At 42.1% G+C, this 57,671-nt stretch carries 56 protein-coding genes, 1 other RNA gene and 4 pseudogenes (1 of these 61 only partly in view); 17 read left to right on the top strand and 44 right to left on the bottom strand.

All coding sequences use genetic code 11. The features are described from left to right. On the top strand, positions 1–2,045 hold the 3' portion of the coding sequence (locus ELQ35_RS10465; RefSeq protein ID WP_126864785.1) for a cupredoxin domain-containing protein. Its footprint begins 1,603 nt before the window's first position; only the last 2,045 of its 3,648 coding nucleotides appear in the window; its start codon lies off the left edge, out of view; it ends in the stop codon at positions 2,043–2,045. A 124-nt stretch (positions 2,046–2,169) separates the two neighbouring features. On the opposite strand, the gene ELQ35_RS10460 is transcribed toward ELQ35_RS10465, so the two are convergent. Next, on the bottom strand, positions 2,170–2,931 hold the full coding sequence (locus ELQ35_RS10460) for a hypothetical protein (RefSeq protein WP_126864784.1): 762 nt from the start codon (positions 2,929–2,931) through the stop codon (positions 2,170–2,172). 361 nt (positions 2,932–3,292) lie between these two features. Beyond that, positions 3,293–3,632 (bottom strand): annotated as a pseudogene (locus ELQ35_RS10455) (electron transport protein); the annotation flags it as partial. Positions 3,633–3,636: 4 nt separating this feature from the next. Here ELQ35_RS10455 and ELQ35_RS23735 point away from each other — a divergent pair. After that, positions 3,637–3,987, top strand: a pseudogene (locus tag ELQ35_RS23735) (MGDG synthase family glycosyltransferase); the annotation flags it as partial. A gap of 130 nt (positions 3,988–4,117) precedes the next feature. On the opposite strand, the gene ELQ35_RS10445 reads toward ELQ35_RS23735, so the two are convergent. Continuing rightward, positions 4,118–5,689: an alkaline phosphatase family protein gene (locus ELQ35_RS10445; protein ID WP_307364989.1), complete on the bottom strand. Its 1,572-nt coding sequence runs from the start codon at positions 5,687–5,689 to the stop codon at positions 4,118–4,120. Between the two features lie 182 nt (positions 5,690–5,871). Between ELQ35_RS10445 and ELQ35_RS10440 the strand changes: the two genes are divergently transcribed. Next, on the top strand, positions 5,872–6,075 hold the full coding sequence (locus tag ELQ35_RS10440; RefSeq protein WP_126864782.1) for a hypothetical protein: 204 nt from the start codon (positions 5,872–5,874) through the stop codon (positions 6,073–6,075). A 281-nt stretch (positions 6,076–6,356) separates the two neighbouring features. After that, positions 6,357–6,704, top strand: a complete 348-nt coding sequence (locus ELQ35_RS10435) for a hypothetical protein (RefSeq protein ID WP_246026033.1) — start codon at positions 6,357–6,359, stop codon at positions 6,702–6,704. Between the two features lie 95 nt (positions 6,705–6,799). Here the strand turns inward: ELQ35_RS10435 and ELQ35_RS22820 are convergent. Beyond that, positions 6,800–7,896 (bottom strand): annotated as a pseudogene (locus ELQ35_RS22820) (DUF6044 family protein); the annotation flags it as partial. Here ELQ35_RS22820 and ELQ35_RS10425 point away from each other — a divergent pair. Beyond that, positions 7,856–8,326, top strand: coding sequence for a hypothetical protein (locus ELQ35_RS10425; protein ID WP_126864781.1), 471 nt, complete (start codon positions 7,856–7,858; stop codon positions 8,324–8,326). The pseudogene ELQ35_RS22820 and the gene ELQ35_RS10425 overlap by 41 nt on opposite strands. Before the next feature lie 706 nt (positions 8,327–9,032). Here the strand turns inward: ELQ35_RS10425 and ELQ35_RS10420 are convergent. Then, the gene (locus ELQ35_RS10420) at positions 9,033–9,338 is read right to left on the bottom strand and encodes a hypothetical protein (RefSeq protein WP_126864780.1); all 306 of its coding nucleotides are present in this window, start codon (positions 9,336–9,338) and stop codon (positions 9,033–9,035) included. A gap of 201 nt (positions 9,339–9,539) precedes the next feature. After that, positions 9,540–10,067, bottom strand: coding sequence for a hypothetical protein (locus ELQ35_RS10415; RefSeq protein ID WP_126864779.1), 528 nt, complete (start codon positions 10,065–10,067; stop codon positions 9,540–9,542). 217 nt (positions 10,068–10,284) lie between these two features. Between ELQ35_RS10415 and ELQ35_RS10410 the strand changes: the two genes are divergently transcribed. Continuing rightward, positions 10,285–10,842, top strand: coding sequence for a YkoP family protein (locus tag ELQ35_RS10410; protein WP_126864778.1), 558 nt, complete (start codon positions 10,285–10,287; stop codon positions 10,840–10,842). Positions 10,843–10,890: 48 nt separating this feature from the next. Here ELQ35_RS10410 and ELQ35_RS10405 read toward each other — a convergent pair. Together ELQ35_RS10405 and ELQ35_RS10400 are read right to left on the bottom strand one after the other, a co-directional pair. After that, a pseudogene (locus ELQ35_RS10405) lies at positions 10,891–11,058 on the bottom strand (metallophosphoesterase); the annotation flags it as partial. 19 nt (positions 11,059–11,077) lie between these two features. Further along, positions 11,078–11,839 carry a sulfite exporter TauE/SafE family protein gene (locus tag ELQ35_RS10400; protein ID WP_126864777.1) on the bottom strand — a complete coding sequence of 254 codons (762 nt, stop codon included), beginning with the start codon at positions 11,837–11,839 and terminating at the stop codon, positions 11,078–11,080. A gap of 511 nt (positions 11,840–12,350) precedes the next feature. Between ELQ35_RS10400 and ELQ35_RS10395 the strand changes: the two genes are divergently transcribed. The 4 genes from ELQ35_RS10395 (at position 12,351) to sat (ending at position 15,726) form a co-directional block, all read left to right on the top strand. After that, positions 12,351–12,716: a hypothetical protein gene (locus tag ELQ35_RS10395; protein WP_126864776.1), complete on the top strand. Its 366-nt coding sequence runs from the start codon at positions 12,351–12,353 to the stop codon at positions 12,714–12,716. 63 nt (positions 12,717–12,779) lie between these two features. Further along, on the top strand, positions 12,780–13,748 hold the full coding sequence (locus ELQ35_RS10390) for a CgeB family protein (protein WP_126864775.1): 969 nt from the start codon (positions 12,780–12,782) through the stop codon (positions 13,746–13,748). A 173-nt stretch (positions 13,749–13,921) separates the two neighbouring features. Next, complete coding sequence (gene cysC / locus ELQ35_RS10385) at positions 13,922–14,524, top strand: adenylyl-sulfate kinase (RefSeq protein WP_126864774.1); 603 nt, start codon at positions 13,922–13,924, stop codon at positions 14,522–14,524. Between the two features lie 68 nt (positions 14,525–14,592). Beyond that, positions 14,593–15,726 carry a sulfate adenylyltransferase gene (gene sat, locus ELQ35_RS10380; protein ID WP_126864773.1) on the top strand — a complete coding sequence of 378 codons (1,134 nt, stop codon included), beginning with the start codon at positions 14,593–14,595 and terminating at the stop codon, positions 15,724–15,726. 303 nt (positions 15,727–16,029) lie between these two features. Here the strand turns inward: sat and ELQ35_RS22580 are convergent, their stop codons facing one another. Both ELQ35_RS22580 and ELQ35_RS10365 read right to left on the bottom strand, forming a co-directional pair. Further along, on the bottom strand, positions 16,030–16,563 hold the full coding sequence (locus ELQ35_RS22580; protein ID WP_185861721.1) for a hypothetical protein: 534 nt from the start codon (positions 16,561–16,563) through the stop codon (positions 16,030–16,032). Positions 16,564–16,671: 108 nt separating this feature from the next. After that, the gene (locus ELQ35_RS10365; protein WP_126864771.1) at positions 16,672–17,472 is read right to left on the bottom strand and encodes a PHP domain-containing protein; all 801 of its coding nucleotides are present in this window, start codon (positions 17,470–17,472) and stop codon (positions 16,672–16,674) included. Between the two features lie 230 nt (positions 17,473–17,702). Between ELQ35_RS10365 and ELQ35_RS10360 the strand changes: the two genes are divergently transcribed. Together ELQ35_RS10360 and ELQ35_RS10355 are read left to right on the top strand one after the other, a co-directional pair. Beyond that, positions 17,703–18,119, top strand: coding sequence for a hypothetical protein (locus ELQ35_RS10360; RefSeq protein WP_126864770.1), 417 nt, complete (start codon positions 17,703–17,705; stop codon positions 18,117–18,119). A gap of 15 nt (positions 18,120–18,134) precedes the next feature. Further along, positions 18,135–18,599, top strand: a complete 465-nt coding sequence (locus ELQ35_RS10355) for a hypothetical protein (RefSeq protein WP_126864769.1) — start codon at positions 18,135–18,137, stop codon at positions 18,597–18,599. 55 nt (positions 18,600–18,654) lie between these two features. On the opposite strand, the gene ELQ35_RS23440 is transcribed toward ELQ35_RS10355, so the two are convergent. Together ELQ35_RS23440 and ELQ35_RS10350 are read right to left on the bottom strand one after the other, a co-directional pair. Then, positions 18,655–18,786 (bottom strand): hypothetical protein, encoded by a 132-nt coding sequence (locus tag ELQ35_RS23440; RefSeq protein WP_281278120.1) that lies wholly within the window; start codon positions 18,784–18,786, stop codon positions 18,655–18,657. Between the two features lie 102 nt (positions 18,787–18,888). Next, entirely contained in the window at positions 18,889–20,409 is a 1,521-nt protein-coding gene (locus ELQ35_RS10350; RefSeq protein ID WP_126864768.1) for a carboxypeptidase M32, read from the bottom strand. Positions 20,410–20,715: 306 nt separating this feature from the next. Between ELQ35_RS10350 and ELQ35_RS10345 the strand changes: the two genes are divergently transcribed. Further along, entirely contained in the window at positions 20,716–21,885 is a 1,170-nt protein-coding gene (locus ELQ35_RS10345; RefSeq protein WP_126864767.1) for a GNAT family N-acetyltransferase, read from the top strand. A 160-nt stretch (positions 21,886–22,045) separates the two neighbouring features. Here the strand turns inward: ELQ35_RS10345 and ELQ35_RS10340 are convergent, their stop codons facing one another. From ELQ35_RS10340 to ELQ35_RS10300, 10 genes are all read right to left on the bottom strand, one after another. Then, positions 22,046–23,965: an ATP-dependent DNA helicase gene (locus ELQ35_RS10340; RefSeq protein WP_126864766.1), complete on the bottom strand. Its 1,920-nt coding sequence runs from the start codon at positions 23,963–23,965 to the stop codon at positions 22,046–22,048. Between the two features lie 200 nt (positions 23,966–24,165). Beyond that, positions 24,166–24,342: a hypothetical protein gene (locus tag ELQ35_RS22575; protein ID WP_185861720.1), complete on the bottom strand. Its 177-nt coding sequence runs from the start codon at positions 24,340–24,342 to the stop codon at positions 24,166–24,168. A 265-nt stretch (positions 24,343–24,607) separates the two neighbouring features. Further along, on the bottom strand, positions 24,608–24,847 hold the full coding sequence (locus ELQ35_RS10335; RefSeq protein WP_126864765.1) for a hypothetical protein: 240 nt from the start codon (positions 24,845–24,847) through the stop codon (positions 24,608–24,610). Between the two features lie 206 nt (positions 24,848–25,053). Then, positions 25,054–26,220 carry a THUMP domain-containing class I SAM-dependent RNA methyltransferase gene (locus ELQ35_RS10330; RefSeq protein ID WP_126864764.1) on the bottom strand — a complete coding sequence of 389 codons (1,167 nt, stop codon included), beginning with the start codon at positions 26,218–26,220 and terminating at the stop codon, positions 25,054–25,056. Between the two features lie 289 nt (positions 26,221–26,509). After that, positions 26,510–26,898: RNase P RNA component class B (gene rnpB, locus ELQ35_RS10325), an RNA gene on the bottom strand. A gap of 69 nt (positions 26,899–26,967) precedes the next feature. After that, the gene (gene gpsB, locus ELQ35_RS10320; RefSeq protein WP_126864763.1) at positions 26,968–27,279 is read right to left on the bottom strand and encodes a cell division regulator GpsB; all 312 of its coding nucleotides are present in this window, start codon (positions 27,277–27,279) and stop codon (positions 26,968–26,970) included. 109 nt (positions 27,280–27,388) lie between these two features. Beyond that, entirely contained in the window at positions 27,389–27,937 is a 549-nt protein-coding gene (locus ELQ35_RS10315; protein WP_126864762.1) for an SLOG family protein, read from the bottom strand. 72 nt (positions 27,938–28,009) lie between these two features. Next, positions 28,010–28,510, bottom strand: coding sequence for a CotD family spore coat protein (locus ELQ35_RS23435; protein WP_281278119.1), 501 nt, complete (start codon positions 28,508–28,510; stop codon positions 28,010–28,012). Positions 28,511–28,820: 310 nt separating this feature from the next. After that, entirely contained in the window at positions 28,821–30,071 is a 1,251-nt protein-coding gene (locus ELQ35_RS10305; protein WP_126864761.1) for a ribonuclease H-like domain-containing protein, read from the bottom strand. A 54-nt stretch (positions 30,072–30,125) separates the two neighbouring features. Continuing rightward, the gene (locus tag ELQ35_RS10300) at positions 30,126–32,462 is read right to left on the bottom strand and encodes a DEAD/DEAH box helicase (protein WP_126864760.1); all 2,337 of its coding nucleotides are present in this window, start codon (positions 32,460–32,462) and stop codon (positions 30,126–30,128) included. 153 nt (positions 32,463–32,615) lie between these two features. On the opposite strand from ELQ35_RS10300, the gene ELQ35_RS10295 reads away from it, so the two are divergent. Beyond that, a complete protein-coding gene (locus ELQ35_RS10295; protein ID WP_126864759.1) occupies positions 32,616–33,086 on the top strand; it encodes an Hsp20/alpha crystallin family protein in 471 nt (156 codons plus the stop codon). 86 nt (positions 33,087–33,172) lie between these two features. On the opposite strand, the gene ELQ35_RS10290 is transcribed toward ELQ35_RS10295, so the two are convergent. The 4 genes from ELQ35_RS10290 to ELQ35_RS10275 form a co-directional block, all read right to left on the bottom strand. Continuing rightward, complete coding sequence (locus ELQ35_RS10290) at positions 33,173–33,880, bottom strand: YppG family protein (protein WP_246026032.1); 708 nt, start codon at positions 33,878–33,880, stop codon at positions 33,173–33,175. Between the two features lie 86 nt (positions 33,881–33,966). After that, entirely contained in the window at positions 33,967–34,344 is a 378-nt protein-coding gene (locus tag ELQ35_RS10285) for a YppE family protein (RefSeq protein ID WP_126864758.1), read from the bottom strand. Between the two features lie 109 nt (positions 34,345–34,453). After that, positions 34,454–34,732: a hypothetical protein gene (locus ELQ35_RS10280; RefSeq protein ID WP_126864757.1), complete on the bottom strand. Its 279-nt coding sequence runs from the start codon at positions 34,730–34,732 to the stop codon at positions 34,454–34,456. A 348-nt stretch (positions 34,733–35,080) separates the two neighbouring features. Next, positions 35,081–36,073: a DUF2515 family protein gene (locus ELQ35_RS10275; RefSeq protein ID WP_126864756.1), complete on the bottom strand. Its 993-nt coding sequence runs from the start codon at positions 36,071–36,073 to the stop codon at positions 35,081–35,083. 140 nt (positions 36,074–36,213) lie between these two features. Between ELQ35_RS10275 and recU the strand changes: the two genes are divergently transcribed. Together recU and ELQ35_RS10265 are read left to right on the top strand one after the other, a co-directional pair. Next, on the top strand, positions 36,214–36,813 hold the full coding sequence (gene recU / locus ELQ35_RS10270) for a Holliday junction resolvase RecU (RefSeq protein ID WP_126864755.1): 600 nt from the start codon (positions 36,214–36,216) through the stop codon (positions 36,811–36,813). A 146-nt stretch (positions 36,814–36,959) separates the two neighbouring features. Further along, positions 36,960–39,680 (top strand): penicillin-binding protein 1A, encoded by a 2,721-nt coding sequence (locus tag ELQ35_RS10265; protein WP_126864754.1) that lies wholly within the window; start codon positions 36,960–36,962, stop codon positions 39,678–39,680. Positions 39,681–39,732: 52 nt separating this feature from the next. On the opposite strand, the gene ELQ35_RS10260 is transcribed toward ELQ35_RS10265, so the two are convergent. The 18 genes from ELQ35_RS10260 to ELQ35_RS10175 all read right to left on the bottom strand — a co-directional run bounded on the left by ELQ35_RS10260 (position 39,733) and on the right by ELQ35_RS10175 (position 56,519). Further along, positions 39,733–40,266 (bottom strand): YpoC family protein, encoded by a 534-nt coding sequence (locus ELQ35_RS10260; RefSeq protein ID WP_126864753.1) that lies wholly within the window; start codon positions 40,264–40,266, stop codon positions 39,733–39,735. Further along, the gene (gene nth / locus ELQ35_RS10255; protein ID WP_126864752.1) at positions 40,263–40,919 is read right to left on the bottom strand and encodes an endonuclease III; all 657 of its coding nucleotides are present in this window, start codon (positions 40,917–40,919) and stop codon (positions 40,263–40,265) included. The genes ELQ35_RS10260 and nth overlap by 4 nt, the downstream gene beginning before the upstream one ends. Positions 40,920–40,942: 23 nt before the next feature. Then, a complete protein-coding gene (locus ELQ35_RS10250; protein WP_126864751.1) occupies positions 40,943–41,638 on the bottom strand; it encodes a DnaD domain-containing protein in 696 nt (231 codons plus the stop codon). A gap of 195 nt (positions 41,639–41,833) precedes the next feature. Continuing rightward, entirely contained in the window at positions 41,834–43,126 is a 1,293-nt protein-coding gene (asnS, locus tag ELQ35_RS10245) for an asparagine--tRNA ligase (RefSeq protein WP_126864750.1), read from the bottom strand. Positions 43,127–43,173: 47 nt separating this feature from the next. Continuing rightward, entirely contained in the window at positions 43,174–44,358 is a 1,185-nt protein-coding gene (locus ELQ35_RS10240) for a pyridoxal phosphate-dependent aminotransferase (protein WP_126864749.1), read from the bottom strand. Between the two features lie 16 nt (positions 44,359–44,374). Beyond that, the gene (locus tag ELQ35_RS10235) at positions 44,375–44,851 is read right to left on the bottom strand and encodes a cell wall elongation regulator TseB-like domain-containing protein (protein WP_126864748.1); all 477 of its coding nucleotides are present in this window, start codon (positions 44,849–44,851) and stop codon (positions 44,375–44,377) included. Between the two features lie 15 nt (positions 44,852–44,866). Beyond that, a complete protein-coding gene (locus ELQ35_RS10230; RefSeq protein WP_126864747.1) occupies positions 44,867–45,037 on the bottom strand; it encodes a YpmA family protein in 171 nt (56 codons plus the stop codon). A gap of 182 nt (positions 45,038–45,219) precedes the next feature. Continuing rightward, a complete protein-coding gene (locus tag ELQ35_RS10225) occupies positions 45,220–46,062 on the bottom strand; it encodes a ComEC/Rec2 family competence protein (RefSeq protein WP_126864746.1) in 843 nt (280 codons plus the stop codon). Positions 46,063–46,208: 146 nt separating this feature from the next. After that, positions 46,209–48,989 carry an ATP-dependent DNA helicase DinG gene (dinG, locus tag ELQ35_RS10220; protein ID WP_126864745.1) on the bottom strand — a complete coding sequence of 927 codons (2,781 nt, stop codon included), beginning with the start codon at positions 48,987–48,989 and terminating at the stop codon, positions 46,209–46,211. 357 nt (positions 48,990–49,346) lie between these two features. Further along, a complete protein-coding gene (gene panD, locus ELQ35_RS10215) occupies positions 49,347–49,730 on the bottom strand; it encodes an aspartate 1-decarboxylase (protein ID WP_126864744.1) in 384 nt (127 codons plus the stop codon). Positions 49,731–49,759: 29 nt separating this feature from the next. Continuing rightward, positions 49,760–50,608, bottom strand: coding sequence for a pantoate--beta-alanine ligase (panC, locus tag ELQ35_RS10210; RefSeq protein ID WP_126864743.1), 849 nt, complete (start codon positions 50,606–50,608; stop codon positions 49,760–49,762). After that, entirely contained in the window at positions 50,605–51,441 is an 837-nt protein-coding gene (gene panB / locus ELQ35_RS10205; protein WP_126864742.1) for a 3-methyl-2-oxobutanoate hydroxymethyltransferase, read from the bottom strand. Before panB ends, panC begins: the two co-directional genes overlap by 4 nt. A 145-nt stretch (positions 51,442–51,586) precedes the next feature. After that, on the bottom strand, positions 51,587–52,567 hold the full coding sequence (locus ELQ35_RS10200) for a biotin--[acetyl-CoA-carboxylase] ligase (RefSeq protein ID WP_126864741.1): 981 nt from the start codon (positions 52,565–52,567) through the stop codon (positions 51,587–51,589). Further along, the gene (locus ELQ35_RS10195) at positions 52,552–53,748 is read right to left on the bottom strand and encodes a CCA tRNA nucleotidyltransferase (RefSeq protein ID WP_126864740.1); all 1,197 of its coding nucleotides are present in this window, start codon (positions 53,746–53,748) and stop codon (positions 52,552–52,554) included. Before ELQ35_RS10195 ends, ELQ35_RS10200 begins: the two co-directional genes overlap by 16 nt. Before the next feature lie 15 nt (positions 53,749–53,763). Beyond that, positions 53,764–54,906 (bottom strand): N-acetyl-alpha-D-glucosaminyl L-malate synthase BshA, encoded by a 1,143-nt coding sequence (gene bshA / locus ELQ35_RS10190; protein WP_126864739.1) that lies wholly within the window; start codon positions 54,904–54,906, stop codon positions 53,764–53,766. A gap of 28 nt (positions 54,907–54,934) precedes the next feature. Next, positions 54,935–55,354 carry a methylglyoxal synthase gene (locus ELQ35_RS10185; RefSeq protein WP_126864738.1) on the bottom strand — a complete coding sequence of 140 codons (420 nt, stop codon included), beginning with the start codon at positions 55,352–55,354 and terminating at the stop codon, positions 54,935–54,937. Positions 55,355–55,366: 12 nt separating this feature from the next. Then, positions 55,367–56,167, bottom strand: coding sequence for a 4-hydroxy-tetrahydrodipicolinate reductase (gene dapB / locus ELQ35_RS10180; RefSeq protein WP_126864737.1), 801 nt, complete (start codon positions 56,165–56,167; stop codon positions 55,367–55,369). Beyond that, positions 56,154–56,519, bottom strand: a complete 366-nt coding sequence (locus ELQ35_RS10175) for a nucleotide pyrophosphohydrolase (protein ID WP_126864736.1) — start codon at positions 56,517–56,519, stop codon at positions 56,154–56,156. Before ELQ35_RS10175 ends, dapB begins: the two co-directional genes overlap by 14 nt. A 214-nt stretch (positions 56,520–56,733) precedes the next feature. Here ELQ35_RS10175 and ELQ35_RS10170 point away from each other — a divergent pair, with 214 nt between their 5' ends. Next, complete coding sequence (locus tag ELQ35_RS10170; protein ID WP_126864735.1) at positions 56,734–57,606, top strand: YitT family protein; 873 nt, start codon at positions 56,734–56,736, stop codon at positions 57,604–57,606. Positions 57,607–57,671: the final 65 nt, after the last annotated feature.

The raw sequence follows: 57,671 nt of genomic DNA, 5'->3' as shown, positions 1-57,671 counted from the left end.
ATGTTCTCGTAACGGACGGGGCAAATGTTGGCTGGAACTACGACAGTTCGGTTCTGCCGGGTGAGACGATTCGCTATGAATGGTTTGCCGATACGGAATTAAAAGCCTTTTTCTTTCATGACCATTTATTTCCGATTTCTCATCAGCAGCATGGCGTTTTTGGCGCCGGTGTCATTCAGCCGCGCTTTTCTCAATTCTTTGACTCTACAACTGGTGAGGAAACGGAACGTGGGACACAAGTAACTGTCACACATCCAATTATCCCTGACTATCGCGACTTCGCTTTATTTGTCCAGGATTTCGCCCTTTTATTCGATAAAAATGGCTGTCCGCTTGCGCCCCCTGAATTTCCCGGTTCGCAGGATGACCCAGGCGTCTTTGGGGTGAACTACAAAAACGAACCATTGCAATTCCGGCTCGGTAAGGATTGTGATCCTGCCTATTCCTTTAGCTCGTTTGTCAACGGAGATCCCGTCACCCCGATATTAATGGCCTATGAAGGTGATCCGATCCGCATCCGTTTATTGCAGGGAGCACATGAAGAATCCCACAGTTTTAATGTGCATGGTTTAAGGTGGAAATCAGAACGCCCCGACAACGATTCCATCCTTTTATCCCAACAGCATATCGGCATTTCCGAATCGTTTACAATGGAAATGGATATTCCAAGGGCAGGGGATTATTTATGGGCTTTTGAGGATGAGGAGGATGTCTGGAACGGTACCTGGGGGCTGATTCGCGCATTTGATCAGGAAGTAGAAGATTTGATTCCGCTTCCGGACCGGCCGCTGCCTCCGCCAAGGACAAAACCGCTTCCCGAGGTCACCGGCAAACCGCCTGCTCTTGCCAACCCGCAGAGCACATTGCCGCCAGAAGCATCGCCGAACGCACCAATTCGAAGATATGATGTCGTCGCGTTCCAAACGCCGATTGTTTATAATTCCTATGGCGATCATGACCCGTTTGGGATTATTTTTGCCCTCGAAGAAGATGTGGATGATATCCTTTGCGGCAAGAAAAATCCGGAACCTCTTGTACTGAGGGGAAATACCGGTGACATTGTCGAAGTAACATTGACGAGCAGGCTTAAATTCGAATTATTTCCATTCCAGGACGGAATTCACCCTTATCCGCCGGTGAAAGAACAGGCGTTTTATCCTCCGTCACTGAGAATCTCACTTCACGTAAGCCTGCTTGATTATGATGTGACAACTTCAAGCGGTGATACAGTGGGATTTAATCCTGATCAAACGGTCGGACCCGGTGAAAAAATTACCTACCGCTGGCATGTCCATGATGCGGTCGGGACGTGTGCGATGTGGGATGTGGCGGATTTGCGGAATCATCGCTCATTCGGCGCTTTTGGAGCTTTTATCGCGGAGCCGCGATTTACGACCTATCTCGATCCATTAACCCTTGAACCGGTCAAAACCGGTACTAATATCGTCCTAAATAACCCGCTCCTAGGAGGCAATTCAAGAGAATTTGTCATAATCATGCATGACGGGGTACGGCTTGTTGATAAGCAAGGCCAACTAATTGTAGATCCAATCGATGGTATTTTAGGAGTACAAGATGACTTAGAAGATCTTGTAGATACCTATGACAATGGTTCACGCGGTTTCAATTATCGGACGGAAAGACTGATTAACCGCTTCAGGGAACATCCTGTATTAAGTGACCTATTTAGTTCAAAAGTATTTGGCGACCCAGCCACCCCTGTCTTTGAAGCTTATGCGGGTGAAGCTGTCACGATCCGTTTGACCATGCCTTCTGAACGAAGAAGAGCCCACACCTTCCACCTCCATGGCCATGTCTGGAAGTTTGACCCGAGGGATATTGATTCGCGTATGGACTCGTATGTCGGCCACATGGTTCCAGGAGCAGCAGAAGATTTGCTGCTGATTGGCGGAGCAGGCGGTATCTTCAACTTCCCCGGAGACTATATGTACCGCTCAGGCAACATTCGCTGGGATATTGAACAGGGAATGTGGGGAATTATGCGTGTTCATGATAAAGATCAGCCACACTTGCCCAGGTTGTGAAATGGACAGTAAAACTATCCTGAATTATTTCTGACAAAAATATTGCTTAACTCTTTTGTTTTTAAACAAGTAAAAAACAGCGCCCTATGTAGGGCGCTGTTTTTATTATTATTAATTAAAGCAGTCAATTTCTACGTTTCCAAATACTCGTCATGAAGTAGAACCAGCGAAGATTGCTTACATACGTAATGTCTTTTATTGGAACTACATGTTTTTTGCCGAAGAATGAAAGGTTTACGATCCCTTCCTCAGAGCTGTCAATCTTCCCTGCGACTTTCTGGTCCCCAAACTGAATTTCTATCCACGTTTCTTTCCATGAATGTAAGTTCGTTTCAATAGATTCTTCGAAAAATTGCTGGACCAGAATATCCCTTTTTGAAACGGTTTCCCCAAAATTGGTTAGCAATTTGGTTCTCAAGTTGTTATCATAAATAAAGTGCTGATGAGTATTGGAATAATTCGGGATGCCAAATGGAATATTCGCCGATTCAATCGCTGTGTAAGGAAGCCACTTTCGATCCTTCAAGTTTGTGATCATGACAAAGTCACGACCAACTGCACTTACCTTTCCAAGCGTATAAATCGAGCCCTCACCACTTTTCGAGTAAACTTCCACCTGCTGATTCCGTTTGGACTTAAAAAACTTTTTAAGCATTAATGGCTTCTTAAGTTCCGGTTTCGCTTTTGCCAGGCTTCGCAAATTTGCCTGATCCATATATTCCATGAACAATCTGAGTTCTTCTGTTGACATAGCACTATGTGGTGAAGTCAGTCCGCTTCCTGTTTTTAGATTGTGATCATTAATGATATCCTCTTTTCTTTCTTCTTGATCTCGTCTTTCCAATAATAGCTTTGTATATTCATCAAGCCTTATCTGTTTATTCATGTATCCCACCCCTTTGCCCTCTAAAAACATACTTTCAAATTACTACCTTTGATAATTTATGTGATTTTTCTTTTATTGTCTTATTCATAGGCTTATTTATTAGAAAATAGGCCTATACCCAGCTGAAACTTTTTCCGAAATAATGGAACACTTCACCCAGGCAGCTTTCACAATTCCTTATTATATGATATGAAAAAAGAATCCCCATAGTCCAGAGATTCCTTGAGGGATGCGCCCAAAACAGGGTGCCCCTCTTCTATAGAGGTATAAGGAACATTGTCTTTTCTCTGCAAACCTGCTAAAATATCAGAAAAATAGCCCTATCTCACTAAAAAGGGAAATAGGGAGCAGCATCTTTTTCTTTAGAATCTGGTATAATCCCTTTCACTAACGTACCCGGCATTCCCAGTTGTTCCATACGCGGACCAACAGCTACTCCCCCATCGTGCAGATAAGGAGCACTCCAAAACAGACCGATTAAACTGGGAGTCTTATAACCTCCAGAAGATATTCTTTTAGCAAACGCAAGTTCAATCTGCTTTTCATCCAAATGATTGGTAGGAATCCTGTTAACTGTTGCACCTATGAGGAAATGATGGCGGCTTAATAATCTCATTTATTCCCGGTGCTCCCGGGGTAGGGTCGACTCTAGTAAAAAATTCAGTCGGCTTTTCATTCTTTTTGGGATGGTATCTAAACCTTCATACCTTTCCGGATTTATACAGTATGATTTACCGAAGTACCGTTTATAAAAATGTTGAAAATAACAAACGCTACAGAGTTTTTGAATTGCTTTTCTTAACATTCATAAAAAATTATTGAAGGAGAAGAAGCCTGATTTTATTGTTTGCAGCCCTTCCGTCCTATTTACTCAATTATTTAAAGGAAATAGAAGAGTTAACAATACCGGTTATCAACCTATATACCGATTATTTTATTCATCAACTTTGGGGAATTCAGCATATTGACTATCATTTTGTTACTTCTCGTGAAATGAAAGAATTTCTAAAGCAGAAAGGAATAAAAGATGAACAGATTTTTGTTAATGGGTGCCCAAAAGGGCACCCATTTACTTGATAGCATTTTTTATCTTATGAGAAAGAAGAGGAATTTTAACTAATACATTGGGACTTGTGCGATAACCCCCCGGCCTTTAAATAATTGATTTTACATTTTATAGACAGTTTCACTCATCCAAAATATTTAAAATCCATTCTTTTACATCCACCATTCTTAAGTGTTTTGGTTCAAGCTCTGTTCCTGTTACAATCATGGGAAAGTATGTGTCTTGTTTATGCAATGATCCATGGCTTGCTCCCCCCACATGTGTTGGAGATCCTTCTCCGATGAATTCAAACCCAGGTTTTGCGTTAACTACCAGGAAGTTTCCTGTGTGTGAATAGAAAGAACTGGAGAGGCGTGCAAGTGCATCAGGATAATCGCCATATACAATAGAATGGCCATTTTTTATCGTGATATCTAAAATATGAGTATCTCCATCTATTTTCCAGCTTTGTCCGTATTGATCTATAAATTTCCCTGTTCGTTGGAAGGAAAATACTCCTTTCTTATCTCCTGATATAACTTTTAATGTCTTCCCTTCCTTCCAGGCAATGGTGTCAATACGCTTATCCTTTTGAAGTTGTTTAGCAATAAACTCGTGTTTGAGCGATTCATCCAGAAGATAAATAAAAGACATTCGCTCATTCAATCCGAGTACGATTTGATCTTGCTTCTGAATTGGCCCGCTAATCTTATGAATTCTATAGTCTTTTAACACTTTTCTTAAATCAACTAAGGCTTTTTCCTTATCGCTTTCAATTGAAGTTTGGCCGCTATCCCCCATTACAATCCACACGTTATCTTTTAACGCTTTTTCCCAAGAATCATATTTATTAAAGAGTGTCTGCAGCCGTTTATCGGCTTCTTCAATTCCTTTCGTTTCATTCACGCCTTTTTTATGAACTTTTTTATCATTATCTGAAAAATAAACCAATGAAAAGGATGGGATTCTATCTTGTTCAATTAAATATTTCAATTCTTCCGTTGCATATTTATCATTAAAACCAAGCCCTTGCCAGAAGCGGGTATACTTATTCTTTGGATTTAATGTAGATAAAATTCCATAGGAAAAATAGGAAGGTCCTTTAACAGAAGCATCTTTATTTAGAAAGTGAAATACTTCTAAAAACTTAGGAACATGCAGCATGTGTGTGTTGTTTCCGCGAAAAACGAGTGTATTGATGGAAGCAGATTGTAAACCCCTGTCACCCAATTCTTCATGAATCGTTTTTACCTGATCACTTAAGTGATGTTCATTTAAATGAAACATGCTCTCTTTAAAGACTTGTTTAGGTCCTAATTTAAAAATTTCTTTCGTGTCACTCCCATAACTGATAAAACGTTTTTCCTGTTCATCGTACCAAACAAGTGCAGGTACTTTATGTTTTTCAGCATATGTTCCTGTTAAAAGTGTACTATCAATCGTAACGGACATCGTTGGGTAGCTGCTCACCATTTTTGGATAATAGCGTCCATTATTGATCAAAAATTGTAAAGCAGGTGCTTTTCCTTCCTTTACAGCAGATTGAAGCGGTTTATCCATGAGAGAGTCTATCATGATAAGAACAACCCTTTTTGAAGGCGAAACATGTGGTGTATCAAGTTGGTTATTTGATTGGCCAGTTGTAGGTGGTAAATTCAAATAAATAATAAATAAAATAAATGAAATTACGATAAAACTAATGACGAATTTCAAAATTTCACCCCTACTATTATTTTTTTATAAATATCCATGAATATATCGTGTCTAATTTTTTTTCAATTTATTCTTACGTGCTGCCATTTTTACTCATATGGAATTGTTTCACTTACATAATGTAATCCGGAATAACAAAGGTTAAAAAAGCAAGTAAAACTTATAAATGGTGGTGACTAAGCTTGGAAAAACAACAAATATGGTTGCCTTTACTTGCATCAGCAGGTATTGGCGCAGCAGCTTATTATAGTATGACTAAGGGTCAAAAAAGCATAGGACAAAGCGTGCAGCAGTTTGTCCCACTTATGGCAGGAATGGGTGGGCAAGGCCAGCAAACACAAAACACCCAACAAAATCAACAAGCAGCTAATACACAATTGCAATAAGAGGCTTGAAATATATTTTTTATTCAAGGATAAAATTCAAACAGTCTAACGGCTGTTAAGACATCAACATCCTAGCAAATGGGCAAATGTTTCAGAAGGAGTTCACATGAACCCTTCTGTTTTTTTACGGTTCGTCGTGAAGGAAAGATTTGAAAGCACATGCGGATATGCATACGTATCTAATCCCAGCGTCCTATCCAACGACTTAGCTAAGAAAAAAATTTAAATGTAACTTTCCTCAGTCATGTTGAATAACATGGGTGTGAAAGAGAGGGACCATGATGGATAACTACAATATGGGACCCGGAGGAAATCAGCCGGGCTACTGGGACCAACAAGGTCAGGAGTATAGAGATGCAAAGAGTAAATGCAGGCAATATATGTATTTTCATGTTATCGCGCAATTGAGAGACGGCACTAAAATGGATGGAATTATTGAAGATATGGATGATGATGGAGTAACCATGTTAGTTGCTGAAGAAATAGATGATGACTCAGACGCAGACATGAGGCAATTTGGCGGGTATGGCGGTGGTTATAGAAGGAGATACCGTCGTTTTCGGCGCCGCCGCTATCCGTTCAATTTCTTTGTGTTCCCATTTTTTATACCGTACCCTTATTATTATTAATAAATCCACTTAAGCTCATAAAAGATGACTTCAGTTTTGGCTGAGGTCATCTTTATTGTGAGTATATTGGTGGCAATTGTAAGCAAATATTCTCCTTACATGAGTTTATATAAATAAATCTTCCAAGCGGCACTTTTTTCTGTAAAGATTTTATCAAGCTTTAAATCATTTTCTGCTGCATTATCAATCGGTACAGCCGAAAATAGATACTCTCCGCCTATTTTTTTAAACGGCCCCATATTTAATTCCAGATTCTTCAGCCTTTTTTTGGAGTCTTTTTCATACATGTAATGCTTGCCGAGCTCAGCGGTAAAATGGTAGCAGCGGCCGCCCCATTCATCAAAATAAATCCTGATGCCTTTATTCTTAGCCAGTTCATTTTCAATGATTTTGCGGAATTGGTGTTTATAGGTTAGCGGATAAAAATTATTATATGTATCGTGTAGAAGCCGTTATATTGGGCGATTGCCGGATGAATGCCGATGCTTACAACACGGTAATCCTCCTGAGGCTGTGCTATATGCTCTTTAATATTCTGAAAAAGCTTTTCTGCGTAAAACTCATTTACAGATGGATTATTCTGATTGATGATCTTTTCATTAAAAACAGCTAATAAAAGAATTTGAGCCAGAACAAAGTTTCTGATTATCAGACGGATTACCTGCCAGAGTGGCAATTTTGCATGAAAATACTCATCTCTACTGTTTGGCTCAGAACCAAAAATGAATGATGATACCAGGCGATAATCAACAAGACAATATGCAAGTGTCATATAGACAATCGAAAGAAGAAATTTTAGATTCCATCCCTTTCCTCTGATAACATCTGTAAGCCAGAAAACTCCCATAGCAAAGAGAAAAAAGAAAAAACCAAGTACGATGCTTGAATAAACCGGCAGCAGAGTAAGGACCAAATAATTTTTCCATGATCTTTCCCCGCTCCGTATATTCAAAAATGCCCAGAGAGCAAGAGGCATCCCAAGGGTGCTGAGCATTCCTAAAGGCCAAAAAGGGGTCAGGGCAAAGGCTAGGGAAGTTCCCACACAAATCCACGCGAACTGCTGCTCCTGCAGAAAATGCTTCTTCAGTAATAAATACATTCCAAGGAATGCAAAGACCCTTGTAAGCGCCTGGCTTAAAGTGTAGGCGACCATGGTCGAAAAAAAGGCGTACAGCCAAACGATTACACTGAACTATATCCGGGAGGTATGCGATCTTATCAAACTTACGTGGTTTATCAGTTTTTTATTAATCGTTCAACTTGTCAATTCTCCTGACAACCTGACTGTTAATCAACAAGGCCACAACATGTCCACCGTCAACCGCGCTGATTTTACAACACCTTTACCTGATATGCCGATGATTGACATTGACAAGTACCAGCAGTTCATCGAAGAACTGGACAGACGAGTTTACCAGGCACCTAAAAATGCGACAATCGACGATCAGGGAGACATCTTGCCAGGGCGGGTTGGTTACAAGCTTTACCGTCAAGCCTTCACAAACCAATATGGCCCTGATTTCCGATTTAAAAACAAATATAACCAGCCCATCCTGATTAGAACAGTAAAACCATCATTTTCTTCGTTTCCAATTATTCGTCATGAATTGGAACCAGCGTAGATTATTGATATACGTAACCTCTTTAATTGGAACTTCATGCTTATTTTTGAAGAAGGACAGATTTACATGCCCTTTTTCAGAGCTATCAATCCTGCCCGTCACTTTTTGATCACCTTGCTGAACCTCCACCCAAGTCCCTTTCCATGAATGTAAATTAGTTTCCATTGATTCTTCAAAAATTGTTGGACCAGAATATCCTTTTTTGAAACGGTTTCTCCAAAATTGGTTAATAATTTATTTCGCAAATTATTATCATAAATAAAATGTCTCACAATAAGTTAAGAAGTTATATTAGATTTTGGGCTTCGTACTCACACAAATGAGCAGCGCAAGAATCGTTCCAACTTGTACTTGACTAACAGCTGTTTGATCTTGTGCAATTTCAGTAGCAGCCTGTTTGATTGCTTCTTGCGAAAATAAACGAAAGCCTGAAGGTAAAACGCTATATAAGTTGTACGATTTAACGGAGTATCGCAGTTGCCAAGGAACTCCTTGGCAGATCGGTACGCACTTTAGGTATGGAGTCTGTCCAGGCGTAAGTTTTCATGAGGGCAACACCTGCTAAAATATCAAAAAAATAGCCCTATCTCACTAAAAAGGGAAATAGGGAGCAGCATCTTTTTTTTGAAAATTGAAGTTTTTCAGGTATCCAGATAATTTCTAAAAGGTTATAGAGTAAAATAGACAGCTTTAAAGCTGACCATTTTTAAAACATTTCATTAATTTCCCAAGATTCGACCGTTAAATAAGCGGTCTGTGGATCCATACCCTTACCAACTAAATAGGTCATTGCAGCAACTTCCTGTAATGCATGGACGTAAGAAGTTTCTTTTGCTTCTTCTAATCCATATTTTACAAAAGGGGCAATAATATTTAACGCTTGTGATTTCAAATGAGGATATAAAGGTTGTTTGATTTGTTGATCTGCCCAAATCTCAGACTCAGGGTATTGCGGAAACTGGCTGGAATATTGAGGTTGATAATAAGACAGGTGATTATGATAAAGAGGCATCTTTTAACTCCCTTTCTTATATTGAGTATATTCAGTTTTATCTTATGTTCCTCAAGTTCCTAGGTCTAGACGTTTGCCTACCTATCCCCGAAATTTGAAGATACTTTCTCATGGCTTAGAAAGAAGTCACATACATTAAAAAAGATTCACAAAAAGGACTGATAGACCGAAATAATAATCAATGGTAAACATTTGGAATACTCATTGGATTTTTTCAGTTTTGCTTTGCGTATCAACTGTTGCATGGCAGGCGGCACAACTGATTCCTACTCTAATCCTGCCAGCCGACACAGAAACAGGCATCCCCAGTGGAGTATAACTCCCCTTTGCAACGTCGATACCGGTATCTATTACTTCCCCTTTTTTAAAGGTCCTGCCTCCGATAATAGCAGAGTCTGCGAGCTCCACTTTCAAATTTGTAGTGCCTTTCCCTTTCAAAGCTATAATCGCTTTTGTCATCCCCGTCGCCGTCAAGGGTCCCTCTATTACACCCAGAATATCAGTAAGAAAAACTTCATTTCCAAAGTTCTCCTTGTAAAACGTTTTCCTGCCTAATTGTAGAAGAGATTCATCGATTTTCACGGCGCCATTTTCAGCAGCAAGGACGCTCTCTTTATGTTGTTCTTTTAGTTTGGCTGCTTCCTTTTTTGAGACAACGTTACCCCATACATCATATGAATCTTCGCTGTTCTTATTTTCAGACGTAAGTGTCTTACTCTTGGGTGGCATGTAAGTATATTCAACATGTATAAACCTGAATGATCGTTTTCTATTTTGATCCATAATTAAGTTAAAACCAGTAAAGATGAAGAAATTAACTTTATTTGACCCGCTTAAAAGGTAACAATCACCAGCATAAGAATATAATCAGGGGTTAGAATAAAATTCGTTGGAGCAGCCTAAAGAAACAGTTTTACATGAAAATGAGGAAAAAGGAAGTCAGAATATGAAAGGATATCTTTTATCAGTATGGAATACATTGGATCCTTTATATTTTATGTGTACCCGGCTCAATTATCTTCCTGAGAAAGAATTCAAAAATATTTTCAGGGTACGTCTTACTCGCTATAAAGGAGTAGATGTTACACTTTCGGATGGTACTCAAATTAAAAAAAATGATACTTGCGTAAAAATTCATTTGCATAATATACGTTTATTAAACGAACTAAAACTTATTAAAAGTGAAGTAAAAAAAGCAAAGATCATTTATCGAAATGTTCAAAGATCGTTACCGGGAATTGAAGAGTATATTCGGAACCATAAAAACTTTAATGATATTAAAGGAATTATTGGCATCACGGTTTTAAACAAAGTATGTGACCGTCTGGGGTTTGAGGTTGTGGAAATTTCGAATCCTGTTTATAAAAGGTTTAAATGGGTCACTTTTTTTCCGATTATATTCCTATCTTCAACAGAAGCTTCCAATAAAAACATTCTCAAACATCCTGCCCCAAGCTATTTATTTATTTCAAAGGAGAAGCTATCTAAACTGTACCGGACATAAAAAGGAACGTGGAAGTAAAAAGGATTGTTAACAACATCGTTAACAGTCCTACATTGCAGGTAAAGATTCCTGATTGGCGGATGATACCGACAAATGGTGCAAAGTAATTTCAGGACGGCTTCCAATCCGAATATTTACTCCTGTTTGGCCCAATCCCTCATTTATATAAAAAGGTTTTCCATTATGGACATGCATTCCTTTTATCATGTTCATTCTTATTTCATTCCATTCCATTTTAAGAAACCAGAGCAATTCCACTGCATAAAATGATGGCAACAATTAAGATCCTCATTGCAAAATGCGGGATCTTCTTCGTTAATTTACTGCCGATTATGGCTCCCGGAATCGATCCACATACAAGATTGCCTACCAGGACATAGTCGATGTTCCCCAACCTCGCCATCAAAAGACCAGAAACTAATACAAGCAAAAAGGCATGGGTGATGTCTGTACCGACTAACTCAGAAGATTTCACATTATAAAAGTAAAGGATAAACAGAGCAAAGAGACTTCCCGAACCGACTGAAGTTACCCCAACGATGGCTCCGATCACCACCCCCGCAAGGATCGTGATAAAACGTTTCTCCCTTAAAGTTTTTGCTTTCCACTGATTAACAGGGTTTGGAACGAAAATAAGTTGAATGAGGCTAATTATTGACACAATAATTAGCACATAGCCAAGCAAAAGAACGATAAACTTTTCATTATAATGGTTGGACAAGAGAGAATAAAAAACGATATTTGCGATGATGGCCGCTGGCAGACTTCCGATAGCTAAATGTTTAACAAGCTGAAAATTAACCGTTTTTTGCCGTATGTGCTGGACAGCCCCGAATAATTTAGTAATCGTATTGTAGGCAAAGTCCGTGCCAATGGCTATCGCAGGATTTATTCCCCAAAAAACTAAAATCGGAGTAAGTAAGGAAGCCCCGCCAACCCCCGTCATTCCAACTAAGCCTCCAACGAGCAATCCCATCAGGATAATTTCAATACTCATTCTGCATACACCTCGAACTGTGTTTTATTTTCATAACATCTAACTAAAAAGGAACGTCGACTAAGATCCGCCACGTCCTGTGGCGAACGTCGACGTCAGCGCATCCTGCGCAAGTCCGACAAGCATAAGACGAGCATCTGTATGGGGAGTGATTTTCTCCCCATCAGATGATTGGCTTATGACCTCGAGGGGCTAGGCGCTGGAGCTAGACACTCGTTCATATTGAAAAGGTTATACTTTCATATCCCTTAAGAAAAGCGGAAGCGCCTTGTTCAGCGTAGGAGGTTATTAGTCTATAATATGCGCTTGGTAAGAGATATTGATTGGACAAAACCCTATTCGTTCATCCATTTTTATAGAAAATCTACATTCAACCATTCATTAGTGTAAGGCCCGTTTTTTCAGATTTGGTTAAAAACCCAAGTCGAAAGGACTTCATTTTAATATAGTGTAAATAGATGGATTTCAGTGTAAGTACATGAGTCTTATTTCTAAAAGGAGGACAACATATATGAGTAACGTATCAGAATTTGATGACGGTTCTTCCAGCCGCAAAAAAAAAAAATCAGCCATACCAAAATGTAAAGGCTGTGTTTGTGAAGCATTAACCCAACTGGCAAACCAAAAAGCTGAAAGCGGTCAGCTAAAAAGATTATTTATTGTCAATAAAGGCACCTCTTCGCCCTTATCCCTGGATGGTACAGGTAATCCCACGGTATTTACCCTGGTGGGATTCGATTCTGAAACTGGTTGTTTCGAATTTTCGTATGAAGACGATATGAACAGTACGACACCATATGTATCAGCAACCGGATCATTTATTGCTGGTGGCCATTCCATTGCCGGCATCACCATTCTCCCAAATGATTTTATCTAAAAGACCGTATCACGAGTTGCAACCTCTTTTCTATACAGAAATGACTGTCGTGGAGGTAAGCAGATGAACATTTTGTATATTTCTTCGGGTTACGCAAGAGTTTACCAGTTTTTTGATTCATGTATTCTAACAGAACTTAAAAAATTCTTCGGTGTCAGGGTTGAATTCTTTACACAATTACAGGACTTCTCAGGCTTCCAATTGATATGTAACCAGTTTAAGCCTGATATCGTTTTTACCCTGTTAGGAGATCTTCTGCCTATAGATACATTGAATTGGATAAAAGATCAACGTTTTCGCTCAGTTCTCTGGCTAACCGAAGATCCTTATTACACCGATCGATCGATTAAAATCCTTCCTTTTTTTGATATTGTTTTTTCCATCGATAGCGGTGCTGTGGACTATTATAAAAGCTTACAATACAAAAATGTTTATCATCTGCCACTGGGTACTGACCCCGGGGTGTTCACACCTGGAGATAAAAAAGGTAAAGTGCATGACATATGTCTGGTTGGCTATCCCTATCCCGACCGGATCCGTTTACTTTTACTGTTGTTAAAGGAAACCCCCTACCAAATTCAAGTGGTCGGAAACATGTGGAGAAAACAATTCTTCGCTAAGGCAACAGATACAAACGTAAGCTTACTGAATCGCTGGGTTCATCCAAGTGCAGCCGCTCATTTCTATCGCAGTGCAAAAATTGTTCTTAATACTCATCGGCCTTATGATGAAAAAACGAATCAAAACAGTGCAGGCATTATCAATCGAAGTATAAACAATCGTACCTTTGATATCGCAAGTTGCAAGTCCTTTCAGCTTATTCAATATATGGATGACCTCCCCTTACATTTTCAGGAACACATGGAAATTGTGTCGTTTCAAACAAATGAAGAATTGATTGGAAAGTTAGATTATTATCTCTCAAATGAAGAGGAACGGCAGTCGATAGCCGCTAACGGGAGAAAAAAGGTGCTGCTCCAGCATACATTTCATCACCGTCTTAAAAGGATTATCAACGGAAAATTGAACTGAAAGAGCAGTAACCTTTCCGTTCTTTTCATTAGAATGGTATAAAAGTGGAAATTCGTAACAAACATTAGCGAACAAGCATAAATAATAGATATAGTTTTCAAATAGTTTCCGTTCATATTTCAATAAATTTGCTATGGCTACTGCCTAATGTGTACTTAAAAGGGGGTGTAAGAATGAGTGGAATCGACCCTATCGATCATATTATCTGGCATAAAAACACTGTTTCTAAGGATGACAAACAAAAACTCAATCAACATAAAAGTATGATGATTTGGTTTACAGGATTATCGGGATCTGGAAAATCAACGCTTGCCAATGCGCTGGAAAAAGTGCTGCACGCTCAGGGAATCCGGACGTATTTACTTGATGGTGATAACCTGCGCCACGGTATTAATAAAAATCTGGGTTTCAGTTTGGAGGATCGTCAGGAAAATATAAGGCGTATAGCCGAAGTAGGAAAATTATTTGTGGATGCAGGTGTCATTGTCCTCGCAGCAGCCATTTCCCCTTTTGAAATAGACAGAAAAGCCGCAAGAGACCTTTTCGAAGCCAGCGAGTTTATCGAAGTATATGTGAAATGCTCTTTAGATGAATGCGAAATCCGCGATCCTAAAGGATTATATAAAAAAGCGCGAGCCGGAGAAATAAAAGATTTTACAGGGGTTTCCCAGCCCTATGAAGAGCCCCTCTCCCCTGAACTGGTACTTGACACATCTACCCAATCCTTAGATGAAACGCTGGAACAACTATTTATATTCATTAAAGGAAGGCTATAAGGGTGGCAAACAGCACAGCTTTTTCAATGGCTATGATTTAAATAAGCAGCATAAAGGAGCGAATATTTTTGTTTACCAATCAACCACATGGAGGAATTTTAGTCAACAGAATAAATTTGGACTATGATTATTCGTTTATCTCCCACGAGGTAGAACTGGATAATATGTCCCTGTCAGACCTGGAGTTAATCGCAAATGGTGCCTACAGTCCTTTAACTGGTTTTCTTGGCAAAAAGGACTATGATTCTATTCTAGCTAATATGAGACTTTCGAACGGTCTTATTTGGAGCATTCCGGTTACCCTTCCCGTAAGTGAAGAAAAGGCAAATTCTCTTGAAGTAGGCAAAAAAATAAAACTTACATTTGACGGGATTGTTTATGGCATTCTTGATCTTGAGGAAAAGTATAAACCAGATAAACAGGTTGAAGCACAGCAAGTTTATCAAACAACCGATTTAGTCCATCCCGGAGTTAAAAAACTATTCGAGAGACCCGTTGTATATTTAGCAGGACCGGTCATACTTGTTAAGCGGCCTCATAAACACCATTCGGAAGCGTTTTATTTAGATCCGACCGAAACGAGAAAAGAATTTCAAAACAACGGTTGGAAAACCGTTGTGGGCTTCCAAACCCGCAACCCCGTTCATCGTGCACATGAATATATCCAAAAGTCGGCATTGGAAATTGTAGACGGCTTGTTCTTAAACCCGTTAGTGGGCGAAACGAAAGCTGATGATATTCCGGCAAAGGTAAGAATGGAAAGCTATCAGGTTTTGTTGGATCAGTATTATCCAAGTGAGCGTGTGTTATTGGCAGTTTTCTCGGCGGCAATGAGGTATGCTGGCCCAAAAGAAGCCATTTTCCATGCCATTGTCCGGAAAAATTTTGGATGTACGCATTTTATCATCGGACGGGACCACGCTGGTGTCGGGAGCTATTATGGAACCTACGACGCACAAAAAATATTTCGTCATTTTTCAGTCGAGGAACTGGGAATCACACCGTTATTTTTTGAACACAGCTTCTATTGTAAAAAATGTGGGAATATGGCTTCGACAAAAACTTGTCCACACGACAAGGAAGACCATCTCATCTTATCTGGTACAAAAGTAAGGGAGATGCTGCGAAACGGACAAACCCCTCCACCAGAATTCAGCCGCCCTGAAGTAGTCGAAATCTTAATTAAAGGAACGAAAAGCTAAAGGAATCATTTATCGCACATTAACGGACATTTTGACCCACTTCAAGGCTTAGAAAAAACCACGAAGTCTAAGGTAGTGATGAAGAAAACCCCCACTGGGAAGTTTCACTTTACAAAGTCATCCTGTAGAAGGCCGAAACAGGGTGACTTTTATATTTTACGCAAAGATCATCATTGGTTGATTTGATTGTTATAGCCGATTCGAACCTGTTTTATAGTACAACAAAAGGCTGTTGTTTTAGTAGTAACAACAGCCTTTCATTTTTATATTCACTTTATTGCTCATTTTCTTCTTCTTTTTATGTTATGCTTTTTTCTGACTGTGCTTTACTCCTGCTCTTTTTTCGCGCTTTTCCTTTTTTTCTTCTTCAGTCTTTTTACGTTTCCCTTTTTTCTCTTTTTCTTCTTCTTCTTCCTGTTCTTCTTCTTCCTGTTCTTCTTCTTTCTCTTCTTTCTTTTCTTCCTTCTCTTTCTGTTTGCGTCTTTCTTTTCTTTCTTCTTCCTTCTGTTCACGCTTTTCCTTCTTTTCTTCTTTTTCTTCTTTTTCTTCTTTCTCTTCTTCTTTCTCTTCTTCCTTGTCTTTCTTTTCTTCTTCTTTCTGCTTGCGTCTTTCTTTTCTTTCTTCTTCCTTCTGTTCACGCTTTTCCTTCTTTTCTTCTTTTTCTTCTTTCTCTTCTTCCTTGTCTTTCTTTTCTTCTTCTTTCTGTTTGTGTCTTTCTTTTCTTTCTTCTTCCTTCTGTTCACGCTTTTCTTTCTTTTCTTCTTCCTTCTGTTCGCGTTTTTTCTTCATTTCATCAGCTCTCTTTTCTCGTTCTTCTTTTCTTTCTTCTTTCGCCATTCCATTCATCCCCCCTTCATTGTTTGATAACATAATATATTCAAAAGCAGGAGGAAAGATTAGACTTTCATGTCAAATTCCTGAAATTTTTCAACTCTGCTTTACACTTCAATCAATTGCATGAAAACCAAATACCCCCAGTTGATGTTCGTCATTATGAAAATCAGAACCGCCTGTGGCTGCTAACTTGAATTGTTTCGCCAGAGCTTTGTACCGGTCATTATCTGCTTGATTTTGTTTACGGTGCCATACTTCAATGCCATCAAAATTAAAGTGGAGTAATTCCTTTATGAGTTCATCGTCTCCTATAAGTACAGGGTGCGCTAAAACCGCCATACCGCCTGATTCATGAATGAAATCAATGGCTGTCTGCGGTGAGATAATCAGTTTGTCAATTGAACAAGGTTTACCATCTGCCAGGTAAGAATCAAACACTGTCTGGTAATCTTGTACATACCCTTTTTCAACGATCGCTTTTGCAATATGTGGTCTGCTTATGACCTCTCCCCCGCTATATTTGTTCACATCATCCAATGTTATCGGCATTCCTATTTTTTCAAACTTTTTTATAATTCGAATCGCACGCTCTTCCCTTTCCGTACGCATTTCTTGCAAAATACGATTCAAACCTGCTGTTTCAGCTACATTGTATCCAAGGATATCTACGCTTTTCCCTTTATACTTCGTGCTTAATTCAATTCCGCGAATAACGGTTATGCCGAGCTCCTCGCCAGTTTTTATAGCTGCCGCCAATCCAGCCAATGTATCATGATCAGTTATTGCAATGGTTTTCAATCCAATACCATGCGCTTTTTTCACAAGATTTTCAGGCGTATATTCACCGTCGGAAGCTGTTGTATGCATATGCAAATCAAAATGCCCGGATTGTACAATTTTAGTTAAGTCCATAAATGAGTCCCAACCTTCAATAGTTATTTAGTTTTTCAGAATATGATTTATTTATCCTTCATGTGCGAACAGCCTTCTATACGTCACGTTAATTATCGGCTGCAGACGCACTTTAAATATAGGATAACAAAAAACCTTCCCATGGATAGATGCATATAGTAATCAGAAAGATTACCAAGAAAGCGGTAAAACATTTTTAGTGAAAATAAGAAACAAGTTGAGGTGTTCAAATGGTTTCTCTCTACTTTTTACTATTTTATATCAACATCCTGCTCATTGGCTGTGTTTTAGTTTATATTTACAAGCTGCGTAAACTTATCGGTTTTCAATTGGGAATGACGATTTCAATGGTAGCAGGCGGATTTTTCGCCTTCACATCGGGGATCATATTTATTTATGTGTACCCTTTTCATTTTTTGCCGGTTACAATTGCCGCAACCCTGTTAGGTATGGCTGTAGGCAGTATCTTCGGCAGTTTCTTTGATTATCAAACTCTATTATCAGGGTACAGCAACGGATTGATGATGGGAATGATGTCGCCGATGGTGGGGGCTGTAGCAAAAAACAGCTTTTTATTTTTATCATTTGCGGAATGCCTGTTTTTCGCTTCATTGCTGCTGGTGCTTTCATCAGCCAGACAAACATAACGGAGGGATGTATAGATGATTCTTTACTTATACACGATGCTTGGAATCAATATTCTTATTCCTGCCGTTCTTTTCCTTACCATGAAGAAAAAACGCAAACTGTTTACTGACCGGTACGGCATGACTATTTCTTTCAGTGCAAGCCTAATATTCAGTTTATCTTTGGGAACAGCGTTATTTTTTACGCTGCCTGTGTCATTCAGTGTTCTGATATTTATTTCAGCTGCTGCCGGAAGCATAATTGGCCTGTCATACGGCATCCTTATTACGTTTCAATCATTGATTATCGGATTGTTTAACGGAACTATTGGATCACTAATGGGAACCATGCTGGCTGCAGTCATCATAGATCCATCCTTGTGCGGCCTGCCATCTCAATTTAGCACATTGCTTGACCGCAATATCATTCTTATCACGCTTTTTCTCACATTACTTTCTCTGTTGTCCTCCCTTCTCTTACGCTTTTCTTACAGGGTCTGATTTCTTTGTCACTAAGAATAAAAAGAACTCCATTTTCCGAAAAATGAAGTTCTTTTTATTTATCCGTTTGCGAATGGTACTGCACGTGGATGATAATGGATTGAAACTGATCTCTGCCACAAATTTTGCAAATCTTTGCTTCATCCTGGATCGTACGGCAATGCAAGCAATATTTTTTTTCCAACATGTCCACTTTCCTTCTAACGTAATATAATTTCATTATATTCCTCGAAGAAGAAATTGTTGCTGATTATTTATTTGATTGATATATACTTGTAAAATCTGTCACTTAGTTCAATCGATAAACACTGCTGTACTTTTCTTCAAGATATTGTATTAGATATTTCGCATTCAGGCCTTCACCCGTGATGGTTTCAAGGATTTCTAATGGTTTTTTCGTTTTTCCGAATTGGTGAACTTTTTCGTTGAGCCAATTTTTTATCGGCGTAATGTTGCCTGCTTCCAGAAGCTGGTCGAATTCAGGCAAATCCCTAATCATTGCCTGCTTAATTTGTGCAGCATACATATATCCAAGCGCATATGAAGGGAAATAACCAAAGCTGCCGCCTGACCAGTGGACATCCTGAAGCACTCCTACCGCATCATTTTCCGGGGTAATTCCCAGGTATTCTTCGTATTTCTTATTCCATACTTCCGGCAGATCCTTGACTTCCAATTCATGATTAAATAATGCTTTCTCGATTTCATAACGGATCATGATATGCAGTGGGTATGTAAGTTCATCTGAATCAACGCGGATTAAAGACGGCTTCGATTCGTTAATGGCACGATAGAAGTCATCAAGTTCTACATGATCAAATTGGCCTGGGGCATACTGCTTCAGCAGGTCATATTGTTTTTTCCAAAAGCTGTAATTTCGGCCGACAAAGTTTTCAAAGAATAGCGACTGGGATTCATGGATTCCCATCGAAGTGCCATCATCCAATAACGTTCCTGTCAATTCTTCAGCAATGTTCTGTTCATAAATCGCATGGCCGCATTCGTGGATCGTTCCGAAAACCGCGCCTCTAAAATCATGTTCATCATAACGGGTTGTGATCCGTACATCGCCAATGTTGATCCCCGTTGCAAACGGATGGACCGTTTCATCCAAACGGCCTGCTTCGAAGTTGTAGCCAAGCTGTTTAAGGATTTCAAGGCTGAATTCTTTTTGTTTTTCTTTCGGGAATTTTTTAAACAGGAATGAGGTCTCAGGCTTGTTTTCACTTTCAGATATCGCCTTAACCAATGGAACGATTCGTTCGCGCAGTTCACTAAATACCCGATCAAGGACGTCCACGGTCATTCCCGGTTCGTACATATCCAGCAGGGTATTATATGGGTTGTCTTCATAGCCCCAGTAGTCAACGAATTTCCTTGTGTACGCTACGATCTTTTCCAGATACGGTTGAAACATCGCAAAATCGTTTGCTTCCCTTGCATCTTCCCAGACGCTTTCCGCTTTTGATTGCAGCACGACAAATTCCTTATATTCTTCGGCAGGAATTTTCTTGTTCCTGTCATATTCCTTTTTGCATTCTTCAACTATTTTATTTGTTGTTTGCGAGAGTGCCGTTTTTGCTTCCTCAGACGAAAGGCTGGTTATAAATGTTGCCATCTCTTCGCTTGTTGACATGGTAAATACTTCACCAGATAGCATGCCAACAACTTCAGATCGCTGGTCGACTCCTTTTTTCGGGGCTCCTGTCCGCAGATCCCAGTAAATGAGTCCCAGTGCCTCGCCATAAGCGGAAATCTTTTTCACATACTCTAAAAACTCTTTCTCTACCATTTCTATTACGGCTGTCATATCGATTCCTCCTTTTGCATTACGGTTTTATTTTATCATATAATAAAGGTGATATTGCCATTATTTAGCTACCTACAGGAAAGGAAGTGAAAACAATGGTTGAATTTATTGGTCACTGCAGCGACTGTGGAAAAAAGGTCTATTGCCGGGATGGCTTTCTCGATGGTGTGTCAGACGGAAAAAGCCTGGAATGCTTTAGCTGTGCGAACAAGAAGAAGACTGCACCAAAAACAAGAAATAACCCTGCGAATATGCTAGAATAGGAAACTGCTAATAGGAAAGTGTCATGTAGAAAGGAATGATCAGATGAACGTGCTCACGTTAAAAGAAAGTCACTACCGCGAGACGATTGCCTTGTCCGAATATGCCTTTAAATATCAAGTACCTGAAGAGGATATTGAGAAGCGTCTGAAAGATCTTGAGAAGCACAAATTATTCGGTATATTGGAAAACGGCAGTATCGCGGCAAAGCTTCACCTGATTCCGCTAGAAGTATACCTCGGCAGGAATGTCCTCAAAATGGCTGGCGTCGCCGGTGTAGCCACTTATCCTGAATATCGGAGAAAAGGGAATGTGAAAGAAATGCTGTCACATTCCCTTCGATATATGAAGGATCATGGCTACAGCATTTCCATGCTGCATCCTTTCTCCGAGTCATTTTACAGGAAGTATGGGTGGGAGCTATTTGCAAGCAGGTCAAAGTCGACGCTCACAAAATCCGATCTCGTGAGGAAAGAACAAGTTCCCGGTACTGTTAAACGGTTCACGCATGGTTCTTATCCAAAGGAAATGGAGCTGGTTTATCACCGTTTTGCCGGACAATTTAACGGCATGCTCGCCCGGGACAAGTACTGGTGGCTCACTTCTACCTACGGAGGCAGCAAAGCTGCCGTTTATTATGATCAGGAAGGCAAAGCAGCCGGATATATGCTTTATCAAATCAAAAATCACAAAATGACCATTGGCGAGTTTGTTGTGTTGGAAAATGAAGCCAGATCTGGTTTATGGAATTTTATCTGCCAGCACGATTCGATGCTGGCTGAGGTAGAATTGACAAGCTATGAAAATAATCCGTTAATCTTCAGTCTTGTGGAACCAAGGGTCAAAACGGAAGTAACACCTTATTTTATGGCGCGCATCGTCGATGTAGGCTCATTTTTCAAACAATATGATTTCGAATGGAAAGGTCTTGAAGAGGAAGTTGTCATACATATTACCGATTCTTTCGCAGACTGGAATAATCAATCCATGCTCCTTAAAGACGGCGAAGTCACTATGTTGAATACAGAAGATATCCCTAAATACGAAAAGGCCGGAATCCAGATAGATATCAACGCTTTGGCCGCTGCCATGTTCGGCTATATGCGTCCAAGCAGGTTGCAGGAAATTGGTCTGGTATCGGGAATGTTTGAAGAGGTTCAAAGATTAGATTCACTGTTGCCAAAACGGCAGCCGTTCATCACTGACTTCTTTTAAATATTCTGTCAAAAACCCTTTAAATAACAAGAAAACCGGGTCACCCCGGTTTTCAACTTTAAAGAATGAATGTTACTTTTTAGGATGGATCATTGTTTGGTCGCCTGCTGGACAGACAAGTGCAAACGCTCTACAGTAAAAAGCAGAGCCGCTTTTCCTTTTACGGTGCTGTAGGCAGGACCGAAACAATTTTGTTCAAGACCTTTTCCGGCAGGTTTTTCTCTGTGAGAATGTGTACAGTTCCTGAATCATGCGACGTCCGGATGAGACGGCCGATTCCCTGGCGTAAACGAAGCAGCATATATGGCAAATCAACCTGTTCAAAAGGATTTTCAGTTGATCCTCGCTTTGCTTCAAACACAGGATCATGAGGCGGGAAAGGCAGCGAAAAGATTACGACATTTTTCAGGGAATCTCCCGGGATATCAAGTCCCTCCCAGAGATGGTAGGAAAATAATACCGAATGCTTCTCTTCCTGGAACCTTTTCACAAGGTCACTGATTTCCGCTTCACCTTCGAAATAAAAGGGATAGTTCGAAGGCAGCGAGTTGTCCTTAAACCATTGCAGTTCTTCTTTGGAACGGAATAAGACAAGCGTTCTCCCTTGCTCCTGCTCGATGCTTTTTAACGTGTACGCCATTTTTTCCGCGAGATTATCATTTTCAAATACCGGCATGGAGATCCTCATTGCTTCATCGTACTCAAAAGGCGAGTCCACGGAGAAGCTCATATAACTTTTGATGCCCAGGCTGTCTGCAATGTAGTCAAAGGATTTATTTTCGGAAAGCGTTGCAGACGAAAAGATATAAGGTATTTTTTTTGAAAATACTTCTTCTGCCAAGATATCTTTCACCAACCTTGGCATGATTACCAGGGTTTTTGCCCCTTCATTTTCCTCAAACCAGGTCACGGCCTGCTGATTTTGTAGAAACAGCGAAAGGGAATAGCCCAGCTGTTCCAGATATTCTTCGGTAACTTTCAAGTCATATTCATTGATGGTATGCATTTCCGCTTCAAATACAAGGCTTTCTTCCAGTTCTTCAACCTTTTGGTGAAGCTTGTGGGCAAAATGGCTGATTTGGTCAGAACCAGGTATCTGGTATCGATTGGAACCCTGAACAGGAATGGCAATTTTGCCAAGGAAGTTGAAAAACTTTTCATTCAGATCAATTAGTTCCTCGATGACATAGAGCGTTTCATCGCGGACATTATTAGCAGTCAGTGACTGCAGGACATTGGCGAGAGTAGTCTCGCCAATTTTATAGGTCAATGCTTTTTGCGCTGAAAATTCCAGCAAATGCCCTTCATCAAAGATGACCGTGCTATGTTCAGGAAGCAGCGGGAGCTGTCCTTCACGCTTTCTTTTATCTTTTGTCCAGATATGCTCCATGAAGAAGTCGTGGGAACAGATGATCAAGTCGCTTGACTTGCGGTAATGATCCCGCGAAAGTGTCTGGCCGCAGCGATGGCGCAAATCACATGTAAAACAATTTTGAAGCTGGTCCCAGCCAACCTTTGCCCAGTCTTCGTCGTTTAAGTATGGGTACTGTTTGCGGTCGCCGTAAGGAGTGTAAGCCGACATGGAGGTGGAGGCTCCGTTATGGACGAACTTCGGCAGTTCATCATACAGTTGGTCAATGCCTTCCGAATCGACCGTCTCGACAGCCTGGTTCAGTTTTTTGAGGCAAACATATTGATCATGATACTTTGCCAGACGAACATCCACCGAGATATCGAGCGCACTTTTAAGCTTCTGGATATCGCCTCCTTCTTTCACCAGTTGTTCTATGAGGGTTTCATCAGCACAGGAAATGATAGCAGGTTTATTCGTGTAACGGGCATAGCAGATGGCATAAAGTAAATAGACCAGTGTTTTTCCAGTTCCTACACCGGCCTCGGCAAAAGCAATCGATTTTTCTTTAAAGGCCTTTTCAAGTTGAAACGCCATAAAAATCTGCTCATCGCGTTCTTCAAACCCTTTTTCAGGCAGAATATCGTAAAATACATCTCCAATCCACTCAGAAAGCTTGTTATAAAAAGAATCATCCTTCGTAATTGGAAAAGGCAGCGTCTGCAGCATCCTGTTCACCCCTCTATATCGTACAAGCTACATAGCAAAGCTCTTAGCTGTTCAAATTATGATAAATACAAATTTTAATTATCACCTATTATAAAGAAGGAGTCAAGGAAAAAACTTGACTGATATCAAAAAAAGAGCCGGTCCCTCTGAAGTGAAACGATTCCTTGCCGCTCCAGAAGGTCCAACTTTTTGAATTATGGTTAATCGTCTTTTCTTTTATCACCCTGGAGATGAAATGACAGTGCTTGATAAAGGTTCTTTTCAGCATCTTTTATTTGAACCAGGCATCTGTCCTCATCACCATCAAGTTTTAATGATTCATAGGAAGTATACAAAGCCTTTGTAATCAAATCAAAATCCAATAATTTTGTATCCACAGTCACTACCCCCTTTTTTCGCACAAAGATATGTTTAGTTTATGCGAAAAATAAGAAGCTTATACCTGCTCATTCACTAAACGGCAGAACGTATTCTCTCCTTTTTGTTGTCCCGGTATAATGCATATTCATTGATACAAGGAGTTTGGTCGCGATTGATTTCGAGGGAAGCTGTTAAGCATTCGCGGAGCTGGTTATTTGTGATGGTTGGATAAAAAAGAAGGAAGCCGCCGGTAATAAAGAAACGCCAACCCTAAGGTCAGCGCTACTCCTTTTCATTATACTCAAAGAATATAGTGCGATCGCATCCTTTGCAGTATATTCTAAACTCTTCCGGTTGTTCCCGTCTACCTTTCGTTCGAGTAGCCGCAGCTTTAGTCGTATCGATAATAAAAGTATTATCTTTACCCGAATTACTATTATCAGCAGTAATGTAATACCATTCGTTAACCTTGCCGCATTCTTTACACTTAAGAGTCCCTGTAATCTTATTACCTTCCCGCATATATACACCTCCTTTAAACTAATTCTACAAATTTGAGACTTTCCCCTTCTTTGACACCAAAAAAACGTCACCCCGTTAAGAGTGACGTCTTCTTTCCGTAATTGCAAATTTTAATATCATTTTGCTGCGTCTCCTTTTCCGACTCATTTATCGAAAAAGTATTGCAGACACATGCCGGATACTATACGAAATAACTGAGACGAATATTATTTATCGCTAGAACTTGCGTGGTTATGCGGTTTTCGCGAAGGCCTCTGTCCCCAGTATTGGTAGTAATCCGTTCTGATAAAACCGTTAAACAGCTTACGTTTTTTCGTAGCGGGTTTACCGTACAGCTTTTCAAAGTCGGGGTGAGAGGTGATGATGTAAATCGACCAGGTATCTAGTTTGCTGAAGGCCTGTCCCATCTCTCTATACATTTGTTCGACTGCCTTTTTGTCACCAATCCTTTCACCATATGGAGGGTTGCCGACGATAACGCCATGTTGCTTTTGTGTCACCACATCCCTGACTTGCATTTGTTTGAAAGTAATTAAGTCGCCAAGGCCGGCTTCAATGCTGTTTGCTTTAGCAATCTCAACCATTTTATGATCAATGTCGTATCCGGAGATATCCAGCGGTGCGTCATATTTCGCGAGGTCCTCTGCTTCCATCCTCACTTCTTCCCATACTTTCTCTCCGATCCAATCCCACTCTTCTGAAAGGAATTCACGATTAAAGCCGGGAGCTATGTTCTGGCCAATTAACGCTGCTTCAATCGGAATTGTTCCTGATCCCATGAACGGGTCGATAAACGGTTTATCAGGATACCAATTCGTCAGCTTGATTAACGCCGCTGCCAGCGTTTCTTTTAACGGCGCATCTCCCTGTCCGGTTCGATATCCGCGTTTATGAAGGCCTGCTCCGCTTGTATCGATGGTCAACGTGGCGATGTCTTTATGAAGGGCCACCTCAATTTTAAACAGAGGGCCGTTTTCTTCAAGCCAGGATGTCCTATTGTAATGTGTTTGCAGCCTGTTTACAATGGCTTTTTTTACAATTGCCTGGCAATCCGAAACGCTGAATAAAGCCGACTTGATGGACTTTCCGCTTACTGGAAATTCCGCGCTTTCAGGCAAATAATCTTCCCAATTCAGCGCTTTCGTTTTCTCAAACAGTTCATCGAAGCTTGTTGCCTTGAATTCACCGACTCTGATCTTAACCCGGTCAGCAGTCCTGAGCCACATGTTGGATCTGGCAATCGCCTTTACGTTCCCTTTATAAATTATCTTACTGTTATCGACTTCACAGTCATAACCTAGATCACGCACTTCTTTAGCAACGATGGCTTCTAGCCCCATTGCTGCTGTTGCGATGATATCAAACTGTTTCATTCATCCACCAACTTCCTGTTTAAAAGATCAGAATCCTGTCTATAACTTGTTTTGTTTTTATTTGTTGCTAAATTTCAGATATCAATTTTGTTGCCAAATTTGCCAATTTGTTGATTTCGGTTGCTTGAACTTCCTTTTTTTGTTGAGTCTCCGTCTTTATTAATGTATTTACACTCTTGCGTATGTATGTTTTACCGATATCGCGGCTTCATTCAGCTGTTTGAAATTTGGCGAAATAAAAACCCTCCTCGAAAAGGAGAGCTGCTTTTAGGAGAAAATTATGAAAACGTTCTATAAGCCATGTTTTGTTCCTCAGTACTGCAAGCGATTATTCATCTCGTACTTCGGCGGTAATCATCTATCTACAAGAGCAAGTATACTCCTGTCCTTCTCCTCGTTCGTTTCCAAGGAAGAAAGTGCCCCTACCATAATTTGGGTTTCTCGCTCGTGGGGTTTACCGCGTTCCACCCCTTTCATTTCTGAAAAGGCTCCGTCACTGTGGCACTTTACAGGTATTCATGCCATATCCCGAAGGACTTAGGCATAATCCCTGCCGTCAGCAAGTTTCCTTGCTGCCCTGGCTTATTTTTTCGCCAGGCACGAACACTACGGGCATCGCAGCCCGTGCGAGCATGGACTTTCCTCTACAGCAAAATGCTGCAGCAATTACCTGAACGTAATGCATAACATAACCTATTATAATAAATACACAGACAAACATCAATGGTAAATCAAACAAATTGATGCTTACTCGTACAGCTTACTGCCGAAAACATGTTTTTCAAGGTTGGATAGCCTTTTCAGAATGTCAAAATTAGTCGTCCCCGGTGTAACGCTCGCTGCCGGCTGGCTCTGGCGTCTTGACATATCATCTGCCTGTTTTCTAAGCTTCAGATTTTCTTGCTTTAAATCCTCAATTTCCTGATAGAAAGCTTCATAATCCTTTATAACCAGGTCTAGAAACTGGTCAACATCTTCCGGTTTATAGCCACGCATTGCCGTTTTGAAGTCTTTTTCAAGAATGTCTTTAGCCGTTAATTTTATCTTATCAGATAGCATAAGATTCACCTCAATACTTTCACCATACATCGATTTTATATTATTTTTTCAAATATACTTCCATTTGTCAACGATACATCATCAATTTAGCGAGTAAAACGAGAAGTTTTCAGTCATTCCAGGTTTCCTCCTCCGCTGCCTGTTGAAGGTCCTCGAGGGATATTTGGATCATCGGATAGGGACTTTCATCCTGATATTTTTTCGCTTCCGAAAAAGCATATTTAGGAGTTCCTTCTCTTTCTTGGTCATATACAATAATCATTCCGTCACTTTTGTGTACCATGAAGAAGTTTTTCGTCCGTAATTGCTGTGGGCCTTCATATGGTTTTTTGGATATCGAATCGACAAAGTCGGCCTGGGATAAAATACGTTGATAATACTCCTGGTTCCCTTCATTCCAGGATTCCTCCTGATTCAGAAATGGAGTCAGTACACCAAGCTTCACTTGTTCATGTTCATTCTTTAGTTCTATGGCCACTTCTGCGGCCCATAACTCCACGCCCAGTTGGCCGGAAATAATCACCCATTCGGCCCCCTCTTCAATGAACGGAAGCAGGCGAAGCTTTATTGCCCTCTTGATGTATTTTACACCTTCATGATCGTTTTTATATATCCCGAATTCAAAAGGTTTATAGCCGGTTATGTAAATAACATTCAAACAGGGATGATTCCTTTCTGGAAGCGACATAGTAAATGAACAAGGGGCTGTATTAGCCCCTGCCTAATCTAATTAAAAACCAAAACGCCTTGGACGGCAGCAAGGGTTGTGATGCATCGGCGCAACCGGCGGTCTGCCGCTGCACACCATGTGCTGGCTGTAACATTCGTTTACTGTAGATTCAGTGTGCGGATAATAGTGCTGATGCTTGAATATGTGTTTATTCACATTGGTTGTGTGTGATGGATGGACATGAGGCACGACATGCGGAATCACGTTTGTATTCACAGAATTCTGTGTTGGTGAAACCTGTGCAGGCGAAACCTGGGTTGGTGCCATATTAGTTGGGCCTGTGCCAGGACCAGGACCGTAAGATGCAGGAGAAACCATTGGGCCCATCCCCGGACCTGGATAAGGGCCAGTTTGTGCACCCATTACCGAAGGTCCTTTGCTCGGGCATGGCATCGTTTGTGCACCCATTACCGAAGGTCCTTTACTCGGATATGGGCTCATTTGCGCTCCCATAACATGAGGATGATGACCTCCATAACCATGCTTCTTCATATATTCCATAAGAAAGCGTCCCCTTTCTTCATAATTTGTTAGTACAATATCAGACTATGAAAAAAGAGGTACAGGTGTACTGGTTAAAAAACCTAATTTTATAATAATAAGGAATAAAATCCATCCTTTAATGTCGAAAAAAGAAACCCCGTTAAGCAAATGACCATGAAAAATAAAAATAAAATCGCTTTATACATTTTCTCCGCCCCGTTTAATAATCTAAAATCTCCCATACAATTTTTAATTTTACACACATTATCTTTACGAGACAATCATTCTTTTCAAAAATAAGAAAAAATTTTACATTTTTGTGACTGTTTCAGAAATGGTGCTTGTTCTGCTTTCTTTTTAATCGTTCATAACGTTTAAAAAGATCCGATTCAAGTGCTTTCGAATTGCCCTTGATTTCAGCAAGCAGTCGGAACGATAGCTGTATGGCTTTTTCATAGTCTTTATAATGGTGCTCGAGCAGCTTACAGGATTCAAGTATCGCTTCTGCCTTCTGTTTTTCCGTGCCTTTTTCGGCGACTTCCAGCCAAATACCCAGCGCCGAATCGTACTCGTTATTCTTTTTCTTCTGATAAGCGATCGCATGCTTCGCTGTTATCCGCTCTTCGGCATTTCCCTCCAGAAGAAGACGATTGTACGTTTCAAACGCTTCTTCTTTTTTCCCCAGATAAGCAAGCCAGCGTGCAATTTCGAGTGTTTCTTCGCCATATCCGTTGACTTGAAGTATTTGTTTCGATAAGTGAATATACAACGTGATCAATGAAAGGACATCGATTTCATTATGCTTAAGGACGCCGAATAATATCTCTGGATCCTTTCTCTCGACAAAATCAAAGTAAATCATCGGCGCTAAATATCCTGGAATATCATTTTCCCTTTTCAATCCCAATATTTTCTCTTCTACTGCAGACAGCTTGACTTTTTCCAGCTTATTTTTCCAAAGCCTTCTAGAAGCGTGGTACAAATCAAAATGCCCGAAGTCCGGCAATAACGGGACATGTTGTTTAATCAGGGTATGCCTCGTCTTTAACTGCGGCCAGTCAAATGCTTTTCCATTATAAGTAACAAGGGTCTCATAATTGATATTTTCCAAAAAGCTTTGATAAAGCGGAATTTCGTTACCCGGCTGTGGCAATATATGTTGCCTGACAACGATGGCATCTTTCTCAAAAAAAGCGTAGCCAAGCAAAAAGATCGTATTGCCGGCACCACCCCCAAGGCCGGTAGTCTCGGTATCAAAGAAAAACAAATCCTCTGCGGCGAGTCCTTTCGCCGAAAGCGGATGGTCAAGCGACGCTCCGTTCCATAAACTGACAATGGCATTCAATTCCTTAAAGGAATACATACCGTGCTGATATTCAATTGGATAGCGTACCTCCCGGATGAAGCAGTGTTCTTTATCGTACCAATAGGCTGCCGTATCATTTTCTTGCCATGTTTCGAGAAATGGGAGGCTTCCATTTCCTGCATCCTTTTCAGCGAATGCCGGTTTATCTTTTTTTTCATTGTTTTCCAGGTTCATATGGCTTTTCATTCGGTCAAGTTTGTTTTTTAAAGACAATGGTTACACCTCTTTTCCGAAAAGCGGAAGTTCTTTTTATTAAGAAACGTCGACTCACATCCTTAAAAAGCTATCGTTCTCTTGAAAAGGGTGTGTTGCTGCTGCCTTAGTGTCCTGTGAAAGTCCGGTTGCAAACAGATTCAATAGCTGGATCGCGTCATGTTTGGCCGTTTCAGAGACAGCATCCGTTCCAATGCAGGAAGGACATCCGCTTTCGCATTGGCACCGCTCCACCATGTTCTGTGTTTCGGTCAAAATCGTCTCCACATGATCGTAGACTTTTTCACTCAGGCCGATACCGCCCGGATAGCTGTCGTAAATAAATATAGTAGGTTTCTCATTATGGGCCGCCTTCACCTGGGGATACACATGGATATCATTTGGGTCACACATAACAAAAAGCGGTACCATGTAGTTCAGCGCATGGGAGGCCCCAATCAATCCCTGCTCCATCCGATTATCGTCCCAATTCAGGATGTCAGGATGGATCGAAAGCATCGCCGAACTTGTATGAAGCTCTACTTCCGGCAGCGTAATCGGCCCGGAGCCGATATTTTCATGCGACTCGAATTTGATCTTTTTGAAAATCGTTGCCATCGCCCTTACGGATACATCGCCATAGGCTGCCTCATTCGTACTGTAGGATTTGTGCTTGTCCACTTCCAGGACGGATAGCTGGACCGCAAGATTTGCGTCTGTGTAATAATCAACATTTACTTCCCGGACATATGCCTTCTTCTCTTCCCAATCGAGCCGTTCAACTTGGTACTGAATGCCCTGATGCAGATAAATCGCTTCATCGTGCAGCAAAGTCATCGCGCTGAAAGTATCCATTTCACCAATTACCAAGTTGCGCGGTGCTTCTGTCTGGTCGATGATGACCACGTTTTCCTGGGACGCAGAACGGAGGCTGATATTGTGGGCTGGAAATGCGTCATTCATCCAATACCATTTGTCCCCGTTTTGGTGGATGACTCTTTCTTCTGTCAAAAACTCAAGCACTTCGGTGATTTCCGCCCTGCCAAATGTATCCCCTTTAGCAAACGGAAGTTCATAGGCTGCACATTTAATATGATCGACGAGGATCACCAGGTTATCAGGATTGATTCTTGCCGTTTCGGGACTGCGTGAAAAGAAATATTCAGGATGCTGGACGATGTATTGATCAAGCGCACTGGAGCTTCCAACCATGATGATCAATGCCTCACCATTTCTGCGCCCTGCACGGCCAGCCTGCTGCCAGGCACTCGCGATCGAGCCCGGATAGCCCGTCATGATGCACACTTGTAGCTGGCCGATATCGACGCCAAGCTCAAGCGCATTCGTGCTGACTACTCCGTAAATACTGCCATTCCGCAGCCCCTTCTCAATCTCACGCCGCTGTTTTGGCAAATAGCCGCCACGGTAGCCTCTTATCGCCTTTGGCCCTAGCTGACCCGCAACTAAACCCTGTAAATAGGTCAGCAGAAGTTCCACCCTAACCCGTGAACGCGCGAATACGATCGTTTGAATCTTATTCCGCAAAAATTCCATCGCAAGGCTCCGTGCCTCCAGGACAGCACTTCTGCGGATATTAAGAGGCTTGTTCACGACAGGAGGATTATAAAAAACAAAATGTTTTTTTCCGCTAGGGGCGCCATTGTTGTCAATAAGCACCATATCCTGTTCGGTGAGCTGCTCGGCCAATTGTTTCGGGTTTGCAATCGTCGCTGACGTGCAAATAAAAATCGGATCGCTTCCGTAGAAATGGCAGATCCGTTTTAGCCTCCTGATCACATTCGCCGTATGGCTGCCGAATACACCCCGGTAAATATGAAGCTCATCAATTATGACATATTTCAGATTTTCAAAAAGCGATACCCATTTTGTGTGATGCGGCAAAATTCCCGAATGCAGCATGTCTGGATTTGTAATAACAATATGTCCGGCTTTGCGGATTTTCTGGCGGATAGCAGAAGGAGTATCACCGTCATATGTATAACTGTTAATTTCCACTTCCATTTCTTCGATCATCTCATGGAGCTCACTTTTTTGGTCATAACTCAGTGCTTTGGTTGGGAATATATACAGAGCCCTTGTTTTCTCGTTTTCAAGGATTGATTGGAGCACAGGGAGATTATAGCAAAGTGTTTTCCCGGATGCCGTAGGGGTTACCGCAACCAAGCTTTTTTCCTGGATGGCCGCTTCAAAGGCGGTGGCCTGGTGCGTGTAAAGTCCAGGAATCCCCCTCTTCTCAAGGGCCTGTCTTATTTTTTTATCCATTTTTTCTGGAAAAGGGACGCTTGACGCCTCTATCGGTTCAATCGTATGCCAGTGAACAATATTATCTGAATAATCTTCATTATGTTTCAGGTCAGTTATCAGTTCTTGCAGGTTCTTTCTTACCTTCATACCGCTCACCCCATTACTTACTTATATCTATTTTATTATACAAACAGATGTTCTGTCAAGCGTTTACCTTAAGCTAACAAAACTTGCAATTCACCTTTGCTTTCAGAAGAACATAGCCTAATTAGAAGCGGTATTTGAAAGGAGAGACAAATAATGTCTGATTCAGAGAATAACAAGAATTTGAAACCTTCCACGAAGGAGGTATTTGATGAATTGATGACAACGGTGGACCGGCTTTTTGCCGAGAAGCCATATAAGGGGCTTCTTCAATCCATGGATGACTTTTTTGGTACTTCAAATGATCGAAGCTTTCCAGTGGAAATTATCGAAAATGAAACAGATTATCGCATTAAAGCAATGATCCCCGGCATAAAAAGACAGGATATTGACATTGAAATGCTTGACCAGGGAGTGATCATCAATGTGAAAAATCAGGAAACAGTCCAGGAAACGAATGAAAACAAGGGTCTGTTTAAAAGGAAAAGCACCTTAAAAAATAAATCCAGGACAATCAGGCTTTCTAAGCCAATTGATGGCAAAAAAGCATCGGCCAGCCATCGCGACGGTGTGCTGGAAATCAAAGTTCCTAAACTTAAAGGCAAGCGCATTGCCATAAACGATTAATTGGAAAAGCGTAAGTTATTCTGCGCTTATTTATGTAAAGGGCCACAACCACCAGAAAGCGGTTGTGGCCCTTCTTTGATAGATTGTTACACTTTAATCATCCCACCGAACCCTTTGACAATCGCTGACACCTGGTTGACTGTATTCACCATTTGTCCAGCTGTGCTCATCATTTTATTGATATCGAAGGAACCATCCTGAGTTTTGAACTGGTTGAGGACAGAATGGAAACCGGAAGGCTGCTGTTTTTGCATAAATTGCTGCTTTGGATACGGATTGGCGAAATGCTGGGGCTGAGGCGGCTGCCCTTTTTGCATAGGCTGCAGCGGATTTTCAAAAGGATTGAGCGAATTTAATTTTTGGGTTTGCTGCTGATATGGTTGTGGCATGTATGGTTGCTGAAACGGCGCGAGAAAGCCGCCCGGATGTCCATTGAAAAGTTGGCTTTGCTCTACTCCAAGAGGATTTCCTTGGATACCTTTGCCAAAGTGCTGTACATCGCTGTTTTGAAAATACAGATGTCCGTCGTTTGAAAATGCTTGATTGTAAGGAGGCTGCTGCCCTCCATTGAAGTGCCCCCATTCTTCGGCCTGAATGGGGTGCGTATGATCGGGTGGTTGAAATGCATCAGGATAATACTGCCTTTCACCGTTGTGCATTGGGATGTTCATCCCCTGTTTCCCGGTTTCATATTGTCCGGGAAAGTATGAATATCCGCTCCAAAACCCCGGCATTGAATTCATGTAATATCCGTCGTCTCTTTCCTGACCGGAAACGGTATTCCTGTAATTCACGAATCTTTCCACCTCCACATGACATTAGCTGATATACTATATGAGCAAAAGAACACATTGGTGAGTGGAGGTATTTGCTGAATATATCAGCCGTGATTGACTTTTTTGTTTATTTCATGTAAAGCGCTTTGCAGGATAAATTGAACGGATTGGACATGGCTTTTAAATCTTTTATAACTTGTTTTTGGAAAAAAGGCCTGGACGGCTACATCGGAAAGATTCTGCACGGTCTGGTCAATTTGTTGAGGGAATAAGTGTTGGAAGCGTTCTTCCCTCATCCAGACCTTCATGCTATCGGCCCATTCCAAAGAAGCAAGCTGGACTTTATCTGCAAAAGGTTTCACATCGTTATAGAAGTCTTTCTCCTTTCCCGTGGAGCGGACATCTTCATAAATTTGATCGGCACGCTGGCAAAAACCGATTAGTTCCTTCGTTAGTTTTAGGATTACCTCTTTGTCTCGCATCTCTTCCTCCAAAGGTTTAATGCCTAAAGTATATATGATAAGAGGGAAATATAAAACTTTCCGGCCTAAAAAAGAAAAGGCAGCTTAAGTAAGCTGCTTCATGGTTGAACTAGTATCCTAATTTAGGATTCATTGCCACCTGTTTATTGAGTGCACTATCTTTCCGTAAGATAAAGGCCTGATCTTCAAATTCTTTTACCTTCCAATCCTTTTCCGTTTTTTCATATGCTTCCTGGACGGAATGGACCATGGCCATCTGATTTCCCCATAACTGACAGCGTTCACTATTCAATGATTCAACCATCGTTTCCTCTAATTCGTCCAAACGAGCGGTTATCTCTCCAAGCAATTCTAGAATCTCATTCGAAGCTGCTTTTTTCATCCCCATCAAAATACCTCCTCATTCGCTTTATAATATAAGTATTCTTAGCTTTTCCCCTTAGACCTTCATGGTTGACAAAACTAGAAGGAAATCGGCAAAGAAAGTGGAATTCGCTTAAGATTCTTTTGGTTTTCGACAAACCTCAGGAATGATTAGATGTATTTTACAAAAACTAAAATCAGGAGGTGTTTTTGATGAATTCAAATGAAAGTAAACAACAAAAAGAAAAGAAGGCGAAGAAGCAGGAAACCGAAAAGCCTGGTTATGGAAACCCTAAACTAAAAGGGCCGGACCGTCCTTCCACTTAAGCTGCTTTTCATTTACTCGAGTGGGGAAGCTATAGCTTCCCCACTCTTACATACGCCACTTTTTCATCGAAAAATAGTCCTTCGCCCCGATCGCAAAATGCAACTGTTTTTGCTTTTTGCGGTACCAGTCATTCAGTCTGGTTTCTGAAGGAAGCGCTGGTGTTTTGGACCATTTCCTTTTTATTGCTCTTTTCCTGTCCCACTGGTTCATCTCATGGATGGAATGGGTGATATTGGGATAAGTTGTTCGTAAAAATGGGGTTACCCTTCGTTTTTTATCTGGAAAATACTTCTCGTAATCATGCCTGGACCCAGTTGGCTCTGTGAATCGGGCAAATTTATAGAATTCAGGAAACAATTCGCGGTCAAATAATAACAGAGAAAGCTTTTTTCCAAGTTCAATACGCGAATCGACATTCCGGAAGTCTGACACGGAAAGGCCATACATATCTCCTGAATACATTGGAAAAAGCACAGTGCTAAAATGCAGCCAATCCTGAAAATTAAATAAAAGGGAGTGAAACACAAAAGGGTTGTAGAATTGGTGCCTGATCACAGGCTCTTCGATCACGTTTTGTTCATTAATGATCAGTGAATAAAGCAGCCTTTCTTCATCGCGAAAGTGCCAGAAACGCTTCCACTCCTTTTCTGAGAACTCAGAAATACGAAAATGGCATGATAAGTGAAACAAAGACGCTTTATATTTCGTCGAATAATGATAGAGCAAAAGCTGCGGGAACGCATCATGGAAAATGAGCCAATTGGCACGCTCATACGTAATGAACAAAACATGCCGGAAGCTGCGCGAAACAACCTTTGGGAACAACTCCCCTTCAAGATCGCACATATTCCAACCCGCATTGCGCGATACCATGCCAGCCAGGAAAGCCCATTTGATTTCAGGGTGGATGGAAAAGAAATATTCATATGCTTTTGTCCTTGATATATTGTCTTGATTCGATTTTTCCATCAATGCGTTTATTTTATTTATAAGACCCTGTTCAAATTTCGTTAGTCCACTATATCGATTGACTTGCATCACCCGCTCACTTCTTTCCATGAAAAATCTTGTTGTGGCAAACTAGCTTACATGTTATCTTTTTTAGAAATAAACACTTTTATTCACCACTCCACTTGCTTTTTTGCTATCATAGATGAGTGAAAAAAGGAGGAGTTATCTTGGCTTTCCATTACCCTAACGGACGAAGGTTTGTTCAGGCAGCGCAGAAACCCATTGCTCGTCCGTTGAAGCAAATGAGCTACAGTAACCGCGGGAAAACGTTAGAGGACGATTTAAATGATAGTAATGAATATTATTTGGCAAATGGCATTGCTGTCATCCACAAAAAGCCGGTCCCGATTCAAATTGTCGATGTACATTACCCGCAACGAAGTGCTGCAGTCATTAAGGAAGCCTATTTTAAACAGGCATCGACAACAGATTACAATGGTGTCTATAAAGGACGATATATCGATTTTGAAGCAAAGGAAACGAAGAGCCCCACATCCTTTCCGCTTAAAAATTTTCATGAACACCAAATTGAGCATATGAACCATGTTGTAAATCAGGCTGGAATTGCTTTCGTAATTATGAGATTCACGGCCGTCGAGGAAACCTATTTGATGAAATCGGGTACGCTCGCCTATTACTGGGAGAGGATGCTCTCGGGAGGCAGAAAATCAATTACCAAGGATGAAGTGAAAGAGAGTTCTCTTAAAGTTCCACTTGGATTCCAACCACGAATTGACTATATTAAAGTAATAGACACTTTTATCTAAGAAAAGCGGAAGCGCCTTGTAAAAAGGAACATCGACTAAGACCCAGCACGTCCTGTGGCAACGTCGGGGCTAGGCAGCTTGCGCTAGACACCAGTACATGTTGAAGATTATACTTCTTCATATAGTTAGAAAGGCAGGTAGCTGTAATGGCTGAGAAATACAACACAAGGCAAGAGCGCCGAATGCAGGGCGAGGCGCAGAAAAAAGGAAAGCAGAGAAAGTCCAAAGGCCTTTTTAAACGGGTTTTTCTCTTTCTGATCACATTAGGAATCGTCGGCATGATTGCCGGAGGAGCGACGTTTGCATACTTTATCAGCGATGCACCAAAGCTGGATGAAAAAATGCTGAAAGATCCCGTTCCTTCCACGATATATGATGATAACGATAAGCTAATTAAAGAAGTCGGTCCGGAAAAACGGGAATATGTCGCATATGAAGATGTGCCAAAACTCGTGGAAAATGCTTTCCTGGCAACCGAAGATGTACGCTTTTATAAACACCACGGAATCGATGTAATGCGTATCGGGGGTGCCGTATTGGCCAATGTTACCCAGGGATTCGGCTCACAAGGGGCAAGTACGATTACACAGCAGGTGGTTAAACGATCTTATTTATCACCAGAAAAAACGTTAAAACGGAAGGCCCAAGAAATGTGGCTATCCATACAACTTGAACAAAAATATACAAAACAGGAAATTTTTGAGATGTACATTAATAAAATTTTCTTCTCTGAATCGGCTAATGGTATTGCAACTGCAGCTGAAGTTTATTATGGAAAAGAACTGAAAGATTTAAAGTTGAATGAAGTAGCATTGCTTGTCGGCTTGCCGCAAAGCCCAAACCGCTATAATCCTTATAACCACCCGGACCGGGCCGAGAAACGACGGAATGTCGTGCTTCATTTGATGAATATGCATGGCTTTATTTCTAAAGAACAAATGAATGAAGCCCAGGATACTCCAATCAAAGAGGGACTTGTGAGTCAGGAACAGGATACGGCGGACACCTCTCCTTACGATGTGTTTATAGACCAGGTAATCAAAGAAGTAGAGAAAATGGGTGACTACAATATTTACACCGATGGACTCGAGATCCATACAACCCTGGACAGAGACGCCCAGGAGTATGTACACAAGATAATGACAACAAACGATGTCATTCAATTCCCAAGTGATAAGCTTCAGGCTGGTATAACACTGCTTGATACGAAAACCGGGGAAATCCGGGCAATCGGGGGATCAAGAAGTGATGAATTCAACGGCGGCTTTAACTATGCGACTGATGCTAAACGCTCGCCCGGTTCAACAATCAAGCCAATTCTCGACTATGGACCAGCAGTTGAACATCTGAAATGGTCCACATATCACCAAATTGTCGATGAGCCCTATCAATATTCAGGGGGCACAGATATTAACAATGCTTCTCGGAAACACTATGGGAAAATGACGATCCGTGAAGCGCTCGGGCGCTCGTTAAATATCCCGGCGCTTAAAACTTTTCAGGAAGTCGGCATTGACCGTGCTCAAACATTTGGAAAGAATTTAGGGATTCCGATTGAGAAGGACCTGACGGAGTCTGCAGCCATTGGAGGCGGACTTGATGTATCCTCCCTTGACATGGCCGGGGCGTACAGTGCATTTGGAAACAGCGGAATATACAATGAACCTCATGCAGTCAAAAAAATCGTACTGAGGGATAAAAGCACGACGATTAAAAGCAAACCGGAATCCAGGGCGGCCATGAAGGATTCAACTGCATTCATAATCACTGACATGCTGAAAAGTGTGTTGAAGGAAAGCTATGGCACCGGTGTCCGGGCTAATGTCCCGAATCTCGCTGTAGCAGGAAAGACAGGCACGACAAACTATGATGAAAAAGATAAGAAAAAGTACAATGTAGAACCCGGCGGTGCTCCAGATTCATGGTTTGCCGGCTATACAACGAATTATACCGCCGCGATTTGGATGGGCTATGAAGATCAGAAAGAATTCTTAGGCAAAGATTCGCAGGCGATTCCGAAAGAAGTTTTCCGCAATCTCATGCAGCATGTTTCCCGGGGAAGGGAAACGAAAGACTTTAAACAGCCGAGCAGTGTCGAAAGAATCGGAATTGTAAAAGACTCCGATCCGGCAATGCTGCCAAATGAGTATACTCCTGAGAGTCAAATCGTCTATGAGTATTTTGTGAAAGGAAATGAACCGACACATGTAACGAAGCGTTTTGAGAAGCTAAAAGGACCGCAAAATCTTAGAGCGTCTTTTGACCAAACCGTCAATGAAATTAATCTAGAATGGAATTATTCCGAAAGAAGTGATAAAGAACCTGAATTTGAAGTAAAGCTTGCCATCGATGGAGGAGGCGAAAAGGTTCTAAGCGTTACCGGGGAACATGGATTGAAAATTCAAAACCCAACTCCTGGAACAAAATATACCTTCACTGTTACGGCAATAACTGGCGGTCAAAGAAGCGACCCTGCTTCTACATCGGTTGAAATAGCAGATCCAAATGCCGGTGTTGAAGAACAGCAGCCAGGTCCTGATCTGGAAAACGGTTTACCTCCTGATGAAGGAAATGGCAATGAAAATGGCCAGAGCCCTGAGGAAGGGAATGAAAATGACAATGGCGAGGATAACGGCCAAGACGATGAAAACGGAAATGACCCAGGCAATGACAGAGGAAGTGAGAACAATCCGGGTAATGGCAACAACCCAGGTAATGGAAATGACCAGGGAAATGAAGGCAATAACGGAGAGAATAATCCCGACAATCCCGAAGACAGTCAACCGGGCGAAGGCGAAAACCCTGGACAAAATCCAGGAGATGGCAATGTAACAGAACCTCCCGAAACCGGATCTAAAAACCAATGATACCAGTTTTATTTCGTTGAATATCATAAAAAAAAACGTCTAAGCTCAATGCTCAGACGTTTTTTTTTGGCGACAAGATGTTTTTTTTATGATACTGTTTCTCCAATTCTGTGAATAATTCACCAAGCTGGACAAAGGAATGGTAAAGAACCGGCCGTGCCAGAATAAAACGTAACCTCTCTTCTGTATTAACAGGTTTATAGGGAAAACGAGCCAATTTATCCTCCCAGTCCATTAGATGAACAGGCTCACTATGCAGCCAAAATAGAATTGATAGGAGTAAAGAAAGTCCCTCTCTCATCGGCTCTATTGTTTCTTGGGCCTTCCTCTCCGCAAACAGCTTTCCGGCCTTTTCCTTTAGCACCAGCCACCTGGCAAGAAGATCATTTATAGGCTTGCGGCAGTTCTCCCATGGATGATGGCTATCTAAAGCACTCCAATATAGAATTTCATAAGGAAAAAACGGCTCTCCGCATGTAATGGACCAATCCTGAAGTCGGTCCGGCGATATCTCCATTTCATCTGTGGAAAAAAACAGCGAGGATTTCAGTTCTGCCGGAATCTTGCATTTTATAAGTCCAGTCATTTCATTTCTTTCCTCTTCATGCGTTTCTTTCCTTCCCGGCACAGCTCAAGAAGCGGACAAATTTCACATTTTGGTGATTGCGCCTTGCAGTGGTACCTCCCAAAAAAGATTAAGCGGTGATGGGTGATGGACCATTCTTCTTTCGGAACTTTTGCCATTAATGTTTTTTCCACCTCAAGGACACTATCCTTCCACCTGCTGATGCCAAGGCGCTTGCTTACTCTTTCGACATGGGTATCGACAGCTATTGCCGGTACATCAAAAGCGACAGACACTACCACATTCGCCGTTTTCCTGCCGACACCGGGCAAGTTTGTCAGTTCATCTCGGTCTCTCGGAACCTCTCCGTTATACTCTTCAATAATCATCCTCGAAAGCTTTTGGATATTCTTCGCCTTATTCCGGTATAGGCCGATTGAGTGGATATCCCGCTCAAGCTCTTCACTCGGTACACTTATGTAATCCTCAGGCGTTTTGTATTTTTCAAATAAATGTTTGGTGACTCTGTTTACTAAAGCATCTGTACATTGAGCGGATAACGCCACAGCAATAACCAGTTCAAACGGATTTGAATGGTCCAGCTCACAATGGGCGTCAGGAAACATTTCCCCTATCGTATCAAGGCACCTGTTTATTTGCGCTTTATTAAGCATCTGCTTGCTCCTTTAAACATCAATTACTGTTCCAGCCAGTTATAAAAAGGAACTTCCTTTGCGGCAGCGGCCGGTCCTGCCTTTTTGTCACGCTTTTGATGGACCCGGAATTTCTCGCCATGGCTTTTTGCTTGTTCAAGCGTTTTAACACCATTCTTCTTCCACTCAAACAAAATCCGGTCAATATAGCGAAAATTTAATTTTCCGGATATTACACTTTCTCTTAATGCAGCTTTTATGATATCAGGGTGGTGATCCTCCTCCATCCACATTGCCAGCGTTTCACATTCAAAAGGCGACAATGGACGTCCGAATTCTTTTTCAAATATGGTATACAGGCTGTCATTATCAGCTGCAGCCTGGGCGCTTTCGGTTTGATTCAATGTCTTCAGAAAGCAATCGATCATTTTTTCATAGAGGGGATCGATGGAATATCTTTCATGGCGAATGGAATTGGAATATTCCTCTTCAATGTCAATGAAACCCTTTTGGATTAAGCGCTGGATCATGAATAAACATTCTGATTCCTGGAAAGTCATCCGGGCGGCCATTTGACTTGGAGTCGGAAACGCATTCCCCATTTCCAGGAAACTCTGCAGTTGCAATAACAGCATCACTTCCTGTTCGTTAAGTCCCATTGCTTTATAGTTACTAAAGAGAAAAGAAGGAATCGTGATCGTGCCTTCCTTCAACCATGCAAATATCTTGTTCTTTATCATAATAAGACACCTCAAATGTAGTATAACATGAAATTCACTGGCGGATTAAGAGCTAAGCGAGTTGAAAGTTTTAACAGCTCCAGTCCTTTTTCGCGGGGCTATATTAGCACCGAATGAAAGAAAAAGAACGGCAGTGCCACCATATATTTGGCAGAGCCGTTCTTTTCGACTGTTTTTAGTTTTCCGTTTCCATCATCAAGGATATAATCTGTTTAGCAAACGAGGAAACGGGATTGTCTCACGCACATGCTCGACGCCGCTGATCCATGCTACTGTCCGTTCTAAGCCAAGTCCAAATCCAGAGTGCGGAACAGAGCCATATTGTCTTAACTCGAGATACCATTTATAAGCTTCTTTACTCAGGCCATACTCTTCAATCCGCTTTTCCAATAGTCCGAAATCATGGATACGTTCCGATCCGCCGACAATTTCTCCATAGCCTTCCGGAGCAATCAAATCAGCGCAAAGCACCACATCGTCCCGATCAGGGTCGGGCTGCATGTAAAATGGTTTGATTGAAGTCGGATAATGAGTAATGAATACCGGCTTATCATAGCTTTCGGCAATAGCCGTTTCGTGGGGAGCACCTAAGTCATCGCCCCATTTGATATCAGCAAATCCTTTTTCATTCAGGAAAGTGACGGCATCATCGTACGTTATGCGCGGGAATGGCGCCTGGATTTGTTCGAGCTTAGAAGTATCACGTCCCAATGTGTTGAGCTCAAGCGTACAATTTTTCAACGCCGATTGAACGACGTAAGAAACATACTGTTCTTGAACCTCGAGGTTATCTTTAAATTCATAAAACGCCATCTCAGGCTCAATCATCCAGAATTCAATCAAATGCCGTCTCGTTTTTGACTTCTCTGCACGGAATGTCGGTCCAAAGGAAAATACTTTGCCGAGCGCCATTGCCGCTGCCTCTAGATATAACTGTCCGCTCTGGGAAAGATACGCATCTTCCTCAAAATATTTCGTGGCAAATAACTCAGAGGTTCCTTCCGGAGCACTTCCAGTCAAAATCGGCGGGTCGACCTTTACAAAACCTTCGTTGTTAAAAAATTCATATGTGGCCCTGATAATTTCATTGCGGATTTTCATTATGGCATGCTGTCGCTTCGAGCGGAGCCATAAATGGCGGTTATCCATCAAGAACTCAGGACCGTGAGCCTTTGGCGTAATCGGGTAATCCACTGATTCATGAATCACTTCGATATTTTTGACGAGCAGCTCGAAGCCAAATGGGGAGCGTTCATCCTTTTGGATGATCCCTGTTACATACATGGAAGATTCCTGTGAAGCTGATTTGGCGTGAGCAAAAATATCTTCACCGACATCTTCCTTGACGACCACACCTTGGATAAAACCGGAACCATCACGCAGCTGCAGAAAGGCAATTTTCCCGCTGGAGCGTTTGTTGGCCAGCCAGCAGCCAATGGTGACTTCCTGATCGACATATTTATTTGCTTCTTTTATGGTTATTTTCACGTTACATTTCCCTCCAAATTGCAATCCATATTAAGGAATTAACCTTTTTAAGCCATCTTTCCTTTTACAAACTTATGGATTCTTTCTACGGCCTCTTCCAGCTGGTCAAGCGATGTCGCATAAGAAAGGCGGATATAATCGTCAGCGCCAAATCCGGAGCCCGGGACAACAGCCACCAATGCTTCCTCAAGCAACGCAGTTACAAACTCTTCAACGCTGCTATAGCCTGCCTGTTCTGCTGCCCTTTTGACATTTGGAAACAGATAAAAAGCTCCATGCGGCTTAATGCAGGAGATTCCCGGAATTGCGACAAGCTTATCGTAAATAATATTTAGCCGCTCTTCAAAGCTTGAACGCATTTCTTCCACTTTATCCTGGGGGCCGGCATAGGCAGCGATGGCACCGTATTGGGCCGTTGTTGTAGGGTTGGAAGTGCTGTGGCTGGCCAGGTTTGTCATCGCCTTGATGATCGCTTCATTGCCGGCGGCATAGCCAATTCTCCAGCCGGTCATGGAATATGATTTGGAAACACCATTAATAAGGATGGTCTGTTCTTTTAATTCCGGAGACAATTCGGCAATGGATGTATGCGATGCATTGCCATAAATCAATTTTTCATAGATTTCATCGGAAACGATTAATACATCATTTTCGAGACATACTTCCCCTATAACCTGAAGTTCTTCCTTTGAATAAATCATGCCCGTAGGATTGCTGGGGGAATTGATTATTAGCGCCTTTGTTTTTGCGGTAATGCTCTCCTCAAGCTGTTCTCTCGTTAGCTTAAAATCATTTTCTTCCTTTCCTTCTACATAAACCGGTATTCCACCCGCAAGCTTCACCTGCTCCGGATAGCTTACCCAGTAAGGAATCGGGACGATGACTTCGTCGCCTTCATCGAGGATCGCTTGAAACAATGTGTATAGGGCATGCTTTGCGCCGGAGGCAACGATGATTTCAGAAGCCTTGTACGAAAGACGATGATCTCTCTTTAATTTACCTACTATTTCTTCTTTGAGTTTTGGGAGGCCCGCAGAAGGTGTATACTTCGTATGCCCCTCATTCATCGAAAGAGTTGCCGCTTCGATGATATGTTGGGGAGTATTGAAATCCGGCTCCCCTGCGCCAAGTCCGATCACATCATGGCCCTGTGCTTTCAGCTCTTTTGCCTTAGCGGTGATGGCCAGCGTTGAAGATGGTGTTAATGTCTGTACACGGCTAGCTAATTTCATGAAATGATCCCCCATTCTATATACTTCGATAATATTTCAGCCATTCCCCTGACTGGAAATCATAATAGTCATAATTATACCTGTTCGATTCATCAAGATATGTGACTTCCCAAAGCGGTGTGCTGCTTTCCATGCCCAGTTTGACGGAAATAATTTTTTCAGGATGGAGTTGTTTTTCAGCAATTTGCAAAATTTCTTTTTCCGATTTTCCGTCATGGTAATTTTCCGTGACCGGCTTTTTCTTGTTATCATTCGGCAGCCAAACGACCTTTTTTTCGCCATCTTTCGTTTTGCCAATCACCACATTGTAGGAATCCTTTCCATTATAAATATAAAACTCGTCCATTGTGACAAGTCCGCTTATCTTTCTTGCAGATTGAAAGGATTCCCTGGCAGCATCTTTCTTTGGCCCTAACGCATTTATGTACGCACCGGCTGTAAAGCCAATAAAAACAACGACAATGATCGCAGAAACAATCAGCCATTTTTTCAAGTAAAGTCACTCTTTCTATGTACGATAAATCGTAAATATCGCTTTTTCCTGATTTTCTGAGTCGAGCGCCAGCCCGAACATTAAGTCTTTTTCTTTTAAAGTCCGGTTCAAAGCATCGACGACCTTGTATAGATCCGGCGAGTTTTCAATCGTAACCGTCGAAAGCACTTCAATTTTGCTTTCCATCCATAATTCCCCCAATAAATTTCTACTGTCTCATATTCTTTCAAAACAAGCGGATACTAGCAGCGCTTTTCTCATTATAACAGCTTGGCTTTATTTTCGATAATATTTCTTGATTATTTTAGTCAATATCCGAAACCCGGTCAGCGCGTTAATCAGACTGCTTTCCCTTCATGGAGACTGTCTCACTTCCTGGTATTAAGGAAATTCTTTATTGGAAAAATTTCATGAGTTGTTTTTGTGAATTTCGCTGTCACTGTTCCTTGTTTGGCGGTGTTAAAAACCTCAATCCACATTTCGCGGAATTTCTGGACCATTTCTCTTTCGACTGCTTTGTCAACCTGTTCGCTAAGGATTACAGCCTGGGGATCAAGGTGTTCAGCTGTTGCAAAAGGCATGGCATTATAAGGCGCCTTTATAATTTGGACATCAGAAGGATTCAATTCCATGAGTTTGTTTCTAATTTTTTCAGAAGATGATGTTACATACAGAAGATAATTGTCCTTTATCTTAAACGATAAATCAAGCCCTTCCTCTTTAGTATCATTTTCATGAATCACACTAATTTCAATTTCATCCAAAAAGGTTTCCTTCGATTGCTCGCTCCACAGACTGAGCTCCACTCCTTGCAGATCACTGAGTATGCTGTTTACCCTATTCTCCATCTTTTTTCCGGCAATGACCCTGGGAACGTTATATTCGGTGACGATATTCTTCACATTATCATCGTAGCCTTTTGTGGCTTTTGTCAGGATAACAGCATCAATCTTCTTCACCCCGTACAGCGTAAGCCACTTTTTCAGTTTATTTTCTTCGGCGGCCGTTCCTGTATTAATCAAAATGGTCGAACCATCCTCTGCCTGGAGAATGGCTGCATCGCCGCTGCTCAGATCAAAAAAGGTGAATGCATATTCATTTTCCATCAGATTCAAATCGATTTTCTCTATCTCATCAGGTATCACTGACTCATCATCTATATTCGGCAGCCATCCGGACAGAGCAATAATAATGGAAAAAATCAGCTTCATGGTTAACCCTCCAACATGATTTTATATCCATAGATTGCCTATATTTTTGGAATTTATTCCGCCTTTTGCCGCAAGCGAGTATTTCTTCGTGCTAGCGGGACAACACTTCCACAAGCAGCTTTCCAAATTTGTAAGAGGCACATAGCTTAGATCCAATCCTTTATTTTTTCTTTCATTTTGTTGAGGCCGATCTCCTCCCATTGGATCTGGGGAATCGCAGAAATAAACTCTTTTCCATACCTGCTGGCGGTAATTCGCCTGTCCAAAACGATCAAGACCCCTTTATCTCTATCGGTTCTGATCAATCTGCCAAATCCCTGGCGAAATCTCAGGACTGCTTCCGGGAGTGAATGTTCCGTAAATGGATTCCTCCCCTGTTTTTCGAGAAGCGAGCACTTTGCCTCAGTTACAGGTTCATCAGGCGGGGAAAACGGAAGCCGGACTATTACCAGGCAGGAAAGTCTTTCGCCGGGTATATCAACCCCTTCCCACAGGCTTGTCGTTCCAAACAAAAGCGCCTTATCAAAGCTTTGGAAATTCCTAAGCAATTTCATCTTGCTCCCGCCGGTTATACCCTGCGCCAGGATCGTGTACTCCTCAAGCAGCCCTGACTTTTTCACCTTATGATGCGTACGCTGCAGCATATCGTGGGAAGTAAACAAAATCATCGTTCTGCCGCGGGCAGCTTTTGCTATTGCAATAAGATGTGCGGATGCAGCGTCGGTAAACCCCTCAAGAGATATCGAATTGACTTCCGGCATCTCACTTGAAACGAACGCCCTCATGTTTTTTGCAAAATCAAAGGGAGAAGGAAAAATTTCACTTTTAATGTCCAGATTTTCAATGCCCAGCAGCCTTTTAAAAAAGCGGAACGATTTCTTTACTGATAATGTTGCCGAAGTCATGACAACACTTTTTTGAGCGGCAAAAAAGGTTTCCCATATAAGACTGGCTGCAGAAACTGGCTGGGACGATAGCGAAAGTCCATGATGCGGTGCTGATGGTATATAATTAAGCCAATAAACAGCATAGTTTGACGGGTGAACGAAAAATTCCTCTAATGTTAATCTCAGTTCGTCAATGTGAACGATCAACAATTCGAGTTCATTAAGGAAAAACAAAGCATTTCTTCCTAAGTCCAGTTGGTTTAAGGCAGAGACGCGCTCAGCCAGCCCCTCAGCAAGTAAAAATAAATGCTCAATCAATCTCTCTGCAAGTATTGTTACCTGCTTCCATTCTCCGTTCTCTTTGACTTTTATTGCCATTGCTTTCGGGCCTTCGTTTTTTACATGCTTCTCCGCTTTTCCGGCCAGCATATAGAACAATTGCTCAAATTCGTACATAAAGTCATTGAGCGATTGTTCTAAAACAGAGATAGGCCTTACATGTTCAAGTTTCTTTTCGCGAACCATTTTTTCCAGGCGGAACAACAGCTGCTTTTGATCATATGCCCCTAACCGGTTTAACTGTGTTTTAACTGAAACATAATCGAACCTCGTACCCAAATATTTGGACGCTGCCTGCTCTAAATGGTGCGCTTCATCGAGGATCATGTAACCCTCACTCGGAATCAGCCTGTCTTTAGAAAGTAGATCTGCCATTAAGTACGCGTGATTGGTTACAATAATGTCCGCTGTTTCCGCGACACGCCTGGCCCTTTGATAAAAATCGGCACCAGACCAGGGCTGAAGCAATCCAGGATAGGTATGATCATCGCTTTGTAGCCTTTCCCAAAACAGCAGCCCGCCACTTGTTAAATTCAACTCATCTCTATCTCCTGTGTCTGTTTCCGTGAGCCAGACGAGTATCTGCATCTTGGTAAGTGCCGTTTCATAATTATCATCTTTCTGGCGAAGAGCCCGTTCGAATTTGGCCAAACTTAAATAGTTGCCTCTGCCCTTTAATAAAACGACATGGATCGGAAAAGGGAGCATCTCTTTTAATTTTGGCACTTCCTTTTGAAGCAGCTGCTCTTGAAGCTGGATGGTATAAGTCGAAACAACAACCGTTTTATGAGTTTCTTTTGCAAAATATGCAGCCGGAAAAAGGTACCCCAATGATTTTCCGATGCCTGTTCCGGCTTCAATCATGGAATCGCGGCTTTCCTGAAATGATTCATAAACGGTATCCATCATTTTCAATTGGCCTTCCCTGTACTCCATCTCCGGCTTTGTTCTTCTGATTCCCTTTAACCTTTCCTCATGGTTCTCTGGAAAACGAGGGGATGGATTTTCTCTGTATGTATCTATTCGATTAACCTTTTTTAAGGCAAGGCCCCGGAACGTTTCGATATCAAGGCGGCGGACTTCGCTCCGTGTTAGTTTTTGGCTAATAAGTACATCTAGCAGCTCAGAAATCTCACTTTTCAGTGAAAAAGAAAGCTTATATAGCTGTTTTAGTGTAATTAACGGAAGCAATTGAAGTCGCTTTTTCAGTTCGATAAACAGGAGTGCTGTGACATAAGCATCGCTATCGGCACGATGAGGCCGATCATGTTCCAGATTTGCGTCACGTGCAAGCTGATTCAATTTATAACTATCCGAGGTCGGTTTTACAATTTTCGCAAGTTCTACCGTATCAATCGTCGATCCATAAAAACCTTCGAAACCGCAGCGTTTCAATTCCTCCTGCAGGAAAGATAAATCGAATAATACATTATGGGCAACAAAACACGAATCCTCGAGGAAATCAGCGATTTTAGGGGCAACCGCTTCAAAAACCGGAGCACTCTTGACCATCTCATTATTAATTCCGGTAAGCTCTTCAATAAAAACCGGAATATCCTGTTCCGGATAGATAAATGTTGAATACTCATCAACAATTTTGCCATTTTCAATAGCGGTTCCAGCAAATTGGATAATCCTGTCGCCCTTTTTCGGTGAGTTGCCGGTTGTTTCTAAATCTATTACCACGTATCGCTGCGACATATATTGTACACCTCAAAACATTTCCTTCATTGAATGATCATCCTGTTGGTCACTTTTTTATATACCATATCACGTAATACGAGCAAAAGGAACGTTCGTGATGAATCGCTTCCTTATGTTGAAATTTCTCTAACTAAAAAATCCCTCAAAGCGAGGGATTTTTTAAAATGTCTAGCGCAAGCAGCCTAGCCCCTCGAGGTCATAAGTCAATCACAGTAAGAAGGAAAGAACGCCTTCTTTCTGTGCTCGCCTTATGCTTGTCGGACTTGCGCAGGATGCGCTGACGTCGACGTTCGCCACAGGACGTGGCGGATCTTAGTCGATGTTCCTTTTTACAAGGCGCTTCCGCTTTTCTTATTACATAATCGTAGCTTCAGGTTCATGGGCGATCAGATCAACAATCCGATTATTTTCATCCATAATAGCCACTTTCGGCTTATGATCATGGATCTTTTCTTCCGGAATAATCGCATATGAAATAATGATGACGATATCATCCGGCTGAACCAATCTTGCCGCTGCCCCATTCAGGCATACCACGCCGCTGCCTCTTTCCCCGGCGATGATATATGTTTCCAATCTTGCCCCATTGTTATTATTTACAATCGCCACTTTTTCATTGGGAAGCATACCGACAGCATCGAGAAGATCTTCATCGATGGTAACACTTCCTACATAGTTCAAATTTGCCTCCGTAACACGTGCGCGGTGTATCTTCCCATTCATCATTGTACGAAACATGCAGATTCCCCCTTAATCATTCTAAGATGCTAGGATAATGCCATCGTGATATTATCAATCAACCTTGCCTGTTTAAACTTCACAGCCAGGGCGATAATGATTTTACCCTTCAGCTTTTCAAGCGGTTCCAAATCGGGATATGAATAGATCTCAATATAATCCACTTCACCGCTCGTAGATGCTTCGAGATGCTCCCTTATCATACCGGCAATACGTGCCGGGCTGGCAACCCCGTCTTCAATTGCCCGTTTGGCAAGCTGAAGGCTTTGGTATAATTCCTTCGCTTCCCTGCGCTCTTCCTGATGGAGATACACATTGCGCGAACTCTTCGCAAGACCATCTTCTTCGCGGACAGTCGGGACCGGGACCAGTTCAATATCAAAATGGAAATCCTTGATCAATCCATCGATTACGGCAATCTGCTGGGCATCTTTCATGCCAAAGTAAGCCTTGTCCGGCTGGATGATATGAAAGAGTTTTGTCAGTACGGTGGCAACCCCGTCAAAGTGCCCTGGCCTTTTTCTGCCGCATAAAACAGCGGTACGGTTTTGGACGGTGACGTTTACGGATGGTTCGTCATGATACATTTCTTGCACCGCCGGGAAAAAGATAAAATCGACACCTGCTTCTTCTGCGATTTTTTCATCTCTGTTCATATCGCGCGGATACGTTTCAAAATCTTCGTTCGGCCCGAATTGTGTCGGATTGACAAAGATGCTGAGAACAACAAGATCATTTTCTCTCCTGGCATTTGTCAAAAGTCTTCGATGTCCCTCGTGAAGGTAACCCATCGTAGGGACGAAGCCAACAGATTTCCCGGCTCTCTTTTCCGCGCGGATCGTTCGCTGCATGTCACGTGCTACGGTAATTATTTTCATGATTTGCCTCCGTATAAGGCAGCCACTTCTCCTTCATTCATTGAAAAGGTATGTTTCTCTTCAGGGAATTCATTTGCTTTAACCTCTTTGACATATTGGGATAGCGCGGCTGTAATCAGCCCGTTCGCATCTCCGTATGTCTTCACGAATTTAGGGACACGGTCCACACCGTAATTGATGACGTCATGGAAAACAAGCACCTGTCCGTCCGACTCCGCGCCAGCACCAATCCCGATGGTGGGAATGTCCAGCGCTTTGGTAATCATTTCAGAAACCTGATGCGGCACACACTCAAGCACTAAAGCGATCGCTCCCGCTTCCTCGCACTTCTTTGCATCCTCGAGCAGCTTTTGTGCTGCGTCTGCATCTTTCCCCTGTACTTTATATCCGCCAAGCACGCCGACAGACTGCGGAGTTAACCCGAGATGGCCCACTACCGGAACGCCGGCGTTTGTCAGGGCAGCGATTTTTCCGATCACATCTTCCGCCCCTTCAACCTTGACCGCATCCGCCTGGCCTTCCTGAAAAATGCGTGCAGCATTTTTTAAAGTCTCGTCCAGCGAAAGGTGATAACTCATAAAAGGCATATCCGTGACAACAAAGGTATCCCTCGCACCTCTTTTAACGGCTTTTGTATGGTGGATCATGTCGTCAACTGTCACCGGGATCGTTGACTCATATCCGAGCACAACCATTCCTAAGGAGTCTCCGACAAGGATCATGTCCACGTCGGCCTGTTCTGCTAACTTGGCGGTCGGAAAATCGTAGGCTGTCAGCATAACAATCTTTTCGTTGTTTTGTTTCATTTTCATAAATTGTCCAGATCGTTTCATTAGTTTCATCCCTCCGTCCCCGTCCAGCATCCTGGATCAAGGCAGAAATTTGTTTTATTATTTTCTTACCAGGTGCAGTTCACCTAAGATACTGCCCAAAGGAATTATACCAATTTCTTTTCAAAATTGCTATTACTTTACTATACTAAGGGATTTCTATATCTGCGGAATAGATTGTATGAATTTGTCCGGCGTTATCTTCAAGAAGCAGCACACCTTCATCCGTTATCCCGAGTGCTTTGCCATAAAGCGTTTCCGTCAATGTGGATGCTTTGATTTCTTTTCCTAAACTGACGGCATAGCTCTCCCATAAGATTTTTATCGGTGTGAAGCCTTTGTCGAGATAGAGCTGATAGAGTTGTTCCATTTTGGCCAGTATATGCTGAATCAGCCTTGCCCTTGAAACGGGCTGGCCGGACTCAATAAAAAGGGAAGATGCTTTTTGCCGCAGATCTTCAGGAAAATCATCGTTTTTTTGATTTACGTTGATCCCGATGCCAATAATTACTGAATGAATCCGATCGGCTTCAGCCTGAAGCTCAGTCAGGATTCCGGTGACTTTCTTTTGGTTAATGAGGATATCATTGGGCCATTTAATGCCTGGCATCAAATCCGTTGCTTCTTCGATGCCCTGGACGACAGCCACGGCAGTAAGCAACGTCAACTGTGGCGCCTGGTGAAAGGGAATATTAGGCCTTAGTATTAAGCTCATCCAGACCCCGGTATGTTTTGGCGAGTGCCAGCTTCTGGAAAGCCTGCCCTTACCAAACGTCTGCTCTTCAGCGACGACAAGAGTCCCCTCCGAAGCACCATCTCCAGCTAACCGGTGGGCGATTTTTTGAGTGGACTCAACCGACTCCTCATAATGGACGGATTTCCCGAAAATTTTCGTCTGTAGACCGAGCTTGATTTCATTAGCCGTCACCTTTTCAGGCTTGCTGACAATCTGGTACCCCTTTTTCCTAACCGCTTCCAATACATATCCCTCACTGCGCAAGTCTTCAATATGCTTCCATACCGCAGTCCGGGAACAGCCGATATATTCTGCGATTTCCTGGCCTGAAATAAATTTCCCGTCTGCTTTTGAGAATGCTTCAATCAATTTACTTCTTACATCCGTTTGCAATGCTTAAGCCACTCCTTTACCGCTTCTTTTCGATTTCGTACCTCCCCGTTAAGAACAGCTTCGAGGATACCCATTAATTCTTCCTTTACCCAGGGGCCTGGACGCCGGTCGAACCAGCTTATCAGGTCATTGCCATTAACCGCTAATTCAATCATCGATTGAATAGGCAGCTCCTGAAAAGCCTGATATACGCTACTCTCTGCTTTACGCCCGTCCTCATTGCCAAGAATCGCGATTATCCTGGCAGCCTTCACTGCCTCCTCGACACCTGCGTTAAAAAGGGCCATTCGATCCTTTGTGAAATCGCTGCTGTTATCGATATGGATCAATAATCTTTGAATTTCCCTTATTTGTTTTACAGGTATTTTCCACTTTCGTAAAAAAGTTTCTATATTATCGACATAACACTCCGTCAGTAACAAGGTCCACAATACAACAGGGTCCGTAAGCTTCTCCAGCGGCAGGGATTGAAATCTTTCAAGGGCCTCTTTTTGACTTGCAAGTCCTGGTAAATATGTATACAGTCCGCTTGCAGTCAACAATTTGAGCGCTTTTTGCTTGCTTTTGCCCATCAGCAGTTTCTCAAACTCCGTATAAATACGTTCCACTGCAATATTTTCTAAAAGGCAGCTATTTTTACGCAACGATTCGAACGCTTGTGCGTCCAGTTCAAACGAGAGCTGGCTGACAAAACGGAGCGCCCGCATCATCCGGAGTGCATCTTCGCGAAACCTTTCACCCGGTTCGCCGACAGTCACGATCCGTTTTTCAAGAATCGCTTTTTTTCCATGGAACGGATCAATTAAACGGCACTGTTTATCCATCGCTATCGCATTCATCGTAAAATCTCTTCGCTTTAAATCATCTTCGAGGGAACGGACGAATTCGACAGTATCCGGACGGCGGAAATCCGAATAACCGCTCTCCGTCCTGAAGGTCGTAATCTCATAGCCTTCACCATTTACTAACACCAACACAGTCCCATGTTCAATGCCAACATCCACGGTTTTCCGAAAGATTGATTTAATTTCGAGCGGGGTCGCAGATGAGGCAATATCAACATCATTGATTTCTTTATGCAAAAGATAGTCGCGTACAGAGCCGCCAACAAAATAGGCCTCAAAGCCCGCTTCTTCGATTTTTTCAAGGATAGGTACAGCTTTTAGAAATGTCTTGTTCATGGAGAAGATACTCCTTTATCGATCAGGTAATTTTGGAGACACCAGTTTACCGTATATCGATTCATATTTTGCTGTGATAATATCAGAGCGGAAATCAGATTGCACTTTTTGATAGGCCGCTTCAGAAAACTGTTTATGCAGTTCGGCATCGGACAGCAGTGCGACAGCTTTTTCAGCTATAGTTTCTATATCTCCGAGCCCGCAAATGTAGCCTGTTTTCCCATCCTCGATGACTTCCGGAATCCCGCCGACGTTTGTGCCGATACAAGGCACCCCGCAGGCCATTGCTTCAAGCAAAACAAGGCCAAAGCTTTCTTTTTCGGATAACAGCAGGATCAGGTCACTAATGGAATATAGTTCCTCCAGATTATCCTGTTTACCAAGGAACAGGACATGTTCTTCCAGGCCAAGTTCTTTAACCAGCTTGCTAACGATTGTCATTTCAGGCCCATCACCGACAAGAAGTAATTTTGCTGGAACCCTTTTCCGCGTTATATCAAAAGCATGCACTACGTCCTTCACTCGCTTAACAGCGCGGAAATTAGAGACATGGATGCAAACCTTTTCCGAATCACTAATTCCATATTGCCTTCGCAATTGATGTGAATCCGTTTTTTGATAGATGCGTTCATCAATGAAGTTATAGACCGTCAAAATATCCTTGTCAGGTGCTATCAATTCCATCGTTTGGCTGACGAGGGCATCGGAAACAGCCGTAACCACGTCCGACTTTTCGATTCCAAATTTTATTAAATCATTCAAGGACGGGTCATAGCCTAAAACCGTTATATCTGTTCCATGAAGGGTAGTGACTATCTTCACATCCGTATCCGCCATTTGCTTTGCCAATATCGCACATACAGCATGCGGGATTGCATAATGGACGTGCAGGACATCAAGCTTTTCTCTTTTGATCACTTCCGCCATTTTACTTGCCAGCGCAAGATCATAGGGAGGGTATTGAAAGACAGAATACGAATTGACTTCTACCTGATGGTAATAAATATTATGATACATCTTGTTTAACCGAAAAGGCAGGCTTGAAGAAATGAAGTGAATTTCATGGCCTTTTTCAGCAAGCAGTTTGCCGAGTTCGGTAGCAACTACTCCTGAACCTCCGACAGTCGGATAACAAGTAATCCCAATTTTGAGTTTCATATCATTCTCCTAATAAATCAGCTGAACCTTATTCTCCATCAGTCCCGCCTTGTTCATGTTCGATGTCTCTCCATGCCATATAACCATTCTTCAATCCGAGGATCAATACCTCTGCTGTTCCCATGTTTGTCGCAAGCGGTACGGCATAAACATCAGCCAGCCTGATCAAGGCAGTAACATCCGGTTCATGCGGCTGCGGCGTAAGCGGGTCCCGAAAGAAAATGACCATATCCATTTCATTTCTTGCAATCATCGCACCAATTTCCTGGTCTCCCCCAAGCGGGCCTGATTTGAATCTATGTACAGGCAAAGATACTTCCTGGGAAATGAGCATTCCCGTCGTCCCGGTCGCAAATAATTCGTGCCGTTCGAAAATATCTTTGTACGCTGTCACAAACCTGATTAAATCCTCTTTTTTCTTATCGTGGGCGATTAAGGCTATCTTCATCCAGACCGTCTCCTATTCGATGATATTTTCTAAGCCATATACGAGGCCACCCTGCTTCATTACCGTTTCAACGGCCAGTTTCACACCGGACATGAACGATGCCCGGTTAAAGGAATCGTGGCGCAGTGAAAGCATTTGCCCATCCGCTCCGAACAGTACCTGCTGGTGCGCGATTAACCCTGGAAGCCTTACGCTGTGGATGTGCATGCCGTCAATATTGGCGCCGCGTGCCCCATTTATCGTTTCTTTCTCGGCCGGATGCCCCTGTTCTTTTGTCTGCCTGCTGCTCTTGATCATTTCCGCTGTTTTTACAGCTGTTCCTGATGGCGCATCCAGTTTTTGATCATGGTGCAGTTCAATAATTTCAACATCAGGGAAAAATTTGGCTGCCATTTGCGAAAACTTCATCATCAAAATGGCGCCGACTGCGAAGTTAGGAGCGATGATGCAGCCCAACCCGGTTTCTTTGGTAAGCCTGGCCAATCTGTCCAAGTCCTGATTCGAGAATCCCGTTGTTCCAACTACAGGGCGAATCCCATGGGTCAATGCCGTTTCAGCATGCAGCATGCCGACTTCAGGTGTCGTCAGGTCAATCAGCACATCTGCTGTTACGCCTGAGAAACATTGTTCGACATCCGAATATACCGGTGCATTGATCCCTTGAAATCCTTCGATATCCTTTAGGTTCATCCCGTCATGCAAGTGATCCAGGACTGCTGCTAGTTCAAACCCATTTGTTTCGTGGACAAGCTTGACCGCTTCCCTGCCCATTCTTCCCCTTGGTCCAGCAACGATAATCTTAGTTTTCTCCACTGTCATCCACCCTCTCTGTTTCTTTTCCGATTCTTGTCCATCTGTCTTTGTCGCGGGTATTAAATTTATTCATGACTGCATCATGTGCCGTCTGTAAATCAATGTCTAATGAGTTTGCAAAACAAACAATCACAAAAAGCATATCGGCAAGTTCTGCTTCAACAGTGTTTTCCTTTTCTATCGATTTTTTTGGCTTCTCGCCGTAAAAATGGTTCACCTCACGGGCAAGCTCCCCTAACTCTTCAGAAAGCCTGGCAAGCATCGCAAGCGGACTGAAGTATCCTTCCTTAAACTGGCTTATGTATTCGTCCACTTCAGCCTGGAGCTCAGCCAACGTTTTTTTGTTCTCCAATTATATCACCCTTTTCACTGCTGCCTGTTACCTTATTCTTTCTAATGGTAGCGAAAACTTTCGTTTCTGACAACATTTGCGCCATTCTCGCCTGCATTGCTACTGGATGTTTATTCCTTTATAATTATGGTCACCTGAGGTTCAGAAAAACGGACTGCTGGAGCTAGACACCGGTACAAATTAAAAAAGTTATACTCTGGAGGTATTGAATTAGATGTTTACTGGCTTAAAGTTTAAAAATATATTTTTCATCCTGTTTGGTTCAGGGATACTCGGCTTTGGGCTGATCCATTTCAATATACAAAATAATCTTGCAGAAGGCGGCTTCACCGGGCTGACATTGATTATCTATCAATTAGTCGGAATTAATCCTTCTTATTCAAACCTGATCTTAAATATCCCGCTTTTTTTTCTTGGCTGGAGACATCTTGGGAAGACAGCTTTTCTCTATACGATAATCGGTACTGTCAGCTTATCAGTATGGCTGTGGATATTTGAACGATTCCAATTTGATATGCCGCTTGGCGACGATTTAATGCTTGCCGCACTGTTTGCCGGCATCTTCGTCGGTATCGGTCTTGGAATCATCTTTAGATACGGAGGCACCACCGGGGGTTCCGATATTATCGCCAGGCTTGCTTTCCGTTATACTGGCTGGAGCATGGGAAGAACGATGTTTTTATTCGATGCGCTGGTCATTACGCTTTCCATCATCACCTATCTTGATTACCGCGAAGCGATGTACACACTTGTGGCCGTCTTTATCGGTGCAAGAGTGATTGATTTCATGCAGGAAGGTGCCTATTCGGCCAGGGGTGCGATGATAATATCCGACAAAAACACGGAAATTGCCGCTAAGATCATGAAGGATATGGACCGGGGCGTTACTGTCTTAAGGGGCTATGGTTCATTTACCAAGACAGACAGGGAAGTGCTGTATTGTGTCGTCGGCAAAAACGAAATTGTCCGGCTTAAGAACGCGATCACCTCTGTTGATCCCCATGCCTTCGTCTCCGTCAGCATCGTCCATGATGTTCTCGGAGAAGGGTTCACATTGGATGAAAACAAAAATCCGATTGATCGCTAAAAGCGAAGTACCTTTTAATAAATAGACAAAAAAACAACTTCAGCATCTGCACCGAAGTTGTTTTA

The sequence above is a fragment of the Peribacillus cavernae genome, assembly GCF_003989135.1.
In the GTDB taxonomy this organism is placed as follows: domain Bacteria; phylum Bacillota; class Bacilli; order Bacillales; family DSM-1321; genus Peribacillus; species Peribacillus cavernae.
Note: the sequence above shows the minus strand (reverse complement) of the source record. Positions and strands in the feature narration are given on the sequence as shown.

Excerpts from the sequence above, each read along its gene's own strand:
- ELQ35_RS10460 (WP_126864784.1), bottom strand. The coding sequence starts at position 2,931 with ATGAATAAACAGATAAGGCTTGATGAATATACAAAGCTATTATTGGAA.
- ELQ35_RS10435 (WP_246026033.1), top strand. The coding sequence starts at position 6,357 with ATGGATAACTACAATATGGGACCCGGAGGAAATCAGCCGGGCTACTGG.
- ELQ35_RS10425 (WP_126864781.1), top strand. The coding sequence starts at position 7,856 with ATGGTCGAAAAAAAGGCGTACAGCCAAACGATTACACTGAACTATATC.
- ELQ35_RS10420 (WP_126864780.1), bottom strand. The coding sequence starts at position 9,338 with ATGCCTCTTTATCATAATCACCTGTCTTATTATCAACCTCAATATTCC.
- ELQ35_RS10415 (WP_126864779.1), bottom strand. The coding sequence starts at position 10,067 with ATGCCACCCAAGAGTAAGACACTTACGTCTGAAAATAAGAACAGCGAA.
- ELQ35_RS10410 (WP_126864778.1), top strand. The coding sequence starts at position 10,285 with ATGAAAGGATATCTTTTATCAGTATGGAATACATTGGATCCTTTATAT.
- ELQ35_RS10400 (WP_126864777.1), bottom strand. The coding sequence starts at position 11,839 with ATGAGTATTGAAATTATCCTGATGGGATTGCTCGTTGGAGGCTTAGTT.
- ELQ35_RS10395 (WP_126864776.1), top strand. The coding sequence starts at position 12,351 with ATGAGTAACGTATCAGAATTTGATGACGGTTCTTCCAGCCGCAAAAAA.
- ELQ35_RS10390 (WP_126864775.1), top strand. The coding sequence starts at position 12,780 with ATGAACATTTTGTATATTTCTTCGGGTTACGCAAGAGTTTACCAGTTT.
- cysC (WP_126864774.1), top strand. The coding sequence starts at position 13,922 with ATGAGTGGAATCGACCCTATCGATCATATTATCTGGCATAAAAACACT.
- ELQ35_RS22580 (WP_185861721.1), bottom strand. The coding sequence starts at position 16,563 with ATGGCGAAAGAAGAAAGAAAAGAAGAACGAGAAAAGAGAGCTGATGAA.
- ELQ35_RS10365 (WP_126864771.1), bottom strand. The coding sequence starts at position 17,472 with ATGGACTTAACTAAAATTGTACAATCCGGGCATTTTGATTTGCATATG.
- ELQ35_RS10360 (WP_126864770.1), top strand. The coding sequence starts at position 17,703 with ATGGTTTCTCTCTACTTTTTACTATTTTATATCAACATCCTGCTCATT.
- ELQ35_RS10355 (WP_126864769.1), top strand. The coding sequence starts at position 18,135 with ATGATTCTTTACTTATACACGATGCTTGGAATCAATATTCTTATTCCT.
- ELQ35_RS23440 (WP_281278120.1), bottom strand. The coding sequence starts at position 18,786 with ATGTTGGAAAAAAAATATTGCTTGCATTGCCGTACGATCCAGGATGAA.
- ELQ35_RS10350 (WP_126864768.1), bottom strand. The coding sequence starts at position 20,409 with ATGACAGCCGTAATAGAAATGGTAGAGAAAGAGTTTTTAGAGTATGTG.
- ELQ35_RS10345 (WP_126864767.1), top strand. The coding sequence starts at position 20,716 with ATGAACGTGCTCACGTTAAAAGAAAGTCACTACCGCGAGACGATTGCC.
- ELQ35_RS10340 (WP_126864766.1), bottom strand. The coding sequence starts at position 23,965 with ATGCTGCAGACGCTGCCTTTTCCAATTACGAAGGATGATTCTTTTTAT.
- ELQ35_RS10335 (WP_126864765.1), bottom strand. The coding sequence starts at position 24,847 with ATGCGGGAAGGTAATAAGATTACAGGGACTCTTAAGTGTAAAGAATGC.
- ELQ35_RS10330 (WP_126864764.1), bottom strand. The coding sequence starts at position 26,220 with ATGAAACAGTTTGATATCATCGCAACAGCAGCAATGGGGCTAGAAGCC.
- gpsB (WP_126864763.1), bottom strand. The coding sequence starts at position 27,279 with ATGCTATCTGATAAGATAAAATTAACGGCTAAAGACATTCTTGAAAAA.
- ELQ35_RS23435 (WP_281278119.1), bottom strand. The coding sequence starts at position 28,510 with ATGGAATATATGAAGAAGCATGGTTATGGAGGTCATCATCCTCATGTT.
- ELQ35_RS10300 (WP_126864760.1), bottom strand. The coding sequence starts at position 32,462 with ATGAAGGTAAGAAAGAACCTGCAAGAACTGATAACTGACCTGAAACAT.
- ELQ35_RS10295 (WP_126864759.1), top strand. The coding sequence starts at position 32,616 with ATGTCTGATTCAGAGAATAACAAGAATTTGAAACCTTCCACGAAGGAG.
- ELQ35_RS10285 (WP_126864758.1), bottom strand. The coding sequence starts at position 34,344 with ATGCGAGACAAAGAGGTAATCCTAAAACTAACGAAGGAACTAATCGGT.
- ELQ35_RS10280 (WP_126864757.1), bottom strand. The coding sequence starts at position 34,732 with ATGGGGATGAAAAAAGCAGCTTCGAATGAGATTCTAGAATTGCTTGGA.
- ELQ35_RS10275 (WP_126864756.1), bottom strand. The coding sequence starts at position 36,073 with ATGCAAGTCAATCGATATAGTGGACTAACGAAATTTGAACAGGGTCTT.
- ELQ35_RS10265 (WP_126864754.1), top strand. The coding sequence starts at position 36,960 with ATGGCTGAGAAATACAACACAAGGCAAGAGCGCCGAATGCAGGGCGAG.
- ELQ35_RS10260 (WP_126864753.1), bottom strand. The coding sequence starts at position 40,266 with ATGACTGGACTTATAAAATGCAAGATTCCGGCAGAACTGAAATCCTCG.
- nth (WP_126864752.1), bottom strand. The coding sequence starts at position 40,919 with ATGCTTAATAAAGCGCAAATAAACAGGTGCCTTGATACGATAGGGGAA.
- ELQ35_RS10250 (WP_126864751.1), bottom strand. The coding sequence starts at position 41,638 with ATGATAAAGAACAAGATATTTGCATGGTTGAAGGAAGGCACGATCACG.
- ELQ35_RS10240 (WP_126864749.1), bottom strand. The coding sequence starts at position 44,358 with ATGAAATTAGCTAGCCGTGTACAGACATTAACACCATCTTCAACGCTG.
- ELQ35_RS10230 (WP_126864747.1), bottom strand. The coding sequence starts at position 45,037 with ATGGAAAGCAAAATTGAAGTGCTTTCGACGGTTACGATTGAAAACTCG.
- ELQ35_RS10225 (WP_126864746.1), bottom strand. The coding sequence starts at position 46,062 with ATGAAGCTGATTTTTTCCATTATTATTGCTCTGTCCGGATGGCTGCCG.
- dinG (WP_126864745.1), bottom strand. The coding sequence starts at position 48,989 with ATGTCGCAGCGATACGTGGTAATAGATTTAGAAACAACCGGCAACTCA.
- panD (WP_126864744.1), bottom strand. The coding sequence starts at position 49,730 with ATGTTTCGTACAATGATGAATGGGAAGATACACCGCGCACGTGTTACG.
- panC (WP_126864743.1), bottom strand. The coding sequence starts at position 50,608 with ATGAAAATAATTACCGTAGCACGTGACATGCAGCGAACGATCCGCGCG.
- panB (WP_126864742.1), bottom strand. The coding sequence starts at position 51,441 with ATGAAACGATCTGGACAATTTATGAAAATGAAACAAAACAACGAAAAG.
- ELQ35_RS10195 (WP_126864740.1), bottom strand. The coding sequence starts at position 53,748 with ATGAACAAGACATTTCTAAAAGCTGTACCTATCCTTGAAAAAATCGAA.
- bshA (WP_126864739.1), bottom strand. The coding sequence starts at position 54,906 with ATGAAACTCAAAATTGGGATTACTTGTTATCCGACTGTCGGAGGTTCA.
- ELQ35_RS10185 (WP_126864738.1), bottom strand. The coding sequence starts at position 55,354 with ATGAAGATAGCCTTAATCGCCCACGATAAGAAAAAAGAGGATTTAATC.
- ELQ35_RS10170 (WP_126864735.1), top strand. The coding sequence starts at position 56,734 with ATGTTTACTGGCTTAAAGTTTAAAAATATATTTTTCATCCTGTTTGGT.